The sequence below is a fragment of the Botrimarina hoheduenensis genome, from assembly GCF_007859815.1.
Classification (GTDB): Bacteria; Planctomycetota; Planctomycetia; order Pirellulales; family Lacipirellulaceae; genus Botrimarina; species Botrimarina hoheduenensis.
In genome coordinates this window covers 115,182-167,028 of the sequence record NZ_SJPH01000007.1, presented here as the reverse complement: position 1 = coordinate 167,028, position 51,847 = coordinate 115,182, and the positions used below count along the sequence as shown (strand labels likewise).

Here is a 51,847-nt window from a genome sequence, read left to right as displayed (position 1 = left end):
TCCCCCCGGCCGTGTTCGCCGCCCGCTGGCCCACCTCCGCTCCAGGGCCTGCTTCGGCTACGCCTCAGCAGGCCCCTCCGCTACGGAGGGCCAGCGGAGTAGAGTTCAACAATCCCGATTATCTCATCGCAGGTGGTACATAGATCGGGGGAAGGCCACACCCGGAGGCTTGCCCGCGACTGCGGGTAGCGCTTATAATTTCCGGGTCACACGACAGCTAAGCCCCTTTGGGGATCCCGCATACGCTGCGTCGATGCTCGCCCAGCTCGGCGTTCTCTCTTGCCCCCGAAGCGTTTGGTCGCGCTTCGGGGGCTTTTTTGTTGACCACGGTTCACAAAATCTCAGCCTGGTAAACTCTCGCGCATTCGGTTGAGAGTCTCGCGCTCGGCTTTCTCGTTCAGTCTGTGTTGCTCTAGCGCGTGGCTGTCGATGTGTTGCTCGATACAGTCTCGGCATAAGTCGCGAAGCCGGTCGGGCTCGATAGCCTCCAGCTCGACGCAAGGCCCCCGGAAGTTTTTGACGCGGGAGTCGGTACGCTTCGGCGGCGCGCCGGGTAGGCTCCAATCGGACACCTGTTTCTCCGTGACCGCGACCCGCACGAAACGGAACTCTCCCGATCCGTACCGTCGAACACTTTCTAGCGCGCTGCGGTCGATGTCGTTGCCGCTCGGATCGCGGTCCCCGAAGTAGTAGCACGTCGCCGGCTTGTTTTGTTCCCGAAGCGTTCGCGCTACTTCGTAGAGAAACGTCCGCGATCCGTAGCCCTTGAAAGGCCGCAATGGAACTCCCCATTCGTAAGTGATCGCACAGAGCACGCCCGCAGCCGATTCGCTCTCGCACCAGATTTCCACGTACTCCGGCTGATCCTGCCAGAGATTGCGGCGGTACAGCCGCTGGGTTTGCTCTAGGAATTCGCCCAGTCCACTGTAGCTGGCTCTCTGTCGAACCATGCGTGAAGAATCGACGATCCACGACCAAGGCAGGTCGCCACTCTCGCGCAACTGGCCCGTCAAGCGGCCGACGGCCTTGTAGCCCGCCTCGGTCTTCTGAATGTGCTTCCGCACCACCAATCGGTAGAACAGCTGGCGCAGCGTCAACGGCTGATAAGTTGCCGCTACGTTGACGATCCGCTGCCTGAGAAGGCTAACTTCCGCCTTCGTTCGGCGTTTTGTGAACCGTGGTCCACAAGATTCCGCGCGTTGTTTCAACCGGCCTTCGGTAGAATCCATGGCGTTCTCCAAGTTAAAGCCGGGCCGCCCTGCCTCCACAGCGGGCGGCCCGGCTTGTTTTCCGGTTTGCCCCCTCAGATAGCGGCCGCGCGCTCGATGAACTGGATTACGTCGGCGCCCCGGGCGTACTTGCAGCGCCCAACGCGTAGGGTCTTCAGCTCGACGCCAGCCGCACGGGCCTTCCGCATGGAAGTAGGCCCTAGGCCGGTCGCCCGCTGGAACTCGCGCAGCGTGTACAAAACTTGGGGATCGATTTTCGACGGCTCAGAACGCCGCTTTTGTTTCGCTGCTGGCATAGCACGGCCTCCGCTGGGCTAACGGGGGCGCATGCGGCGGGCAACAGAGCGCGCAGCCTCACCCCCCCAATGTGGAAGGGTGAGGCGCGGGGCGATGCATGCATCGCAGAGACCCCTTATCCCGACAGAATCGGGGCGGCGCATCGAGCGCGGCCTTCTAGGTCTCTGCCCTCACTTACAGGCCCGCTTCGCGGCTCGATCCGCGGGGGCCATCATCTGGTGATTATGTCGCGATTATAACGCGATGCGAGCAGCAGGGTAGCTGCGACGCAAAATAATTGCGGGGGTGTAGTGACGCGGGTGTTACCTCAAATGTTACCTAACGTGGTAACAACGCGCCAACGCATCACCAACGCACTAGCGTTTCTCCCGGCGTTTCCGGTGTTGTAGTGTTGTTAGCATGCGTGCTGTGCGACTTCTAATCCGCAGGTCGCAGGTTCGAGTCCTGCCGGGCGTGCTTCTCTTTCTCGTTGCCCATCAACGACTTACACAAAGTTTCTCCGTCAGACCCCCCGGATCGGCCTGGAACAAATCTGGAACACTTAGGGCACTTGCACGGCTCTCGCGTTGATCGCTCGTGCGACTGTCGCAGCGCAGCATCCTTCGAACCCATCGCTCACGGCGTTCTTCGGAGGAAACAGCATGCCCAGAGCGGATTGCTCTCTTCTTCAAGGCTCTTCAGCTTGCGGACCTCGGCGACGCCCATCCCGGCGTACCTCTTCTTCCAACGGTAGAACGTCTGCTCCGCGATCCCCATCTTCCGGGTGATCTCGGCGATCGCTGTCCCCGATTCGTGCTTGCGGATCGCGAACGCGATCTGCTCTTCCGTGTAACGCTTCCTCGGCATAGCTCTGGGCCCTCCTTACAAGTGCAAGTACTGAAAAAACTCGCACTCCGCTTGGGCCAGGAAACGGGGGATGGGGCAATAGGCCGTGTCGTTCTAACGACAATCGGTGCGTTGCCCCGACTTCGCGCTGCGCTGGGCTGCCAGAACGATGCCCATCGCCCGAAAGGCGTCTTCAAGACTCGAAGGACGCAGCACCAGGCTCGATACCGAACGGTGAAACTGCATCAGCAACTGCTCGCCGAGCGGGCGCTCATCTTGTAGCGACTCGATGTGCTGGCCGGCTTCGTCGAACCACACCAGCGAACCGGGCAGGTCCAGAAACGCGATGCCGCGCTCACACACCACCTGCAGGTCTGCTGCGCGGCGGAACGCGGCGGCCTCGGTCCACCCGGATGGCACGTAGCCGCCACAAGCAATCTGAGCGAGGACCGGCCGGCCCGGCGCGCTCGCATCGGGCTCAAACTCAAGCGTTACGAGCGAGTAGTCATGCTCTTCGGTTCCGCTGGTGGAAGGGTGCGTTGCGCACTGAACGCTGGTTGGCTCGCTCGCCGCGACATAACGGCACCAATCGACCATCTCAATCAAGCGGCGTGTGTGGCTCGGCGGACCGCTCTTAATACCGCCCGGACCCGAATGCTCAGCGCAGGGTTGGGCCACATGACGCTCGTTGCAGAACATCAGTCGCGGTTCGCCCAAACGCGTGGCGATCAGTTCCTTCAGACGGATCGTAGCGGGGGCCAATCGGAAGGGCAGCTCTGCCATGAAGGCGACACCCGACCGACGGACCCGGTCGCAGAGGGTCGACGCCTCTTCGGCTTGCATCTCGACCGAAGCACCGCAATAGACCGCCTTGCCGGCGTCGCAGGCCGCGTGGATTGGCAAGGCACCGAACCAGCGTCCCGACAGCATCAGGACCGCGTCGATATCCTCCGCAAAGGCGAGCGCGCGAAAGCCATCGATCGGGCGCGCGTGAAACTCTTCCGCGACCTGTTGGGCGCGGTGCGCAACCGGATCGCAGACCGCGCGGACTTCGTAACGCCCGCTGAGCGCTGCGAGCGCGGGTTGATGCCGACTCTGCCAAGTAGGGCCCAGGCCCACGACTCCGACGCGTAGCTTCAAGCAGCCGATCCTTGATTTATTCCCGCCTAGATCCGCTCGCCGCATTCGGGAAGCGTTCAGCAGACAGTATAAGGAATCGGCAGCCAAAACCACAAAACCAGTTAGAAACGGCTTTCGTGCGGATTAGCGTGATCTTACCGACGCTGAACGAGGCCCCAAATGTCGCGGGGGCGATTGCCAGCGCTCGCGCGATCGACTGCCCCCAGGCCCCCTTGGCAGAGGTAATTGTTGCCGACGGCGGCAGCGATGACGGAACAACGGACCGGGCGCAGGCTGCCGGCGCGACCGTTATAAACGCCCCCCGGGGCCGCGGGCGGCAACTGCGGGCGGGGATCGCTCGGGCCACGGGCGACGTCCTGCTGATGCTGCACGCCGACAATCGGCTCCCCCCCACGGCGGGCGAGCAGATCGCTCGGGCGCTGACCAATCCGCGTGTGGTGTGCGGCGCTTTCCGCCAACGGATCGACGCCACGGGATTCGGCTATCGGCTGCTCGAACAGGGCAACGCCTTCCGCGCCGGATGGCTGGGCCTGCCCTACGGGGACCAAGCAATCTTTCTGCGGCGCGAAGCGCTCGAAGCCCTGGGTGGCGTTCCGCCGCTTCCCCTCCTGGAAGAGATTGCGTTGATGCAGCGGTTCGGCCGGCAACGCCGAGAACGCGGCTATGGCCGACCCGTTCTCGTCCCGGGTCCGTTGCTGGTCTCAGCCCGCCGCTGGCAGCAAACGGGCGTTGTCCGGCAGACCTTGCGCAACTGGGGAATACTGTCGGCGTTCCTCCTGGGTACTCCGGCCGAACGGCTTGTTGCGTGGTATGCGCCGCCTAACTCCCCCGCCGAAGAGCGCGGAGAATCTTTGCCGCCTGCTACTTGAGCAAGGCGGACACTTCAGGCGTTTCCAGCTCACGCGCTGCCGCAGGCAGTCGCGGAGCGATCCAGCCGACCTTGCCGCGTCCCTCGCGTAGTCGATCTTCGACAGCGCGCACCACGTCGTCTGTGTCAGCATCCCAGACACGTGAGGCAAGCTCCGCATCGATCGGCATCATAGGCCTTACAAGCCGGAAGCCTACTCCGTTGGACGGATAGCTGGCAAACCACCAAGGGCTGCGTGGGAGATTGGGGTCGGCGTCCTTCCAGTCCGGATTGGTAACCAACCGAGCGGTGACGCTGATCTCTTCTAGCTCAGAGTCATAGTGCCCCCCTTTTGCTTGCATGGGGTAATCTTGCTCGGGCCAAGCGATGGCGGTTTGCCAATCAACACGTTTGCCGGACAGCGCGGGGCGACCTGCGGGCGTGGCGGCATCGAGCACCAGTTCTGCCACGTTGCCGAGCATATCGTGCAGCCCCCACGCATTGGGAAGCTTCTGGCCGACGGGGTGCGCCACGTAATCGGAATTGTCGATCGTCCAAGCGACCGCATCGAGATCTTTCGGCTCAGCGGCGGCGTCGGCTTGTGCGGCGTGCTGCCATTCGGCTTCGCTCGGCAGGCGATAACTCACCCCCGTGAGGCGACTCAGCCACTTCGTGAACTGCTTGGCGGCGAACGGTGTCATCGACACCGCGGGCAGATTCGGTTCGCGACCCGATTCGTAGGTGGTGCTGCTGTCATACAAAGCCGTTGGTGCCGTTACCGCGTCGATCTGGCAAAGTTCTGGCTCGCGAAGGATTGCTGCCCGCAGATTGGCGTGCTGAGCAAGCGTCTGCTCGACTTGGGATCGCCGCGGACCACGCGATAGCGTCCGTAGCTGTTCGATGCCGGTGAACGTGGCGTCCAATTGCATGAACTGCCAGTAGGCTTCCCAAGTGATCTCATGCCGACTGATCCAGTACGGCGCTAGTTCGACCTCGATGTATGACTCTTCTTCGGGGGTTGCTGTGGCATCCTCTGCATCAAAAGGCGCTACTGAGATGCGCACCACGCCGCCCGGGACCGGCACCATCTCGATCGTGGCCTCCGAGCCCGGCAGCGTCTGGTTGTAGGCAACCATGTGGCCCTTGGGAGTTGGTATCACGAGGCCCTCCGAGGGGGGCTCGGTGACAAGCCCCCGAGGCGCGCTGAGCGTTTCCGCCGGTGACTGCGCGAAGCTGCTCGTGCCGATGCCCAGCACCGTCAGCGCTGAGAGGACCAGTGTCACGACAATTGGGGCTGAGGTCATCAAGATTCGCCCGGGCGTTGAGAAAGATACCTTTAGCACGCGGCGGTTCTCAGAGGGTTGATTTTAAGGAGGGGTGAACACCGCGATCGGCCAACAGCTCGGCAACGCGCTCCATCGGCAAGCCAACAACGTTCGACTCGCTGCCGGCAACTACGTGGACAAAGCCCAGTCCATCTTGATAGCCAAAGCCGCCCGCCTTGCCTTCCCACGCCCCACTCTCCGCGTAGTTGGCAATCCAGGCCTCGCTCAGATCGTTCATGCGTAGAGTGGTGATAACCGCTTCGGCGTAGGGTTGACCGCGGGAGGTGAGCGTCGCGAGCGCCACCCCCGTGTAAACTCGATGCTCGGTGCCGCTAAGCATCCGCATCATAGCCACGGCGTGGTCTTCGTTGCGGGGTTTGCCGAGCACCTGGCCGCCGCATTCGGCAACCGTATCGGCCGCCAGAACCAGCGTAGTTGGCCGGGGATCTGCTTGCGCCCCTTTTAGGCGGAGTTGATCCAGCACGTCGCGGAGCTTTGCCACGGCCAGATCAACCACCAGTTGGGCCGGTCCGCAGGCCGAGCAAGCGCCCTCGGGTTCGGCCCCTTCGCGCGGCGATACCACCTGAAAAGCGTAACCGGCCGCTTCGAGCAGCTCACGGCGACGGGGTGAGGCACTGGCAAGGATCAGCTGGGGCGAACACATTGGCTAATTGGGGGGGGAGCAAGCGCCTCTCGCCGTAAGCTGCCCAACAGCGGGCGCGGCGGTGGCCGATTCGCGGACGATTAAGGCGGTAAACGATTATGCGGGTGCTATTTGAAGATAACCATCTGCTGGCGGTCGCTAAACCCGCGGGGCTGGCCACCATGGGAGTCGAAGCCGAGCGTGACTCGCTTGTCCAACAAGCCAAAGCCTATTTGCGTGACAAGTACAACAAGCCGGGCGAGGTGTACCTGGGGGTTGTCAGCCGGCTCGACCTGCCGGTGAGCGGCGTGCTGCTGCTGGCGCGCACCTCCAAAGCGGCGGCCCGACTGACGGCTGCTTTCAAAGGCCGAGAAGTGGAAAAACGCTATCTGGCCTGCGTGGAAGGGCGGCTCGAACCGGACGAAGCGACCCTCGAACATCATTTGGCAATCGACGAACGCAACCGCAAGACTTACGCCACTCAGCCCGATTCACCGGGCGCTCAACTGGCGCGGCTGCACTATCGGGTCGTTGCCCGCGAGCGCGAGACCAGCCTGCTGGAGGTGCGTTTAATCACCGGCCGTAAGCACCAGATCCGCGTACAGCTTGCCAAAGTAGGGACGCCCGTGGTGGGCGATGCTAAGTACGGGGCCACGCGCCCCTACAAGCCGGGCATCGCGCTGCACGCGTGGCGTTTGGCGCTCGAGCACCCCGTGCGACGAACCCCACTGCTTCTGGAAGCGCCACCGCCGAAAGGTTGGAACAAATGGTTCGACGCGGAGATGAAGGAAATACGCTCGACCCCGTAAGTTGGTCGTAGCCACTAGCTCCGTAGGCCCCACTGCTAAAGACTTCTTGGCGTTCCGACGACAACGGAAGTAGGGGTCGCGCCTGCGGAGGCGCACGGATGGTCGGCTACGGTTCCCGTCAAGACGATGCGCCGAGCAGCACAGCTATTAATGCCGCTAGTTTTTGTGCTAGCACAGGGAGCGCTAGCGGTCCTCGCTCGCGCCGAGCAACCCCGCGGCAACAACGCCGAAGCCGTTAAAGTTACCTACGTCACTGAGGCCGATCGACTCAACGTTGCTAGCGGAGGTGGGAGCTTTCCTCCGGCGTCGCTTTGTCTGCTCCAGATCGAGGGGCCTTCTACAACAGGCACGCCGGATCAGGCTGGCGTTACCCTTGTCGTTGAACCGCAGCACGAGAAACTCGGCTGGTGGGCCCGTAAGTTCGGCAAGGCTGCCGAGACGCCAGCGCCTGCGGCTGTTCGCAATCTAGTAATACCAACATCTGAGTTGCAGACGCTGCTAAGCACGCTCGAAACGGAGCGATTCTACGTGCGGTCCAAACCGCTGACGACCGATGTGTTTATCGCTGTAGAGAGCAGCGGAAAGCGGTTTGCGAAAGACTTCTACAGCCTGCCCCAGCTCGACGCGTTAGTGCTGCGCACGCTGCGTGAAGGCGAAGTGCCACCGACGATTGCTAGCAGCACTATCGCTCAGGTGCCGGCTCAGGGGTATCCAACAACGGTGGAGTTTTTGCCGTCTTCCGCAAACCAGTGCCGACGACTTCCACCGGTTTCCGAAGCGCTGCTTCGCTAGCTATGGCAGACCGACTGGCCGACGACTCGGCACGACTTCGGATTATGCGGCTTGCGTTAGGAATGCTCAGCAAACGCCCCATGCTGGTTTCCGCATCTCTGTGGAACGATAGAAGAAGTTAGCTCGGGCCGCCAGCGTCTGACGTGGCGTCCAATCAAGGAATAGCTAACAACTAGAACCACGGAGGGTTCGCGATGAGGCGGAACATTCTGGCGATCGCTGCGCTGGCGGCGTGCATGATCAGTGGTGGTGCCCACGGCGCCGAGCTCGACGCCCAACTGGCTTCGGCCAGCGACATGGACTCGGCGATCGAACTCTGCGGCTACAGTAACGCCTGCTGCTGCAACACGGGAATGCCAACCGTGGTCTTCGACGTCGACTTTATGTTCCTCAAGTACAACCAGTCGGGCGGCGTGCAGTCGAGCGACGCCGGCGAGATGATCGGCAACAAAGGTAACGCGGAGTTCGACTTCGAGTTCTCACCCCGCTTTACGCTGGGTGTCGAGAATTGCGACGGTCTCGGCGCACGAGTCCGTTACTGGTACTTCGACGAGTCCGCCCCCACCACGGGCAGTGGCGGTTTTGTCGCCGTCGATGCTTACACCTTCGACGCCGAAATCTACAAGCGGGTGCAGATCGCCCGCTCGACGTTCATCGAGGGCTTCGGTGGCATCCGCTGGAGCGAGTTTAATCTGTACGACGACACCGACCTCGAGTGGACCGTCGATGGCGTCGGCATTACGACCGGCTTGGAACTCAGCCAATACATTCGTTGCAACCACCGCTTGTACGCTCGCAGCCGTCTGTCGGTTGTGGCGGGCGATGTCTTCCTCGCGGATGAGGGCGATCTCGATGACTCGACGGGCATGGGTTTTGACAACACCAGCCTGCAAGTGGAACTCGCCGCTGGTTATGAAGGCAGAACGCGGATCGGTCGGGGCGTAACGCTGGTTTACGGAGCCGGCGCTGAGCTACAGAACTGGAGCGATGCGGCCATTAAGGGCGACGCCTCCGACGAAGCCTACCTGACCGACGCCGGCTGGAGCGGCTTCACGTTCCGCCTTGGTGCCGAGTATTGAGCAAGGTCCAATCTCTGCTAATCAGTCTCGATGCGATTCTGCCGTGCAGAGTCGCATCGAGGTTTTTTTTACGCGGTTAGGAGCACGTTCGGGCAGAAGGTCAGCCGCTAGCGATCGAATCGTTCATAAGGGTTTGCAGGCGCAGGAAGCTTGCGTCTATGTTGGCGGGGCGCTTGGCTGGGTCGCAGCCGGGCTTTTCATCTCGTTGAGCCGCGCTCTTGCCTACGCCCCCTTCTCCGCCGCCGCGTGGTGGTTCGTTTGAGCCCCCGCCTCTTCCCTCTGCCAATGACTTGGCAGGCGGCGCGTTGCGTTCGACGCTCTTCCGTCAAGCGCTCGTGACGAGCGGTTTGGTCGATGCGCTGCTGTTGAATCGCATTGATTCGGCGGTAGTCGCCAAGCTGCCCAAGAATGAACAGCAACAAGACGAATACTACGCGGCGCTATTGATCGAATCAGGCCGCGTGAATCGTTGGCAGATCGAGCAGCTCAACAAGGGACGCACCAAGTTCACGCTCGGCGCCTATCGCATTCTCGATTCCATCGGCAGCGGTGGTATGGGGCACGTGTTCAAGGGAGAACACGAGCTGTTGGGACGCGTCGAAGCGATCAAGGTGCTACCGCACAACCGCTCCACGCCTGAGGCCATTGCCAGCTTCCGGCACGAGATCCGCGCTCAAGCGCAGCTCGACCACCCGAACCTGGTGCGGGTTTCTTACGCCGATCGCGATGGCGAAACGTATTTCCTCGTCACCGAGTACGTGCCGGGAATCGACCTCCGCCGGTTGATCCGGCGCCGCATGGGACCGCTCCCCGAAGGGGTTGCCGCCTGCTTGATCGAACAGGCCGCGGTGGCGATCGACTACGCCCATCGCCGCGGACTGGTACACCGAGACGTGAAGCCCGGCAACCTGCTGCTGACGCCCGAGGGAGACGTCAAGGTGATCGATCTGGGACTAGCCTGGTTCCTTGACGAGGACGCCACCGGCGTCACGCCGCAGGGCAAGGGCAAGATCGTTGGCACGAGCGACTATCTGGCACCCGAGGTGATCCGTCATCCGGGCCGCATTGTGCCGGTCAGCGATATCTACTCGCTCGGCTGCACACTGTACTACGCGCTCACGGGCAAGGTTCCGTTCCCCGGTGGCAGTCACCTCGAAAAGATGCGTCGTCACGTGTCCGACGAGCCAACCAATCCCCTGACCCTAAACGACAAACTCTCTCCTACAGCGATCAATTTGCTTGGACGCATGATGGCCAAGAACCCCCGCGAACGCATCGAATCGGCCGCTCAGGTGGTCGACGCGCTCCGCTGGCTGCACGGCGAGCACGATCAACTTGCCGCGGCCGATCTCGTGGCGCAAGCGCTGCTGCGGCCCACCGAACGAAAGCGGCTGCTAACCAACGATCCGAGCGGCAACCTACCGGACACGATCGGTCTGCCGACCGACGTTTCGAGCCGTGTCGCCGAACAGCTTCACGAGCGAGAAAAGCAAGAAGCGGAGGACCCGGTTTACGACGACGGCGACACGCCCGCTTCGGAACCACCGGGTCCGAGCGGCTCGCTGTGGCGCCGTTTCACCGGCGGTTAGCGCGGCAAGAAGCTCCGCGTAACGCTGTGGCGACGCAGCAACCGAGGACATGGCTGAGGCGTTGGGGCATCGCTCATACGGCGGGGTACGGATCAGCCACCGGGTCGGCTGGACAGCACCTCGGCCTCAAGGTCACGCACCGCACGCGGATCGAAAGCGGCCGCGATCGCTTCGCGTGTCTTCAAAAATAGCCGTTCCAAACGCTGCTTCGAAACCGGATGATCGGCACGATACAGCTCTTCCAGCCGGGTGATGCGTTGGCTGAACTGAGCGCGTCCGGGCAGCCGCTCAAGCCGCTGGATCAGCTCACGCGCACGGTCGCCCTCGCCTTCCTCCAGACTGACCCGCGCACGTGCCAACAACAGATTCCGCCGTGCGGAAACGTCGAACAATTCTTCTTGCAGCTGGCTAACGCGTGTTTCGGCTTGCAGCCTCGGTGACTCGTTAAGCAAGGCCACCTCAACCACCGGCTCCGCCCCCGCGACAATCGGCAAGCTCGCCACCACAGCGCGACCGCAGCGTACGTGCGCCATAACGATCGGACGGGTAGCGGGGATCAGCGCTTCGCCTGCCGCATCGGTACGAGTCAATCGTTCAAGCTGATCGGACGCCCCGACCTCGCTCAGCAGCACTTCGTAGCCGCGCAGTCGCTGTTCGGGATGTTGCTGATCGACCAAGCGGAGCCGAGTCGGAGCCCGCTCTTCGCGCCGCACCGGGATCGCGATCTGTTCGACCCGCCCCCGACGCCGCGAGCCAAACGGGAGCCGCGTATGGCTCACCACGCGCGCCGTGCTGCGGGTTGAGTCGGCATCCTTCGCCTCGGGAAGCGCAATCAAGTAAGTCCAGGGCGTGATCTTGGCCCCCTCGGGCAGGGGCTCTCCCTGCCGATCCACGCGACGGGTGAACGGCAGCAGCACCGCATCGGCGGCAACGTTCGCGATTGCGTTGGTGGGCGCTAACTCAGCCCCGCGAAACGCCAACCACACACGACTCGGATCCTCGGGATCGACATCAAACGCTGCGATCGGACGGAACACATCGGTCACGGCGCTGAACACCGCATCAGGGGTCAGAGCCACTTCCGCGGCATAGGAGACCAGCGGGTTGCTCCATCGTCCCAGCGTTGTGTCGTACTCACGCGTGGTGAGCGTAACGCCGTCAGCTTCGGCGAGCCGGATGTCGAAGACTTTGTGGGGCGTCGGCGCACCGGTGAGCGGGGGGGCTTCTAAGCCGTCGGCAACGGTATCGCCAGAAGCCCAATCGATCTGAGCACGCCAGAATGAACCCAGCCTTGCTGTGAATCGATATTCCAACTCACGGGAGAGTGCCGCCCGTGCCGATTCGGTCGTCAGATGGGGACCCTGGCCCTGGAGACGCACCAGCACGCGATAGGGCGAGGCGGTCCACAGCGCCGGTGCCGCCTCGACACCACGGCACGGTACGAGAATCGCCAGCAGCGCGAACGCGATGAGCGACAGCCTAAGGTTTCGGAAGCAGATCATGGCTTGCCCCGTCGGCTCTGGTTTTGCCAATCGGCAAACGTTTGATAGAGATCAACCGTTTCATCGGGCAAGCCGGCGAGACTTTTTCGCCACGCGAAATGATCGACCGTTTGCCAGAGGGGAATCACCTGCAGATCGCCGTAAGCGATTTGAAAGATATCCGCCATCGCTTCGCTGAGTTGCTGTCCGCTGCTCGCGCGGGGCACGCGTTCCAGGGCCGCCAACAACGCCGAAGAACAGTCTCCCGCCACGCCGCCCGGACCGAGCACCTCCCACGCCTGGGTCATCGGCTCGTCCACACGGATCTCGGCGTAGCGCAGATCGTAATCGGTGGTCGTGGTTAGCTCGATTTCATCGACGATCTCGCGCAGCACGACCGTGGAGCCAATGGCCGAAAACTGCTCGGCGATGGTCTGGCACGCAAGCCGGGCGACGGGACTGGGCGGGTAGATCAGCACCAGCGGTGCGGGGTCTTCTTCTTCCGCATCGGCTTCTGCTTCGGTGTCGGTGTCGGTGTCGGTGTCGGCTTCTACCTGTGCCGAGCCCTGCGCCTCGCGCTGGAGCTTTGCTGCCAGCGCCAACAGGAGCCCTGCTAGACGCGGCTCGTGGGCCTGGGGGCTGATCGAATCTTGATAGGCATACCGGAGCGGATCACTCAGGGTCAGGCCGTAAGGAAACGGCCCTGAGATCGGACCGAAACCGCTCTCGCTCCGGCCGCCTAGTAGCAGTTCTTCGACAAAGTAGTCGCGTGGGACCAAGTAGCTCAACGCCCGGCGCGTATCGCGCTCGACCGCAAGCCGCGACTTGGGGCCCACCACAAGACAGTGCAGCGTGGGGGTGCGGTAGCGACCAACCGCCACCGCCTCGGACTTGCGAAGCGCCGCGATCCGCCAGGGTGGCACGTCGGCAAGCACGTCGAGGTCGCCCGCCAACAGATCACGCACCGCGTCGGTGTCGGTGCTGTAGCGCTTTTCGGCAAAGTAGGAAAAACCGGTTGGTCGTTTGGTCTGACTCTCGTAGACGGTCTCGTCGCGGGTTTTTTTGTTCAGCTTCCAGCCCTGCGGGGCGATACCCTCCAGCGACTGCGGGAGCGGGCCCAGCAACAGGCTTGGCGGATTGAGGTGGGGCACCTTGAGTCCCAGCTCGACGGTCCCCGGTGCGACCACCCGCACCGTCTTGAGCAATTCTGCCAGCGGCGCGAAAGCGGCTGGGGGATCCGCGGTAATCGTCAACAACTCCCGCGCCACCAAGTAGGCCGCGTCCGCCTCGGTTTGCAGAATCAACGGATCGATCAGGAGGCTCACCGAACGGCGATCGTCGGCCGCGATGACCTTGCCCAGCGGCGATCCGTAGACGCCCCCCTGCCCGCGGTAATCGTCGAGCCAGACCAGGGCATCGCTTCTGAGACGTCCGAGCCTGCGCGATGCCGGCCGGTCCACGCGACGCGGGGGTGCCGCTTTCCAGGGGGCCGGGACGAACACGCCGATCCGCACGGCGGGCGTCGCCCCCTGGATCTGCGAGAGCAGGCGTTCGCCACGCTCGCCTAGCGGCAGCAGCGCCGCAGCACCGAGCGCTTTTTCACGCGCCGCCCAGAATTCGCCCGCGGCGAGTGCCGCCTCGGCCTGATCGAACAGGGCCTGCTGAGCGACCAGCAAGCGCTGTTCCCAGACTTTCGGCGTGCGGAGCTTGAGGCCGGGGAACTGTGTGTTGAGCACGTCGATCGTCGTGCGCATGCCCCGATAATCTTCGGCCGTCCAGAGCGCTTCGAGCATCTGGCTGCCCACCGCGTCAACCGCGTTGGCGGTACCGCTGGCGGAAGGGGACCGCTCGTGCAAGGTTTGCAACAAAGCCAAGGCGTGGTCGTACTGGCCCTTGCGGAATCGTGCGAGCGCCTCCGCACGGAGCAGCCTCTGAAAGCCGACTTCTAGCCCCGGCCAGGCCGCGTCTAACTGCTCCAGACGAACCAGCAGCCGGAACGTTTTGCCGAAGTCTTGCTCACCCAGCGCCGAGGCCGCGGACTCAAGCAGCCGATCTTCAAACAACACCAACCGGCCAACAGCCGACCACTCGATCGTGAGCTGCTCGGCCGCGGCGTTGCGGGCGACTGCCTGCACTCGCCCCGAGGTTGGTAGACGAAACCCTCGACGAGTAGGCAGCGGCAACAGTTCAACACGCAGCTCGGTACCTTGCTTCAAGACAATCGTGTCGAACGGCTCGGCGCTCTCGACGGGCGGTTCTGCCCGCAAGAAGGTGCCGCTGAGGAGCCCAACACCAAGTGCCGCCAGGAGCAGGCCGCCCCGCAGCGGCACCCCCTCTCGCCCCGCTAGCGCGCCAAGCAATTGGCTGGTCTTGGCTAAGAAGTGCATGGGGTACGGAGAGACAGGTAAAAAAGGGGCGGGCAACAACGATTCAGCGATTTAGGGACTCGACACGACTAGCAGCGCGCCGTCGGCAGCGCAGATGAGCAGCCGGCTTCCCGACCGGCTGGGACCCGAGCCGAGGGTTTGGCCCAGATCGACCCGCGCGAGGGTCTCTCCCTCGTTGAGCGAGTATCTTCGGAGCACGCCCCGATCGGTTGCCACTAATACGCCGGGGCCCTCCGTCAGCGGCTCTCCGAGTGGCATCCCGTCGGACAGTGTTTGCCGCCAGACGACCCTGCCCTCGCCCGCGGTATCGAGCAGCACGAGCTCGCTCGCCCTGTCCTGCTGCGGGGCTGTCGCGAGCAGCGCCAGCGTTGAGTCGTTCTCGCCCACGGCGAAGGGGCCCCATACGGTTGGTGCCCCGATCTCGATAAAATGTGGTTCACCAAGGGCGGGCTCCTCGTAAAGCGCCATGCGGCCGGCACTGAGCCCGACAAGCACGCGTCGACCAACAAGCGTGATCGGTCCGGTCGGTTGAGCGCCTTCCAGGCGATGTGAGCCGGCTAGTTCGAGCGCCGCACCGTCTGCCGAAACTCGCAAGCCGTACACCATCTCAACCCCGTCAGCAATCACCGCCACAGCGGTGCCATCGACCGTCCCCGCCGCGGGCGCAACCCAAGCAATCGGCTGACCAGGACGCAGCGTCGGTTGGAAAGGGGTCGCCAGGTTCCGGCCCGCCTGGTCGAGGTACAAAACCTGTCCGATTTCTAAAGGGGCAAGCCACCCCTGCCCCAACGCCGTAGGAGCGGTTGCCAGTGTCTCGGGCAAACGGATGGTTGCTGCTTGCGGCCGGGGGCTGAGGGCGACCGCCAGATAAAGGTCTTGCTGCGGGTTACTTATCACCAATCGCCCGCCTCCCAGCGACGTTAACTGCGTGTATCTCTCGGACAGGCCACGCCGTGCAGGAGCTGTAGCGGTCGCTCGGTCGATCACGCCGGCGCTGATCGCGTCGCGGTCGATCAGGTACACCGCTCCCGACTTGCTAACGGTCATCACTCCCGCCGGACGAGCCAGTGTCTGCGGAGTCATGAGCGGTGGGGCCGCAACCTCGGTCTGCCAGACAGGCTTGCCCGTCGTCATGTCGGTCGCCGCCAAGGCGACCGCATCGCGATCCTTCAACCGGCGCGCATGCAGCAGTGCCTTACCGTTTACAACGAGTGGTCCGACAAAGCGATCGCCCGAAAAGTCCTCGGGCAGTCGCTCCACGACAAGCCGATTCTCAGCGAGCGAGGCCAGGCTTTTCTGCAGTCGCTCTTCCGCGATCCACAGCGCGCCCTCAGCGTAAGCGATCGATTGGGTCGCCGTCGCGTCGCGTCCTGGCGACCGCTTGGCCACGCGATTCACTTGGACATTATCAGCGTTGGAAGTGATCTCGAAGATCGAGACTTCCCCCCGGTCGGTCGCGACCACCAGGCGTCTGCCCGCCACCACCGGCGGAGCCGTCACCGCCCCTTCCAGACGTTCTTGCGCGAGCAACTCGCCGGGCAGGCCCCCGTCTCCCAGACGATAGACCCGCAACTCGGCGGTCTGATAGCCGATGTTCTCGATAAGCGACAAGGTGCGCTCGATAACGGCGGGCGGAACGGCGATGCTCGCGGCGGCGTGCCCCGTGACGGTTACGGCTAGGCAATCCAGCGAATCGGCATCGAGCGTGTAGAGCGACGCGCTCTCTCCCAAAACGTAGAGTCGGCCGGTGACCGGGTCGCGGCTCGGCGGGGTCCGCAGGGGCTGCGCGAAGACTACGGCACCCTCGCGCTGGCCGCTGGCCGCCTCAAAAGCCAACAGCGATCCCGCCTCGGTCGTCATCAACACCCGCTTGCCGGCGATCAGAGGCGTCGAGCCGGGGCCAGGAAGGGGAGCTCGCCAACGATCCTCGCCGGTTTGGGCGTCCACCGCCACCAACTCGCGGCGACGATCATCGACAAGCAGCCAAGCGTCACCGCTCGCGATCGGCTGTGATGGTGTGACTTCCACCCCGATCGGCCTACGCCAACGGAGCGAACCGGTACCCGCCTCGACGGCGTAAGCGAAACCGTTATGCACCGATACCATTAGACCCGGGGCGTCGATTTCCCCCGCAAGCGTGCGATCGACCACCGCAATCGTGCGGCTCACCGAAGAAGCCGCGGCACCGGTCTCAGCCGGAATCGGTTCGGCGGTGAACTTGGCAGCGACACGCTCGGCCTCGGCCACAACCCCCAGCGCTGCTATCAGCTTGGGTTCGCTGGCAAGCTGCGGATACGCCCGCACAAACTCGGCGTGCGCCGCAAAAGCATCGCGGATTTCACCGCCGCCACTGGCGCTCTCGATCCTTTCGATCACCTTGCTGAGCGCCTCAAGGGCTTCCGCCCGAAGCTCCACCCGGGTCAGCAGCGCACGAATCGCGGAGAGCTCGCTCTCTTCGCGAAGTGATTTGGGGACGTACTTCGTGTTGGCAATCATCGCGAGCGCCTGCTCGGCCCCCTTCGCCGCGGTTGCCGCGCTCGCGCTGTCGCCGCTGCGCGAAGCGGCGTCGGCCTTCTCGGCCAAGAGCTGCGCGATCTGCGGCAGCAAAGCCGCCAGCTCACCGCGGGCTTCGGAGAACGCTTCTTCGTCTTCGATGAGAGGAGTTTCGGTCGCCGCAATCTCGAGCGCCAACGCGGGATCGCGGGCCGTGTCGAGCGCCTGGCGGATTCTGGCGACCGATAGACGCACGCGCGCGGCGCTGTGCTCGGCATGGGTCGGGTAATCCGCGACAAATTTCTCGAAGCGGGCGATCGCCTGCTGATAGGAAGCGGTCTCGTACGATTCCTGAGCGGTGCGAAAAACCTCGTCTCCCGACTCTTTTCCGATGAGAAACACCAGCGCACCGCCAACGAGCAAGAGCAACGCCAAACCGCCACCACCGAGCAGGAACAGCGGTGAATCGAACTCGTTGGCCTTGGCCTTCTTCAAGTGACGGCGACGGGTCGAGCGGGCCGCGGGCGCGTCTTCGGACGCGGCCGATGCGTCGGCGTCGAGCCCTTCCGAGTCGAGATACTCGACTTCGGGGGCGACTTCATCCGACAGAGCCGCGGGCAGATCGTCCTCATCCGCGACGACACTAAAGAGCTCCTCGTCGTCGGGAGCGAGCAGCGCTTCGCCGAACGGGCTGTTCAGCACCTCGTCGGCTTGCTCTTGGGTTAGCGCCCCCGCTTCCACCAGGAAACGGGCAGCCGCGGCACCCGAGAGCACGCCGCTGCTGCCCCTGACTTTTTGGCGCAGCCGACTCAACAGCGACTCGGGAACGAGCTGCCGGAGGGCAACGGCTTCGATAAATTCTTCGGCGGTGAGCACGGCGGCGGTGTTGCGGGGGATCAGTAGAAAGGGTTAAGCGGCGTTTATCACAAACGGGGGGATGGCCGTATGATGTCGGCAACAATTCGGTCAGCAGCTACTCGTCGGCGTCCTCGAACAGCATCACGCGGATCTGTTCGACCCCGCTCGAAGAGCCCGCGTCGAGCGCAGCAACGACAAACTCGTGCGTGGCATCTCCGCTGGCCTGAACCAACAAGCGATTGAACGCCTCGACTGCGCCGGGCGCTGCGCGCGCCTCGCGCACCCGGGTCCGCATCGACTGCTTGCTGGGCGAACGCTTCTCTTCGGTCCATGCGGGACAGCCGACCCAGTAAATGTTGTCGCTATCGACACGCACCACGATCGAATCGGCTTCCAACTCTTCAACGGTCTGCACCGATGCCGATTGGTCCTGACTGGCGGGCGGCACCTCGATCGCCTTCTGCAAAGCGAACGCGGCGGTAATCATAAAGAAGATCAGCAGCAAGAACGTCACGTCGACCATCGGCGTCATGTCCAGCTCGTCGTCTTCGCCTCCGCGGGCCCGCACCCGCAAAATCGGTAGCGCAGCCGCGACCACATCGGGCGTCTCGATCGCTTCGTTGTTGGGGCTGCCGCTTTGCATGCAGGGAAAAGATGTTATTGAGGGACGGTGTTGCTGAGGGACGGTGTTGCTGAGGGACGGTGGCGCTGAGGGGAAGGTGGTGGGACCGTGTGAATGATTGAATCGCTACTCGTTGAATCGCTACTCGTTGTCGAGCACCGCCAGGTGCAGTCGCACCCCTTCGGTCTGCGAGGCATCGGAGATCAGCTTGGCGACCTCACGGTACGGCACGCCGCGGTCGGCCTTGATGACAACACTCGTTTTGTTCTCACGCAGGCCTTTGCCGATGGCGTCGCGGACCTGACCGGCTCGTTCTTCGGGGTCCTCAGAAAGCTGGGCCTCGGGCACACGGCCGTCCGCCGCATAAACCGGTGCCGAACCGACACCCGCTTCACCGATTGTGAACACGATTGATTCGAGCTGGCTCACCGCTTTGCCGTGCAACGCATCGGGCAACTCGATAGCGGTCTGCTGATCGGGCACGGAACTCACCAGGAAAAAGATCAGCAGCAAGAACGTCACGTCGATCATCGGCGTGATGTCGATATCTTCTTCGTCACCGCCGCGTTTGCGGCGGGCGGCGGCGGCGGTCGGTGAGGCGGCGAGCGAGCTTCGCAAGAAAGGGTCCGTAAGAGTTTCAACGCAATAAACGATTCAAAGGGTTGGCATTCCCCAGCAGGTCAACGCAACCGCAGGGACTCCAACAAACGCGAGAGCCCGGCCGCCACAAGGTCTTCCATCTTGCGGATGCGTGAGTTGATCCCTTCCTTGGTCAGCAGCAGGGGTACCGCGATCGAAAGCCCCAGCGCGGTCGTGATCAGGGCGAACATGATGTCTTCGGCCATTTTGCCGGTATCGACCTTGGTCCCCGAGCTGAGATTGGCGAAGGCCCCCATCATGCCGATCACCGTTCCGAGCAGACCCACCATCGGGGCGCTCTTGATGACGGTCGATACCCAACTGAGCCGATGCTCGATGTCAGCCAAGACGTCGAGCTGAAACCGCTCAGCGAGCTGGCGTTCGATCCGCTCGGCCCCCTGCTCCCGGTTCTCGATCGCGTACAGGGCGAGTTGCGGCATCGCGCGGCGGTCATCGACGCAGACCTCGATCGCTTTATCGATCTTGCCCTGCGCGAGCTGCTCATCGAGCTCGTCAAGAAAAGCGTCTTGCTCTTCTTCGTTGCGAAACCGCGTCGCCGAGACCCGGCGCCAGACCAGGATCGCGCAAAAGGCACCCCACATCGCCACGGCTGCCAGCAACCCGTAAATGAGGTAGCCGATGATCAGAAACAACTGTTCGAACTGCATGGTCGCCAGAACGAGTTAGAGGTTGGCGAAAAGCCAGTGGCATGGTGACGGAGGCGGGCGACGCGTGCCCAGCCGCACTTTTCGGGGGGGCGTCAGGACTTGTAGCGTTGTTCCTCGACTCGCAGATTGAACCCTCCGGCAGCCCGCTCAACGCGGAACACCGTTACGCTCACTTGATTCAGCGGACGATCGCCCGCTTTTTCCTTCTCCAGGGCCAGCAACCGCTGGGCGGTTTCGGGACCGCAGAACAGCAGGATGATCGTCCCCTTATCCGAGATGCCTGCCTTGCGAGCCAACCGCAGATCGAGCGGTTCAAGCGGCGTGTCGCGGGTGTTGAAGTATAGTCGCCCCTCGGTGGCGGGGTCTCCCGTTCGGATCGTGGGCCGGTCCTGCGCGAGGTTCGTGGCGTAATAAACCTGATCGTCCGTCCCCAGCACCCCCAACTCGATACCCGCTCCGTCCATCCAACGGGCGTACTCGAGGAGCGTGTCGGGCTCGAAACGCAGCTGCCGCTGGGGCTCTTCGCCGTAACGCCCCGTACCATCGGTGTTTGTTGAACGGGAGTCGCCCAGCCCGTCGCCGCGGGTCGGCTGCGAGGGGTTGGTCGCCTCGTCGTCGAACAGCGCGGTCTGCGACGAGATGAGTCCCTCCATCAGATTCAGCTTGTCCGATAGCTCGGGTTCGATCTGTTCGGGCGCGTTGTCCAGGCCGGGGGTTCCTTCGTTGCCGGCACCACGGACCGGATCGTCCGCCCGCGGCAGGGGCGAAACCGCCTCGACCGGGATCGCCGCGGTAACTGTCACCACCCGCGACGTAAAGAACACCACGACGAGCCCCGCGACGACCAGCGCCGTGATCGCCAATAACGCCGTCAAGATGCTCGACGCCCGGTCGAACGCGTTGACTTGCAGCGCGTAGTGTGACTCACCCTGCCTGGCGGCGGAGCGGCTCGTCGATGTTACGCGGGCGGGTGGCAAAGAAAGGCTTCGAGGGGCGTAAGGGGAAGGCTTAAGCGGAGGGGGGTAAGCAAGACCAGCGAACTAATTTTTGTTCGAGCGGGGCTGTTCGAGCGGGGCTATTCGAGCGGGGCCCCCGGCCGGATCCCAAGGTACCAGCGCTTCCAGCGATCGATCGTCGCAAAGCGGGCCGCGTCGTCAAAGTCGTCTTCGAGACCGAAGCCACGGCTGCGGCGGCTGATCTCGCGCAGTGCGTCGTCTGCCGCGAGCACAACGCGGCGTTCAGGGTCGGTCATGGCGTACAACAGGTCGGGCACGTTGTCGAGCGAAGCCAGTCGGCCCAAGGCCGTCGCGGCAACATAGCGGGCGCTGGGCCCGCCGCTGCGCAAGAGCTGCTTGAGCCGGCGTAGGTCTTCCTGTTTGATCGCTTCCAGATTCAACGCCGCGGGGTCCTCGGCAAGAGAATCGAGGCGATCGGCGTCCTCTTGATCGAGGATTTCGAGGAAGCCCTCCACGTCGGTCGGCGGCAGCTCGGCGATAACGCGCCCCCCCGAGAAGCGTGCGCCGCTGAGGTGCTTAGGTAGCCCCCGACCGCTGACGAGCGTCCCCTCGCCGATTCGCTCCTGGATGCTCCGCTGCGTGGAACGCAATAAAAACAGCACGGCCAACGCGGTGTCGGCCTCCTGCCCACAGCTGGCGTTCCAAAGCCCGCTGGCGGCCTGCGTCTCCTTCAGTTGCTCGTATCCCGATCGATACCATTCCGGATCAGGATCGATCGCCCCCGACCGAAACTCCTGAAAACTCTTGTAGCGCTCAAGCGCGTACAAGTAGTAGATGGGGTACTTCTTAGCGGGCAACTCAAAGTTCTTGTCCATCCAGCGATCGCCGTTGTCGATGGTCTCGAAGGCTCGCTTCCATGCGACCGCGGCGGAGATATCGCGGGCCCGTCCCCGTTCTTTCTCGCCGATCTTGGCCCGAGTCACGCCGGAGGGCAGCTCCTCGGGCAACTCGTCGGATTCGCCGTTGATCTCGGCCTTGGTGGCGCGCAGCTTGCCGCACACGTCCGCGGCAATCATCAGGCTGCCCAGAGCAGCGGCTGCCATGGTGCAGGATATCTGGCTCTGGGCGGCGAGTTGGTCGCCTTCAGCGAGCACGCCCTGATACCCCCACCCGCCATTGGGGTCCTGGGTATTGATCAGCCAGTTCACCAAGCCGCGAACCGTTTCGGCCGGCATGGGGTACCCCGAGACGTGCGCCTCCCACAGCCCCAGCGCCATGTACTGCGTTTGCGAGGTATCGCCCGCATTGCTGTAGGAATATCCCCAGCCGCCGTTGGGTTTTTGGCGCCGGAGCAGTTCATCCAGATAAACACGAAGCAGACGTTCGTGATCGTCCGAACGATCTTCGCACAGCAGGATTAACGCCAACCCGAAGGAGTAGTTATCGAGAGCTTGAAACTCGTCTTTATTGCTGGCGACACGAGCGCACTGCGAAACAGCCTGCCCGATCCGCGGATGGCTGCGCTGACCGTCTTTGATAAAGGCAATCGCTGAGAGGCAACCTGCGCCCAGCTGCGCGTCGTGCTCAACCTCCTCGAGCGCCTTCAGGCCCGCATCAATCAGCTTGCGCACCTCGGGGCTCTCGGGTGAGAGCGCCCAGCAGGGGCTGGGGGCGAGTAGTCCGTCCCCACCCGGCAACCCGCCGAGAACCGCCGCAGCGAGCAGCCACAGCGGTGCCCGCCTGCGCGCGAACCGGCCGATCGGAGGTCGGATCATCTAGAAAATACCTGGGTCGGGCCCCTCGCAACGCGTCGGGGCTGTTCCTTCCCCGAGGACTCGCGTGATTGGCCGATCTCCCGCCGGACACGATTGCTCGCACGGAGTCGAGGGCTCCGGGGGGCCAGGTGTCGGGCAAAAGCTAGCGGCCTAAGCTCCTAGGCTAATTCCCTGCCCACCAGGGCGTCAACGCGCCGCAACGTCGATCGGCCCCCTGCGGGCCCGGGAGCGCGGCTACCGACGCCGTTTTTGCGGCCCCCCGGGGCGATCGTTGCAATCAGGAGCTCAGCGCCGGACAAATCGATGGCGAGGGCCGTTTGACAGACGTCGTCCGGACCTTAAGATACGAAGCTTCGACGTGGCCGACGGCCACTCGGGGTGTATAGCTCAGTTGGTTAGAGCGCAGCCCTGATAAGGCTGAGGTCCCAAGTTCGAGTCTTGGTACACCCACTGCTCCCGCTTCTTAGGGCACTGCTCCCGCTTCTTAGGGCACTGCTCCCGCTTCTTAGGGCACTGCTCCCGCTTCTTAGGGCACTGCTCCCACTTGTTAGGGAGCGTCTTTCTTCATGAGCGCTTTATGAGCGCTGGCCCCCTCGGCAAGCGGCAGGCCTCTAGCGGCAGGCTTTCTGCGATCGTCAGCACCGTCAGTCCGGCCGACGCCAGCGTGGCCCTTGCCGTGATTGGATAGCAAAGCCTCAGCTGTTCAGCTGAATCGCCCGCACGATGGCGTCCAGGTCGTTCTCCACCTGCACCGCGCGGTTGGCATAGGTGGCGGTGTTCACGCCCCGGCTGCCGAGCACGCGATTGAACTCGTTCTGATCGCTCGAGTGGTAGGCGACCGTCGCGGTCGGGTCCTTTAGCTGGTGGCCGGTTAGGACGCACACCACCTGCTCATCCGGATCGATCACGCCCTCTTCACGCAGCATCTTGGCCCCCGCGACACTCGCGGCGCTGGCAGGCTCGCAACCCAGTCCGTTGGCGGCCACCTGGCTTTTGGCGTCGAGGATCTGCTGGTCGGTCACCTCGCGTACGACCCCGCCCGTGCACTGCAGCGCGCGGAGGCACTTCATCAGGTTCACGGGGCGATTGATCTCGATCGCGCTGGCGATCGTGTCGGCCCGCTCCGAGGCGGCGTCGAGCTCGGCATAGTAGCCGTCGATGATCTTGGTGTCGGGTGCGCCGTCGTTCCAGCGTAGGCCCCGCTTCTCATACAGTTCATAGAGCGTGTCGGCACCGGCCGCATTGATGATCGCGATGCGCGGCATGCGATCGATCAGGCCCAACTTGTGCAGCTCATGGAACGCTTTGCCGAAAGAGCTCGAATTGCCCAGGTTTCCGCCGGGCACGCAGATCCAGTCGGGCATCTGCCAGTTGAGGCTCTCCAGCACCCGCAGCATGATCGTCTTTTGCCCTTCTAGACGGAACGGATTCACGCTGTTGACCAGATAAATGCCCAGCCGCTTGGAGACCTCGCGGACACGCTGCATGGCGTCGTCAAAGTCCCCGGTGATCTGCATCGTCAGCGCCCCGTAGTCGAGCGCCTGCGAGAGCTTGCCGTAGCTGATCTTCCCCGAGCCGATAAAAATGACTGCCTGCATCAGGCGGCTCATGCCGCAATAGAGCGCGAGCGACGCCGAGGTGTTGCCGGTCGAGGCGCACGCCGCACGCTGGGCGCCGATCATGTGGGCGTGCGTGAACGCGGCGGTCATGCCGTTGTCTTTAAAGCTGCCCGAGGGGTTCATGCCCTCATACTGCAGCAGCATCCGTCCGGGATTCATGCCGACATAGGCGGCAACTCCCACGGAAGGGTGGAGCGGGGTCTGTCCCTCGCCGATCGACACGATCTTCTCGTCGGGAGCAAACGGCAGCAGCTCGCGAAAGCGCCACACCCCGGAGCGTTCGAGAGGCTCGTTCCTCCGCGACCACTTCCGTTCGAAATCGCGCAGGCTGGTGGGGGTCGGCAGCCGGTCCCAGTCGTAGGTGATGTCGAGCAGCGCACCGCAGGCCGGGCAACTCGTATGAACCTCACCCACGTCGTAGGTCGCCCCGCACGCGGGCATCATGCACTTCTGATAAGCCGCGGCAGAGGTCGCGGTGGCGGTGGCAGTCGACATGGTAGTAGCAGCCTCTCAGGATCTCGCGAGCCGCGGGACGCTAATTGGTTTAACGCAAGGTATGAAAACGACTTACAGCAAGATTAGCCCAGCCTAAGCCGCCCGGCAAGCGAAACCCCGGCACCCCGTCAATGGACGGCACCAGAGCGGTCTGAGTAAACTAGCGGGTCTGTGAGCGTTCTTCCGCCCCCCGCTGGGGGGCGGCCCTCGGTTCAACGATGATTTCGCCCCCCCCGGGTCGTCTATTGCGGGCGACCCCCCGGCTCGGCAACGTGAGACCTCGGAGCTAAGCGATTATGAAGAAGGCCGACCTGGAAGCTTATCGGCAGCGGTTGATGCTTTTGCGAGCACGCCTTTGCGGAGATGTTTCAGCGCTTGCCAAGAGCGCCCTACACGGTGCCGCCGAACAAGGCGGCGCGGCTTCGTCCATGCCGATCCACATGGCTGAGTTGGGCAGCGAAGCGTTCGAACAAGAATTCAACCTCAGCGTCATGGAGACCGAAGAGGATGCGATCTCGTCGATCGATGCGGCCCTCCGCCGGATCGAAGAGGAGACCTTCGGCACGTGTACCGGCTGCGAGGGGACGATCCCCAAGATGCGGCTCAACGCGATCCCCTATGCTCCCATGTGTGTCCGCTGCGCTGAGCAGGAAGAAGCCCACTGAGTGGTAACGCGGTGTCGTAACGCGGTGTCGTAACGCGGTGTCGTAACGCGCTGCCGTCACGCGGTTTAGTAACGCGGCGTCGGCCCGCCCGCTTTTCGGGGGAGAGTCCCCCAGCTTAGGGGGGGTACGGACGTCTCGACAACGAACGACCCAGGCCGCCGCGATTTTCCTGTGACAGGATGGACCCTGTGAGTAACGCCCCCCACCTAGCGAATTCACCCGTCGCGGCCACTTCCGGCGGGCCCCCGCTATCGCGCTACTTGGCGTTCGGCGTGCTGACCGTAGCCGGTCTGGCTGCCGATCTGCTGACCAAGGCGTGGCTGTTCTCATGGCCCGGCGGGTTGGGGCATATCTACTGGCTGATCCCCGACTATGTCGGCCTGCAAACCAGCCTGAACGAGGGAGCGCTGTTCGGCATCGGTCAGGGGGCGGTGAGCCTGTTCGCTGCACTGAGCCTTGCCGCGGCCCTTGCCATCCCCGTCTGGCTGTTCGCGTTTCGGGCGGCGAACGATTGGTGGCTCACGATCACGCTCGGCACGGTGATGGGGGGCGTGCTGGGCAACCTGTACGATCGCCTCGGGCTATCGGGCTTGCGGTGGGGACCTGCCGACCCGCGTGCCGGCGAGCCGGTTTACGCCGTCCGCGACTGGATCCTGCTGCAGCTGGGCGACGCGTGGCGTTGGCCCAACTTCAATATCGCCGACTCGCTGCTGGTTGTCGGCGCCGCGGCGCTGTTCCTGCGGGCGTGGCTCGAACCGGCATCGCCCGCCTCCCCCTCCCGAGGTTCTGACGCGCTTACTGAAGAACCGTCTCCCGACCTCCCGAACTAAAGCCGATCGGCCGGCCCTGCGTTTGCGGAGTGACCGCCACCCGATAGCCACGCTGCTCGAGCGCGGCCTTCAGGTTGGGAGTTTCTTCAAAGCTATCGGGAAACGCGTGAACGGTGACCACCGTGCGATCGGGGCGGATTCCGCTCAGCAGCGTGAGCAACCGACTGCCGTCTTCCATCGCGATCTCCACCGGCTCGTAGAGTGTTTGCGCGTTCTCTTCGATGCGCCCTTGAACGAACTCGGATCCGTAGCCGGTCCCTTGTGAGGTCGATACCACACGTTGACGGGCCAGCAGCCGCATCGAGAACCCTTCAAAAGGTCCGACCACACGCTCGTAGTACACCGGCTCGCCCGGTGCCGCTTCGAGCGACTTGTTGATGCTGGCGAGCAGCTGCCCGATCGCGCTTTTGAAATCATCCATGGGGATGATCGTCACGCGCCCGTTACGCAGAATCAGCCGCACCTGTTCCTCGACGCGCGAGCTGACGATCGGCGTTGGATTGACACCGATCACCTCGGTCGGTACGGCGACCGCCGCATTGATGAGGCTCACCTGTCGGCGGGTTGCGTCGTCTAGCTTTTGGCGGGCGGCGACCAATTGGTTGCGTGTGGCGAGCGTCCGCTGCGTGTTTTCGTCGAGCTGGCCGCGTTCTTCATCGAGTTCGGCCTTCAGCTCCGCGTTGTACAGCGCGATCGTCGCGCGGATCTGCTCGCGACGTTCCGACTCGATGTCCGCGAGCGCGGCTTGTTCGATCAAACGGGTTGTGTCGCGAGCGGCCTTGATCGCGGCTTGCTCGGCGGCGCGGGCTTGCCCTTCGATGGCCACGATGTCGATCGGCTCTGCCGCGGGCGGGGCGGGGGCAACGTCGCGTGCGGCGCGCACTCCGACCACCACCACCAGCAGCACAAGGATGCCAACGATATTGGCGATCACGTCCAAGAACGAGTCGCCGCCGGGCATCTCTTCGACGTTATCGTCTTGGCGTCGCATCGGGTGCCTCCCCTTGTGAGAGTCGCGTTGGGGCTTGCACGCCCACGCCCGCACCACGCAGCAAGTCGGTGATCTCTGAGGCGCGGCCTTCGGCGCCGGGCGCAACGATCAATTGCACCCGCGGCTTCCAATGCATCCCCTGGCCGGCGATGCCCCACGTGTCGGCGTGCCGTTTCAGCGCCCCGAAAACATCGCCGGCCTGCGCCGAAACCGGCCCTCTGAGCGGCGTCTCTACCCCTTGCGCAGACGGCGACAGACTGGCGCTCGACTGGCCGCGATCGGGCAAGATCACGATGGCATCAGGACGAACGACCATCTGGATCGAACGAACCACCGCCATGCCCGGTGTGGTCGGTTGGTTGCGCGCCACACTCCCCGGCTTGCCCGGTGGCTGAGCGGCAATGTTTAGCGTCGGCGTTGGTGGCTGCGCCGCTGACGATGAGGCGGGCTCACCGAAGGGCGATGCGGAACCCGCATCGGCACCCGAGGCGCTGCTTGCGGAAGCACCCGCTGTCGGGCTACCGCTGGCACTCGACGCCCCCTCAGCGGCTGCGAACGACGGCCCCTGATCGCTCGCTGATCCATCAGCGCTCATCGCGGCGTTGGAACCGGTTGCCCCGCTAGTGTTCGGGCTGATGGTTTGAGAAGTCTGCCCCGCAAAGGTTTGCTCGCCTGGCGTTTGCGTGTCAGAAGCCGAACCGCCCAAACCGCCGGCTTGCTGAGGATTCGATCCTCCTCCTTGGCCCAAGCGGCTCGCGGCCGAGCTGGTCGTGCCCAGGCCACTCGGCAGACTCCCCTCCCCTGCGGAACCCTGCGAGGGGGCCGCGTTGCCGGCCGCTGAGCCGAGCGCCGGGCTACCGCTCACTTGCCCCGCGCCAGACGATCCGCTGGCAGGATAGGCCCCGGCGATCGCAGCAAACGGATTGGAACTGCCACCCGAGCCGCCGCGGATCGGCCGACCGCGACCGATCGCGAACTCGTCGATCTCAACGTCTTCGGTGTTCCAAGCCCACGATTGGGGTCGCGGCGCGAAAAGCTGCGGGGCGGCAAGTGACATGTCAGCCCGCTCGGAGCGGGCGATCGCGATCGCCCGCTCGACTCGCTCGGCGAGTTCGGGATTGGGAGCGTCGTACTCCATCGGCCAATCGGCGGCAATCGGCTGATAACCGTAGTCACTGTCACGTCGCGCGAGCACAGGTTCGGCATCCTTGAACGCCGGCACGCCATCGGGGCGGATGATAAAGAGCGGATAGGGATCACCCGACTCGCCCGCGGCATAGGCACCCGGGCTGTCGCGGTAGTACTGACGCACGGCAGCGACCGCGGCCCCCAAAGGACTGCTGACAGTGGGGGCAATAAAGTCCGCACGCTCGAAGCGGATCCCCTCGGGCTGCAAGATCACGGCATCGGCACGGCACTCGAAGTAGATCGCCGGGCGGCGGGTACCGGTCACGGCGTCGCGGAGCGGAACGATCGCGTAGCGTCGTTGCCGATTGCCCGCTTCGGCTTCAAGCTCTTCGATCTCTTCTTCAAGCGTCGTGACCAGCTCGTTCAGCCGTTGCAGCTCTTGCTCGGCAACGCGCTGGTCGTCGTAGTGCTCTTTGTCAAGCGAGAGCAGCTCACGGGCTTCGTCTCGGAGCCGTTCCGCCTCGTCCTCGAGGCGACGGATCGTGTCGTCCAGCGCGGCCAGGCGTTCTTGCTCGGCGGCCAAGCGCGCTGAGGCGGCGTCTCGCGCGCCAGTAATCTGCTGGGCTTGGCGCTCCATCTCGCGGCGCAACGCCTCGGCTCGCTGAGCCTGTGCATCGTCCTGCGCTCGATCGACCGCGGCTGCGGCGACAGCAGCGGCGTCCTTCGCCTTCCCCCGCGACACATGCGCCATCGCTACCAATAGCACAACGAGCGCCCCCACGGTGCATAACAGCACCGCGAGGAAAGGAAAAAGCGAGAACGCTGATTCGGCCTGCTTTCGCGGCGAGCGTTTCATGCCGCGTGGCTCTTGGGGGCCTTGGAGTCCAAGACGCCCGCACGAACGCTCAGCAGCTGAATGGCTGCCGAGAGGCTCATGAGCGTCTCTTCAAAGTTGTGGGTACGGCCCAACGTGGCGAGGTTGCGGTTGAGCGACTCTTCCAGCTGGCGCACCTGACCGGTCGACTCCACCACGCGGAGCAGCACTTCGCCCTGTTTGACGAGTTGCTCTTGGTGCTGCACAGTGGCACCGGCGGCCGCCACGAGCGACTCTTGCATGTCTTTGAGCAAGCGCTCGCTCTGACGGATGAGTTTTTCCTGGCGATCCGCGGCCACAACCATCGATTCGCCCAAGGCGGCTTCCACCTCGGACAGATGCCGGCGGTTCTCGCTAGCGAGCTCGCCCTCAGCTTCGGTGAGGACCTCTCCGTGCCGTTGCAAGGCCTCGACCAGCAGCTCGGCCATCCGCTCGAGCCCCTCGCGCAGGTTGCCCAGCAAACGATCGGCACCCTCGGCCAGGCGATCGGTGTGCTGCTTGTCGGCGGCGGTAAGCCGGGCCGTGTGTTGCGACTCGATGTCGGTGAGCTTCTCGATCCGGACACGCGTGGCGGTATCGATCGCAGCGGTCTGATCCGAAACGCTCTGACCGATCTGCGCCAGCTGCTGCTCGATCTTGCTGGTGATCCCCTCGCCGTGCAGCCGCAGATTCTCGGTAAGCCCCTGCCGGAGCGTGTTGACCATCAGCTCGCCCGCGGCGGCCATGGTATCTGACCAACGCGATTGCGTGGCGTCGATTGCCATGCGCCAGGTTTCTGCCTGCTGCGCGGTGAGGTGATCGACCGCGGAAATAACCTGTTCGCCCATCCGCCGGATCGACGCAACATTCGGATCGTTAGCGGCTCCGTATTGATGGAATCGACCGAGCAACGCCTTGCTCGTTTCATCGTGCACACGATCCAAGAGCCGCTCTTCAAGGCGCTCGACACCAAACTGCACAAACCACAACGCGAGCATGAGCGACATGGCCTGCGCGGTGGTATCGAAGGCGATACTCAAGGACCCCATCACCGACGTGAGCGACTGCTCAAGCGCCTCGGGCGATAGCTGGCCGATGGCCATGGTGATGCCTATGACCGTGCCCAACATGCCGACGATCGGCAGCGTGGCCCGCATCAGCCGCGGGGCAGCGTAGCCGGCATTCATCTGCTCACGTGCCGTCTCGTTGAGCCGATCGAGTTGATCCTCGAGCGAATCGGCCGTGCCCACATCGTTGACGTAAGCCAAGGCATCACGCAGGCGCCGGACGAGATACGTGCCCCGCAGATGGATCGGCATGCGATCAAGCCGGGCGAGAAGCGTCGCGGCCTCGCTCACCGGCTGACCGGCGGCGGGGCGATCGCCCAGCGGAACCGATTCCAGAACCCCATATTGCCCGACCAGACCGCCAAAGCGGATTGTTAGCGCCGCGGCACCAAGGGCAAACAGAAGCGTTGAGACCCATTCGACCGGGTGGGCGGCAAAGTACCGTTCAATAAGCGGCGAACCGATCCAGCCGGAGGTAATCGCCGCGTAGAACGCCAGCGTTGCCAGCGACGCCCACACCAGCGGGAGCCTCAGAAACCAGTTCGCTAGACCCGTGACTTGTGACATGCCGAGACCCGCTCACTTGAATGGTCGTACGCTCAGGGGGACCGCCGGACGCGACGGCCCGCTAGCGGCGCAGTCACCCACAAACCGGGCAACCGCGCATCCTTAGGAGCTTCATCGGATCAATCGTCACATTGCGTTGAACCATTCCGACCCCAAAAGCTTACCTAAGCGGAGCGCACGCTTGCCTTGCTCCCGCAGCAATCCCCGCACGGAGAGGATCAAAAAGCTAGGCGAGGGCCCAGGTTGCGGCTATTCTGAAGGGGTCTCTGCGGAACAGAGCGAGAAGCCCTTCCCCTTATCTGGAGCAGGTCGGATGCCGACTCGCTACCACGCTACGCGGCGAGATTCTTTCGTCGTCCGTCACGCCTCGTTGGCTCTCGCGACGCTAGCGCTGCTTTCGTTTGCTGTCGAGGGGCAGGCACTGGTGCTGGGCACATGGGCTCAGCCGGGGGTTGGTGGCTCGTCCACCGTGACCCCTTCAAGTGTCAACACCACCGCCCCTGCAGACGATCCGGGCTGGGCTAACTCCGGCGGCGGACGCTCGGCGATCTACCTCGGAGATCAGTGGGTACTCACCGCTCGGCATGTAAGCACGGGGTCGATCATTCTCCCCAGCGGCACCTATGAACCGGTGCCCGGTACGGAAGTCATTCTCAGCAACCCAAGCAGCTTTCTGGGCACAGCGCTCAGCTCTCAGTCCGACCTGAAGCTGTTCCGGATCCAGACCCATTCGACTACCGGCCTAACACCGGAAGAGATGGATCCCAATGTGCAATCGATCCAGATCGCGACGCAAACCCCCACGTTAGGAACCCAGATCACCGCGATCGCCGCGGGTAATCGGCGGCGCGTCCATCCCTCGCAGCCGAATGGTCACTTTCGCTTCAACTCCTCGTTTCAGCTCACCAGCGACGCAGCGGCACCCTATCGCGGCTACTTTTTCGAACAGCTTCCAACCGGGGGATCGGTCCGCGAGAAAGCCTGGGGCACGAACCGTATCGATAACCCCGCAGGCGTTACGGGACTGACCGACAACGGGCTTAACGCCGTGATCTCCGTGCCCGGTCTTAACGACACCATCGGGTTGGTCTCGCGCTTCGACCAAGCGTTCAATGACAGCGGCAACGTTGTCGAGCCTTCTGCCACGGCCGACGAATTCCAAGGCTCGGGGGGCGACTCGGGCGGCCCCATCTTTGTCAAGAATGGGCTCGGAGAATGGACTTTGCTCGGGGTGTTCCACGGCATCTACCTGCTGGATGGCCAGCCGACCGCGGGCACGGTTCCCATGTTTGGCCAGCACACCGGTTTTAGTGATCTGTCTAACTCGCACTATTACAACCAGATCGACTTGCTCCGCAACTCGCAGCAGTACTCCGTAATGGGAGACACCAACCTGGATGGCGTCGTTAGCGGCGAGGTCAATAGCGGCGGTGCGACGGGCGACCTCGCCAATCTCGTGAACAACTGGCTCACGACACACAGCGCGACCGGCGTTCAGGCCTGGAAGCGCGGCGATCTCAACCAAGACGGCATCACCGACATCGGCGACTTTGTCCTCTGGCGCCAGGGTGCCGGGGGGACCGTTTCCGTCGAAGCCTTCGCGGCGCTTGTGGGTGCCGGAGCGATTCCCGAGCCCACCAGCGTGGGGCTGACCTGCTTGCTGCTAGGCTTGGCCAGTGCGCGGCGTCGCCGCTGATTGGCGGCTTGAGGTGACGGGCCCAACGGCATGATAATGAACGGGCCGGTTCTGCCGCTCCGATGCCAGCCTCCGCCCCCCTACCCTCTCGATGGCCAAGAAGAAGTCTGTCTCGCTCGCCGCACCGCACGGCGGCCGCATCGCAAAGCTCCGCAAAGGGCTCGCCGCACATCGGCTCGATGCCCTGCTCGTAACCGACTTCACGAACGTCACCTATCTGACCGGCTTCACCGGAGATGATAGCTATCTGCTGGTGACCGGCGACGGCCCTCTGCTGGTGACCGACCCGCGCTACACCACCCAGCTCGAAGGCGAGTGCCCTGACCTACCGCTTAAGGTTCGCGAGCCAGGAGAGTTGATGTGGCCGACGATCGTCGAGCTGGTGCGAAAGACCGGCGTCGAGCGCCTCGGTGTCGAGGCCGACTCGCTGTGCGTGGGTGACCACGCCAAGCTGCTGGCAAGCCTGCCTGACTTGGTGATCGAACCGGCACCAGGCCTGGTTGAGGGGCTGCGAGTCATTAAGGACAACAGCGAGGTCGAATCGATACGCATCGCTTGCGACCATGCCCGACGCGCTTACGAAATGGTTCGGGCCGGTTGGTCGCCACGGATGACCGAACGCGAGATCGCCCGCGACCTGGAGTACTTTGCCCGGCGGGTCGGGGCGCAGCGGTTGAGCTTCACGGCGATCATTGCCGCCGGACCGAACGCCGCCCTGCCCCATGCCCGCCCAACCGACGCCGTTGTCGGCGACCACCCCTTCACGTTGATCGACTGGGGAGTGTACACGGGGCTTTACGCGAGCGACCTCACACGGATGGTGGTCACCCAGAAGCCCGGCAAGCGCTTCACCGAGGTCTACCAAACCGTCCTGCGAGCCCAACTTGCGGCGATCGACGCCATCCGGCCCGGAGTGACCTGCGAAGCGGTCGATGCGGCCGCCCGCGACGTGATCACCAAGGCGGGCTACGGCCCTAAATTCGGCCACGGAACAGGTCATGGCCTTGGACTCGAAGTGCACGAAGCCCCCCGCCTGAGCCGTAAGCAACCGACTGAACTGCGTCCCGGGATGGTTGTCACGGTCGAGCCAGGCATCTACTTGCCAGGCTGGGGCGGCGTGCGGATCGAAGACGACATCCTCGTGACCCCAGCCGGCCACGAAGTGCTCTCGAACGTGCCGAAAGAGCTGGCGGATGCCTGCCTCTGAAGCCCTAGGCAGGTGCCCCTAGCCCCAGCAAGATGTCCCTCAAAAGCGGCGGTTTAGCGAAACCGGGGGAAACGTGCGGGGTAGTTCTACCGTCCCGACCGAACTAAACTCTCCGCTTGGTTTGTAGTCCCTGGGGGCGCTGCCGTCGTTGCTTCACCGCGTTGCTACCGCCACGCTGCGGAGCCGCTTTACGCCGACCCGCCCCGCCCCCAGCAACCGCAGAGAAAACACGCAGTGGAAAACGACAAGACAAATAGTGGTAACGATGTGTTCGACGTGCGTCGGGTTCGACGCCTCGTGGAGCTGATGAACGAGCACGAGCTGGCGGAGGTCGATCTTCGGCAGGGAGAGCAACGGATCCGCTTGCGGCGTGGCCCCGAGACCGAGGTGCTGGCGGCGATCCCGGCTGCACCGGCACCCGTCGCTCCGGTCACCCCCACCCAGGCCACTCCGGTCTCGGCCGCCGCCCCCGCCGCCGCCGAGCCCGCCGGTAAGGTTATCCCCAGCCCGATGGTGGGCACCTTCTACGCCTCGGCAAACCCCGATGCAGCGCCCTTTGTCAAAGTGGGTGATCAGGTCGGGACTGACTCCACGATCTGCATCATCGAGGCGATGAAGGTCTTCAACGAGATCCCCGCTGAATGCAGCGGCAAGATAGTCGCCGTGCTGGTCGAGAGCGGGGCAACGGTCGAGTACGGCCAGCCATTGTTCCGCATCGAATAATCGCAAGCGTGGTTCGTTAGCCTCGGCGAGCGCGCCGGGCTCGTGTCAACCGACGCCGTGCAGGCGTTGGCCAGGGAACTGAAGGCGTAGCGTCATGTACCAGCGGATTCTGATTGCCAACCGCGGCGAGATCGCCCTGCGTGTGATCCGCGCTTGCCGCGAGATGGGTGTCGGCGTGGTCGCCATCTACAGCGAGGGGGACCGCGGTGCCAATTACCTCGAACTGGCCGACGCGGCGTATTGCGTTGGCCCCGCCAAGGCGGCCGACAGCTACCTGAAGATCGCCAACGTCATCAGCGCCGCTGAAGTCGGCAACGTTGAGGCGATCCACCCGGGCTACGGTTTCCTCTCCGAGAACGCTCACTTCAACGAGGTCTGCCGCAGCTGCAACATCGATTTCATCGGGCCCAGTCCCGAGGCGATGGCTAAGCTCGGCGACAAGAACGCCGCGCGCGAAATCGCCCGCGCTGCCAACGTGCCGGTGGTTCCTGGCAGCGACGGGTGCATCACCGACGAGAACGAAGCGATCCGCTTCGCCCACGAAGTGGGCTTCCCCGTGCTGATCAAGGCGACGGCCGGCGGCGGGGGGCGTGGCATGCGTGTCGCCTCGAACGATCTATCGCTCAAGTCCGCTTTGCAGCAGGCCCGGGCCGAGGCCGAAGCCGCCTTCGGTAACGGTGCCGTCTATCTCGAAAAATACGTCGAGAACCCACGCCACGTTGAGGTTCAGGTGCTCGCCGACTTGCACGGCAACGTTGTGCATCTCTACGAGCGCGATTGTTCCACTCAACGGCGCCACCAGAAGCTCATCGAAGAGAGCCCCAGCCCTAACGTCTCGCCCGAGACACGCGCCGCCATGTGCGAGGCCGCGGTCCGTTTGATCAAGCACGCCAACTACACCAACGCCGCAACGGTTGAGTTCATCGTTGATGGCTCGAACAACTTCTACTTTATCGAGGTCAACGCCCGCATTCAGGTCGAGCACCCGGTCAGCGAGCTCATCTCGGGCGTCGATCTGATCAAGGCCCAGATCCGCATCGCGGCGGGCGAGCCGCTCTGGTTTACCCAGGACGACATTCAGCCACGCGGCCACGCGATCGAATGCCGTATCAACGCCGAAGACCCGTCACAAAACTTCCGTCCTTCGCCCGGACGGATCGAACGGCTCATTGTTCCCGGTGGCTTCGGTGTGCGGTTCGATTCTCACGCGCATAGCGGCTATGTCGTGCCGCCGCACTACGACTCGATGATCGGCAAGCTGCTCGTCCACCAACCGACGCGTGAAGAGGCGATCGCCGTGATGCTCCGGGCGTTGCAGGAGCTGAAAGTCGACGGCATCAAGACCACCAAGCCGCTCCATCAAGAGATCCTCAGCCATACGGCTTTCCACGAGGCGCGGATCGATACGAAGTTCGTCGAGCGGACGTTTACGAACTAAAACGAAGCGTCTTGCTGGTGGTCCGATAACGCGCCCCACAAAGCGCAGCGCCGGCAGAAACTCCCGAGCAAGCGTGGAGCAGCGCAACTCGCTACTCCTTGTGAAGCGTCGCTTCCTCGGAAGCCTTGGCCTTCGTTGAATCCAGCCGATGGGGACGACGCATCCACTTTGCCCGCGCGCTATCAACTCGCCTGCGCAGGCTCTGCTTCAGGTGGCCCAGCGTTCCGCGCGGGCGGTCAGCTTCGGCACGCAAGTGCTCGTTCTCGGCGTACGCCTTCTCGACCAGATCACGCCATAAAGCGGCCTGGGCGTTCCAGTGCTGCTGCGACGCTTGCTGCTGCTCTAGCATGCCGCGGAGCTGATCGATCTCGATTTTCGATTGCTCAACAAGGTCGCGCCACAGGGCTGCCTGATCGTTCCAGTGTTGCAACGATGGGTGAGGACTCTCGGCAACTCCTTGCCAATGTTCGGCCTGGGCCCGCCAATGCTCGTACGCGCCGTGCCAGGTGCTCAGTTGTTGCTGATGCCAGGCAAGCACCTCACCGGCTTTTTGCGATTGCTCGTTGAGGCTCGTAATCTCGCTGGTTAGCCGCTCCACTTCGGCTGACTTGCTCGCTCCGATTTGCTCCCAAAAAACGGGAGCCGGCATGTCGATTTCTAGCAGCGCTAGTCCGGCGGCGCACTGGCCACCGAGTTCCAGCACCTCCGCTAGCTCTTTGAACAACGGCAACGGCTGGCGGGCGAGATCACCATAGTTTGCCGACCAATCGGCGGTAACCGCTTGCTGACTGAGCTCAAGCCCCCGGCGAAACCACGTTCGCGCTTCGTCGTTCAAACGATCGGCCACCGCCAGCCGGGCCAGCAGCAGCGCCGCACCAACCGTCTTGGTCCCCAAGACAGGTGAGTAGCGCATGAAGGGCAAGTCAACGGCTTGCTGGAGCAAGCGCTTTGCGCGGTCACGCTGGCCGGATCGCATCGCGAGCAGCCCGCCGGCGTAAGCAAGCGAAACCGCCCAGCGGACCTCAATGGGCGGTCCTGCCCCGACATCCACCGAGCCGGCATACCGTTCGCACGCTTCGACCACGGGCTCGCTCTCCGACCAAGCTGACTCCCCCCCCAGCTGCACGTAGGCCTTTACGCACAGCGCGGCCCCCCGGTCGGCGGAGCGCTGCGATCGGCCGAGGACTTCGTCGGCTAGCTCGTGCTGCAACGCGGCGCGCTCGGTGCGCAAACCCCGCGTAATGAGGCTCCGCACCAGCCACGGATTCTCATACTGATTGGAAAAATCCATGACGTTCGACGACTGCCCTACCGCCTCGGCGAAGGCCGAATTCGTGAACGCCGCCTTGGTGTTTTCAAAGGGGCTTTTCATGGCCAGCAAGATGCACCACTCGCCCGCAGCGGTTTCCACCGACCGGACCTCATGCTCGCGCCATTCGTAACCATGCGTCGCCCACGCGCCGTCTTCTTTGCGGCGACTGACGGTTTCGGCGACGGTTTGCTCGATCAGAAAGCCTTCTTCGCGCAGCTCCTGGAGAATGCGATTCCAGGTGTAAACGTGGAAGTGATGCGGGTTGGGATCCTTGCCGTCTGCTTCCGTCCAATCGTTGGGAACGCTGAGCATCAGCCGACCGCCGGGGGTCAGCAACCGACGGCACTCACGCAAGAAGCCGGCGGGGTCTTGCAGATGCTCGAGTGTTTCAAAGCTCGCGATGAAGTCAAACGAGTCTGCTTCTCGGGCCGCTAAGCACTCGGGCAACGACCCTTTTTCGAAGCGAATGGCCGCGGCTTCATCACCGAAAGATGCCTGCGCGTAGTCAATCGCATAGTCACTGTTATCTATCCCCAGATAAGACGCGCAGCGCGAGTTGTGCGTGATCTGCGTCGCGCCGTAGCCCAGACCGCAGGCGATGTCCAGCACGCGATCACCAGGCCGCACGCGCCGCGCCGCCTCGAAGTACCGCATGTTATGCGCGTCGGAGCGGCGCCCCGCTTCGCGACTCATGTCCGTGTGCAGCTGACGCTCCGCGAGCAGCGCTGCCAACGGATAGCGCTCGAGCGCTTTGTCCTTGATCTTGCTAAGGACAATCGTGCAATGATCCGTTTGCTGATCCAAGCAGCCAAAGGGGCTCGCCAGAAAGTAACGCGGGTGCTTGCGAAACCCTGCTTCGTAGCAACAGGTTTCCCACCATTCGCGATCCTTCACCGTTAGATGCCAACGATCATCGCGATCCTCCTTCAAAGCAATCCGCAGGTAAACATCCTGCCGCGCAACCCGCCACAGTTCCGCGAGGGCGCGCGGCACATCGGCCTGCTCGAGATGCTCGAAACAATCCGTGCTCACCACGCAGTCAAACGACGCATCTTCGAGCGGCAAATCGAGAATGCTGCCGAACTGGAAGCGCCCGGGGCTCGTGGCGTTGGCTGCGTCAACCGCCACGTTCGAGACATCCACTCCCCGGGCGTCGAATCCCCGCTGATTCAATTCGCGGACCAGGTGGCCGTGGCCGCAACCAATATCGACGATCGAACCGACACCTACGCACCGCTGTATTTCTTCGGCGACGGTGGAAACGCACCCGAAGGAACTCTCCCCCTGGCGATCCTCACGATTCCAGTACTCGTCATAAGTAGCCCGGTAGTCCATCGCAGATCCTTCTGGCAACGCGGTCTTGGTGACGCCAAATAGGCGACTTCGCAAGAGTTATCCAACCAGCCAGAACCTTACTAGATCCCCCAGCTTCCAGCCAGACGAGATGCACGGCTCTCCCCGGGCAGCGGGGCGGCGAGCCCGCGTCAAACGCCCTGCTTGGCTGTCAGCTTAGGATGCTGCTCAAGATCGGCGTCTTCCATCACCGCCAGGTAAGGCAGATTGCGGTAATGGTCGTCGTAATCCAGGCCATAGCCGACGACAAACTCGTCGGGGATATCGAACGCGACAAAGTCGGGCAGCGCGTCCACTTCCTGGCGACCGTGCTTACGGAGCAGCACCGCCGAGCGGAGCGACTTGGGCTGCAGCTCGCGCATCTTGTCCAGCACCCGTACGAGGGTGTGACCGGTATCAAAGATGTCATCCACCAGCAGCACGTCGCGCCCCTCGATGTCGAGCAGCAGCTCAGCATTGATCGTGAGCTCGCCGCGAGTGGTCGTGGCTCCGCCGTAGCTGCTGGCCTCGATCACACCCACGCGGATCGGCATCTCGAGTCGTCGGATCAAATCCGCGAGCAACACGATGCTGCCGGTGAGCACGCTGACTATCGTCAGCGGGGTCTCGCCGTAGGTGGTACGGATCTCACCCGCCATCTTCTCGACGCCGGCCCGCAGTGCTTCTTCTGAGTAGAGGATCTTCATGATCGGGAAGTGTCGCGCGTGGAGGATAGAACAGAGAGAGGCGTGCGGGAGGGGCGATCACCGCGCCGCTGCTTTCAGATGAGCAGGCCGGCGATACATGCGGTCATGAACGCCGCGAGCGTGCCCCCAATCATCGCCCTTAATCCGAGCGTCGCCAAGTCGGCACGGCGTTCGGGAGCAATGCCGCCGATCCCCCCCAGTTGGATACCGATCGAACTGAAGTTCGCGAAGCCGCACAGGGCGTAAGTCATGATCTGGCGGGTGCGGGCGCTGATCGCTTCGGCCCCGGCAGCGATGCCGTCGGTGCCAGCAACGCTCAATTCGGCCAGCCGTCCGTAAGCAACAAATTCGTTGGTGGCCATCTTCAGTCCCATCAGCTGCCCCGCGGCGCGACAGTCGCCCGACTCGATGCCGATCAGCCAGGCCATGGGGGCGAAGAGCCCGCCGAGGATGCCTTCCAGTGTCCAGGCGGTGGTGCTGTCGGGGACGGCTTGCCCCATCCGCTCGGCGGCCCACCAGTAGCCCTCTCCTGCGAGACCCAACAGCGCGTTGACGACCGCGATAAGCGCCAAGAAAACGATGAGCATGGCTCCCACGTTGAGGGCCAGTTGCAGACCGCCCGTCGTGCCGTTGGCAATCGCTTCCAGAACGTTGACGCTGTCATCATCCACGTCTACCCCCACGTGGCCGAGCGTGCGGGGGGTATCGACTTCGGGCTGCATAACTTTCGCCAGTAGCAGCGCACCGGGTGCCGAAATGACGGAGGCCGAGAGCAGGTCGCCCGCGTTAATGCCCATGGCCGAAAGAGCCCCCAACACCCCCCCCGCCATAGTGGCGAAGCCGCCCACCATGACCGCGTTCAGTTCCGAGCGGGTCATGGTGCTGATGTAGGGCCGGATAACGAGCGGTGCCTCGGTCTGACCAACAAAGATGTTGGCGGCGGAAGAAAGCGTTTCCGCGCCGCTCGTGCCGAGCGTCTTCTGCATTACAATTGCGAGCGCGCCGACGACCTTCTGAATCACACCGAAGTAGTAGAAGATCGACATAAATGCCGAGAAGAAGATGATCGTCGGCAACACGCGAAACGCAAAGAAGTGGTCCTTGAAGCTTGAACCGAACAGGAACTCGGCACCCGAGTCAACGCAGTTCAGCAGCGAAACAAACACCTGATCCACCAGCGCAAAGACACTTGCCCCGAAAGGCGTGCGGAGGATCAGCACCGCAAACGCGAACTGCAGCAACAGCCCACACACGACGATCCGCACCGGGAACCGCTTCTTATGCGAACTCATCAGCCAGGCCAGGCCGATAATGACCGCAATCCCGAGCAGGCTTGTGAAGCGTTCCATGAACCAGTCCTGAGACGGATAAAAAGGTGAGCGGCGTAGCGCCTTAGCGCTGCGGGGTGTTAAAGATCCGGTCGCCGGCGTCCCCCAATCCCGGAACGATGAACTTATTCGCGTTCAACTCGGGATCGATCCGGCAGACAAAGATCTGCACATCGGGGAATCGCGCCGCGAAGTCGTCGATCCCCTGCTGTGCGGCAAGCACGGACAACACCTTGATCCGCTGCACGCCCCACGCGTAGAGCGTCTCCACCGCCGCCATAACCGAGCCACCGGTCGCGAGCATCGGATCGACAACCAGCGCCGTATCGACGGGCCTGCCGGGGGGCAACTTGCTGTAGTACTCCACAGGCTCGGCGGTTGCTTCGTCGCGATAAAGCCCCAGATGCCAGACCTCGGCCGAGGGGATCAGGTCGAGCACGGGCTCGACCATGCCCAACCCGGCCCGCAGGATGGGCACCAGTCCGATCCGCTCGGCGAGCTTGCATCCGGCGGTTTCTGTCAGCGGCGTGGTCACCCGCGTGGCCTCAACCGCCAGGTCTTTAGTGGCCTCGTAGGCAAGCAAGGTGGCCACGCGCCGCACGAGGCTGCGAAATTCCTCGGGGCGGGTCGTAGCTTCGCGGAGGCGAGAAAGGTGGCAGTCGATAAGCGGGTGCTGGACTTCGTAAACGCCTGCCACGATCACCTCGCTACTAGGTATCGACTCGTTGTGGGTCTGCCTGACTCGCTGTGCGGACAAAGGCGAAAGCCCGCAGGCCCGCCCCAACCGCGGTGCTAGCGGCGGAGTCTACCCGGCGAACCCCCGTGCGCAAAGCTGCTACAGACCCCCCAACGAAAGAGTTAAGATCTCAGCAGCTTCGCGATCCCCCCCTTCCCCCCCAGCAACGACCGCCAATGTTGGCCCAATCAAACGCTTGGCACCCCGTCCCCTTTCTTCTGGGGGCGCTCGGATGCTTCCTTGTGGCGAATGCTGCCGCCGAAGAGGGCACCCTACGCGTAGCGACCTACAACGTGGCCCTGTACCGCGCTGCGGCGGGACAGCTGGCCGCGGACCTTGCCTCGGGCACCGACGCGCAAGCCCGCCAGATTGCCGAGGTGATCCAGCGTGTCCGGCCCGACATTCTGCTGCTGTGCGAGATCGACCAGGACTCTCAAAAGCATCCGGCAACACTCTTTGCCGAGCGCTATCTGGCCGTGGGGCAAGCCGGACAGCTGCCGATTGATTACCGCCATATCTTCCAGGCACCGGTCAATACCGGGTACCCCAGCGGCCGCGATCTCAACCGCAACCAACAAACGACCGACCCCGAAGACGCCTGGGGCTATGGCAGGTACCCGGGTCAGTACGGCATGGCCGTGCTCTCGCGATGGCCGATCGACACGCAGGCCACACGCACGTTTCAGCGTTTGCCGTGGAGCACGCTTCCCAACGCCCGCCGTCCCGTGCTTCCGAGCGGAGAGTCGTATTACGACGATGCAACCTGGGCGGCTCTCAGGCTTCCGTCTAAGAGTCTGTGGGACGTCGTGGTTCGGGTGCCCAACGACAGGGCGCTGCACCTCATCTGCTCGCACCCCACGCCACCGGTCTTCGATGGGCCCGAGGATCGCAACGGCTGCCGCAACGCCGACGAGGTGCGGCTGGTGCGTGAGTACACGGCCGGTCAACTGCCCGACTACTTTGTCGATGACCGCGGCCAAAGCGGGAGCTTATCGCCCGGTGCCGAGTTCGTCGTGCTGGGCGACCTGAACGCCGATCCGCTAGACGGATCGGGACAGACCGAGGCGATCCGCCGGCTCTTGAGCAGCCCGTCGCTCGCGAAGGACCCCCGGCCCCGCAGCGTGGGAGCGATCGACGCAAGCCAGAACAACGCGTCGCTCAACGCGGATCACCAAGCCGACCCCACGCACGACACGGGCGACTTTGGTCGCGACGGCCACGGCAACCTGAGGATCGACTACGCGCTTCCCTCGGCAGGGTTGAGGGTCGTGGGTTCGGGCGTCTTTTGGCCCGTGGCGGGTGAGCCCGGTGCCGAAGCCGCTGCGGCTTCGGACCACCGACTGGTATGGGTCGACCTTAGCCTCGAGGAGACGAGCGCCGACCACTCCCCCACCCCATACCCAACACGATCAGAGCCAGCGCCGAAGGCTCAGGAACAAGGGTCCCCATGAAAAAGCTGGGGGGCATGTCCTCGTAAGCCATCGCGGTGTTCCAAACAATGACGTCCGTAAGCGTCATCGTCGCGAGATCGACGCCGACCGTCGAAGCGAGCGATATCAATTCAGCGTCGCCCCTGTAGAAGAAGCGATCGCCGTCGCGTAGGCGTGTGAATTGATCGATGAGGGCGGTCCCCATCAGTTCGCCGACACTCGCTCCGGCCAATTGCTCTTCCGCCAAGGCCCCGACCCAGGGGTCGATGTTGTCGACGTCGCCATAGAGCAGTGCGAGACTTGCTTGCACGGCCGCATCGCTCGTGATGTCGGCAAAAGTGGCGGCGGGCGACAAACCGTACGCAACCCGGAGCGTGTTGTAATCGGGCAGTCCATGGTCGCGGCCGCGTTGGATATTCAACGAGGCCAGGTCCGTGCCAACACCGCCGCTGGGCGCAAACAAGAAGTTACGCACGCCATCGATTAATTGTGTATCCAGCTCGTTCGCCTGCTGAGCCATCAACCCCATGAGGGTCTTATCAATGATTTCTGGCGAGTCGATTACCAGCTGCGGATTGAAGAAGGATTCGACGAGTGTCAGCGCACCGGTTTGCTGGCCCGCGGTGTCCACGAGCAGCAGCTGCTCGTTGAGCATGCTGTGGCCAAGGCGGAAGAAGGCGGCCGAGAATTCCGTTGCGATCGAGGCATCGACGCCCGCCGAGTAGCTGTAGCCACCGCTCGTGGGGGCGTAGACCCCCATCAGCGCGGGCAGGAATTCGTTGTACGTGATCGCCTGCACCTGGGCTCCCACGATCGCGCGGGCCGACTGGTAGAGACGCTCGTCATCCCAGGCGGTGTCCCCCGCATGCAGCGCGGAGAGCTGACCCGCCACGCGGTTGTGCTCACGTACAAACAGCGTGTGCATCGCCGTCAAACCGGTTTGCTCATTCGCGCGGATATCGCCGGCGACAAACAAGGTTGTCGCTCCCAGGCCGCCGTTATCGTTGGCCAGTGTGCCGAGTCCCGGCAAGTTGCTGGTTGGCAACAACAAGCCCCCCGCGCTGGTCTGTAAACGTCCGCCAGCGTGCTCGCGCAGCGCCGTCGCGCGGGCCGCATCGGATCCATAAACCATCGAGGCGTCGATGTAGCTCGTGATCTCGTTCACATGCTGACGCACTCCGTTCGAGTCGGTCACGCTTAGCGATCGGCTGAACGGCACCATCGCCATGCCATAGGGATCTGCCGGCGAGAAGATCATGGCCGGGTCAGCGCTGTTGGCCAGGGTCAAACTCAGATCATGATCCAGGAACTGCCCCCACTGCCAAACGCCAGCCGTCATCCCCCGCGCGTTGGGGGTGCTGGTCACCTGCGGGAAGAGCGTGTTGCTGATGGCTCGCGGATTGGCACGGTCCGGCGAGGAGAGGATCGTTGATCCCGACCCGTCACCGGGGTACGCGGCAGGAGCTACCCGCTGGAGCACTTCGCCCGCCGCCCCCCACGAGGCTTGCACGAGGTTGTTGCCCGTCCCCTCAATGGTGCGGTACTCACTCTTGGCTAAGACTCCCCAGCCGAGAATGCCAACCAGCATCACGCAGCGTGTAACTGACTCTAGTTTCATCGGAGAGGGCTCGGCAGTGGTGTCTTGGTCAGGTTGTGAAGGCTTCGATCGAGCGGATCGATTTTCCAATTAGCACTCCCCCTTATGGCTGCTTGAAGGGATCTCCAACGGAGGCCCTTTCTACAAACAACGTCGCCGCAGGGTTGGGGATCTGCCGCAAAACAGAAGAGGAAGATCACCCCTGGCAACGGGGCGTTTGCGGCTAGATCAGCAGAAAATCGATCGCTTCGTTAGCGTCTCACTCGGCAGTGGTCGATCAGTTGCGCGGTGTCGGCAACGTACCCCACTAAGAAGGGGCCGAATTCGGCGTACCGCGCACTCGCTTCATCGAATCGCATCTCATAGACAATGTCTTTGAGATACTTGGGGTTTGCCCCCCAAAGGGTGACTCCCCACTCCCAGTCATCCATTCCCAAACCGACCGTGATGAGTTGGCTCACCTTGCCGGCGTACGCCATACCGCTGCGGGCGTGTTCGCCCATCATCCGGCTGCGTTCCTCTTTGCTCAGTGTAAACCAGTTTTCGCCGACTTTCCGCTTCTTATTCATCGGATAAAAGCAGACCGCGGGGTACGGCGGCAGTTCAGGCGTTAGCCGCTGCCGGTTCATCCCCTCCAATCGGTCTGAGTAGGCCTTCAGCTTCGCGTTGTAGGCGGGCGAACCCTGTTCATCTCCCTCGGAAACCAGCCGCTTGCCATACCCCTCCACAGAGGGGACGTACTCGCTGATCTCCGTGACCGAAACGAACGAGTAGCCCGGGCGTAGGACCGCGCCGGCAGCGCTCGCCATAAGTCGCTGATGGATCGCGTCGATCACCAGCGGGTCGGCGTTGAGCATCACCACGCCAAAATCGGCCTTATGCCCGCTGACAATCTGCGTCTGCAAGCGTGTCGGTGCGTGCGCCGCAGCGGGATCGAGCGTCTCTGTCAGCGCGCGGGCAACGGCCTCGCGCTGGACCGACGCCATGGCGTTGAGCGCCACACGGTCAAATGAGTAGTACAGATGGCTGCAATGCCATCCCCCATCGTCCGGCGCAAGCGGATTCACGTCTTCGGCCGACTGATTGGCCGGCGTGGCGGCGTTGTGGTTCGGACGATCAGCGACGGGCGGACGGTTCATCGACAGCAGGGGACCGAGGGGCGAGCCAATTAAGAGGGAGAATCGCTGCGGGGCCGGTTTTCGCTGCCCGACGACCGGCGGCGGCGGCCGCCACTGTTTCCACCGCCGCTGTTTCCACCGCCGCTGTTTGCGTTTCCGCTGCTGTTGCTGCTTCCGCCACGCGAACCACGGCCTCCGCGGCCTCCGCGGCTAAAATCGTTGCCCAGCTTCCGGCGGTCGGGGCGTGCCACGATGTTGGCATCGACCAGAACACCGATCGCCTCCTCCCAAGGTGTGATGTTGTGGTGGCTCGGTTTGACGAAGTCGTCTTCTTCGTCTTCCTCTTCGAGCGTCTCGGCACCAGAACGTCGTCCGTAGGGAGCACCGGATGAGGTCGGGGTGTCGTCAGACGCTTCGTCCTCGTCGGCGTCAGCCGCGACGCTCGTGTCGCCTTCTTCCGATGACTTGCGGCGACGACGACGGGGCCGTCGGCGACGCTTCCGCCGACCGTCTTCGCTCTTTTCTTCGTCGTCTTCCGAGTCCGCATCGCTAGCGGCACCGGCCGCGTCTTCATCGTCTCCTAGCGAAGCTCCGTCTTCCAGGTCTTCTTCCGCTGCGGTGACGGTCCCCTCTTCGCCCGCATCCGAAGCCTCGCCTCGACGCTTTCCGCGCCGACGTCCGCCCCGGCGGCGGCGACGGCGCTTGGGCTTGTCTTGATCTTCGTCGGTTTCGCCCGCGTTCGGATCGGCGGCGATCGTCTCCGTTTCCTCTTCCGACGCAATAAACACATCGGTTGGCAGTTCGGCTTCTTCGAGCGTCTCGGGCTCTAGGGCGGCTTCAGCAACTCGTTTTGAGCGCCGGCCGGCAAACGGAAACCAGCCCCCGAACCCGAAGCCACCCTTTGCCTCTTCTGATTCGGAAGCAGCCGGCGCTGCCTGAGCAGCCGGGGCTTTTGCCTTCGATACGGCGGGTGCGGGTTGCGGTTTCGGCGGGGCTGTCGGCTGCGCAGCCGACGGGGACGGAGCGGTGCCTTCCGCAACCGCGCTAAGTGGTTTCTTTGCCAGCGCCTCGGACTTCACCCACTCGCGCTTCGGCGGCGGCTTCACCGAGGGAGCCCCCGACGTCGGCGGGTCGGTGGGCGACTTGTCGCTGTCAGCGGAGCGTTTGGCGGACGCTCCCCTGCCGCTGGAAGCGGCAGAGTCCCTCGCGCTCTTCGGAGCCGCCTTCGAGGCGGGCTCGGAAGCGGCAGAGGAAACATTTGCCGGGGCAGAAGCGACGGTCGGGGGGGACGGCTTGGATTCCCGCGCAGGGGCGGGGTTCCCAGCTGCTGGCGCTGGGTTTCTGGCTGCTGGCGCTGCGTTCTTGACTGCTGGCGCAATGCCCAAGTCATCCACCAACACATCCCAAGCGCTCGGCTTGGGCTTCGGATAGGCGTCGGGCAGCGGGGCAGCGGCAGCCGGTGCTGCCGGCACGGCGTCGCTCACCGGAGCGGACGGAGCAACCGGAACGGGCTGAGCCGGCGCAGCGGCCGGCTGGCTGGCTGCTGGCGGAGCGGCGGGTGTGCCAAGGTCCGCAAGCAAAGCGTCCCAGTTGTCTTGGCGGCCTCGAGAGGGCGGATTCGGCATTCGGGCAGCGGGTCGGCTTCCCCTGTCCGCTTGGGACCAAGGGGCGACGCTCGCTGAGCAAAGGAGTGGTGTGGACAAACAGCACGGGCTACGAAAACCCGCACGACGCCCTAGTTTACGGCGTTTCGCTCGGGTTTCCAAGCCGTGAAAGGTTGCGCTCGACGGGTACCAGGACAGAAAGCCCGGCCCGTAGCGTCTCGGTGCAGCCTTCAACAGGGATACATGACGCGAGACTTCGCATGGGTGCTTGCGAAGCAGAGCGGACCTTGTGACACCGAGCGATGCCTCCGAGCAGTCTCCCGCTAACCAACGAATTCGTGATCTTCAAGGGCCTGACGGCTGGGAGCGCGCACCAGCCGCTGACCTTGAGGCGACTCATAGGTTTTTCGAGATCTTAAGCATCGGAAAATGTTTGACATATTGAACTCATGACGGATACGCTCGGCACCCGGTGCGGGCTTCCGCACCGATGCCCCCCGTCCTAACTCCCGGACCGCTCATGAGCCGCAACCACTTCGCTCCCTTGCTGGGAGCCACTGCCTCAATCGCAGCGGCACTATTTTCAGTCCCACTTGCACAAGCAGGTGTTGCCGAGACGGTTATCACGGGCAGCATTCTTGAGATCCTCGACGATACCGGCGGGCGCGTCGGCAGCACGGTCGATTGGTGGCTGTTCACCGTGATCTCGCCCGGTGTCGTGACAATCGACACCCTCTCATGGGAGATCGATTCCGAAGATCTGCTGGATGGCGACGACGATTTTGATGAAACCTTCGACGTCAACGGCGACGCCCAGATCGCGTTCATCGACCCCTACATCTACCTCTTTGAAGATAACGGGGCGATGGCTCCCGGGACCTTTATCGACGCAAACGACGACGACTTTTCGTCGACCTACGGCGATGGCTCGATCTATGGGTACGACTCGTACCTGTCGATTTTTCTCGCGCCGGGCGACTATCTGCTCGCCATCGGTAGCTTCTTGCTGTCCGAGGAGGAAGCAATCACCGCATACAACGATGAGAGCTTTTATCCGACGTCGAGCGACGGCCTGGACGGTTTTTTCCCGGTACCTGAGGGCCCCTATCGGATCACTTGGTCGGGTGAGCTGTCGGTTACCGGCTTCATTCCCGGAAGCAATGCGCCGCGTATCCCCGAGCCCTCCGCCTTGGCGCTTGCCGCCATCGGCATGCTTTCTGCCGTGCCGCGACGCCGAATCGCCACGTAACGCGTTTCCTTGCGTAGTGAAACCGGGGCGGAACCGTTTAGCCGGAGCGGCCTAGCGTGGCATCGCTAGTACTGCCCCCGATGCAGACCACCTGTCGAACGGCCCCGGGGCACGGCGTTCCAGAGAACGCCGGCCCCGTAAGCCATTCCCGACACCCCTTACGGTTTGTCGTCCACAAAGAACGACCCATTATCAGCCACGTTAAACAGCGGACGGAACGGGGCTCCGTAAGACTGACGAGCCCGCTTGCCGTAGTGCCACACCAGATTCATGCCGATATTCCAACCTTCCTGAGTCGATCCGATGCCAGCGGTATCGTCCTCGGGAATGAGATACGAGAAGCCCGACTGCAACGACCAACGGTTGTTCAGCGGGACGTCCACATCGGCCCCGACGATGCCCATGTTGTCGTCGTCCATGCCGCCAAAGAAGCGGAACTCGCCCCCCTGCTGGCCCGAAAGGCGATAAAAGAGCAGGTACTGATCGACACCCTCATAGGTTTGTCCGGCGAGGACGTTGTCGCTCAGGTGCCGGGCAAACAGGAAACCGATCTCATGACCGCGCGGATTGCGGACACTGATCAGACCGCGGAGCTGGCCGAAGTCGGCCGACTCGATCCGTTCATCCTTGAGCAGGTCGTAAACGACGCCGTAGTTGAGCCCAACACACTGGCGGTGGAACAAGCCGGCGGTGAAAAACTGCTGCGTGTGCGGGTCGGCCGTATCGCCAATGTCTGAGCCGTGCAGTTGGCTCGAAACCGCGCGATACCCGAGCTGATAGCCAAGTCCCGGCAATGGCAGCCAAGCCATACGACCGCTGAGGTTGACACCAAGGTTACCGCCAAAGTTGCCCCGGTCACGGTTGGCATCCAGCGCGCCCTTGAAGGCTTGGACACCACCGAAAAAGTTCAGGTTCTGGATCGGCGGTAAAAAGAAGACGACCGGCACGGCACCGCGTGACAGGCAATTGCCGACTCCGGCACCGCAGCCACAGCCGCAAACGCCCTCGCCACACATGCCGCCGCAGCCGATCTCTCCGCAGCCGCAGCTATCATCGCAGGGGACGCCGCAAGCAACGTCGCCACAACCACCCAACCCACACGAGGGGTCCATCAACGGTCCGGGCATGCCGCAGCCGCATTCGGGGCCACAGCTGCCGTTGTAACAAGCGGGGGTAATCGCCTCGCCAGGGCTAGCCGCCGCGCGGGTGTCGCTCGGCATCTGGCTGGCAACCTGATAGGCAGCGCGACGAACGGCCTGAGCCCCCTGAGCGCTGGCCGGCGGATTGCTCGAAACCCTTGGAGCCGGCTGCTTGGCAGCAACCGGTGCGGTCGCAACCGCCTGCGTGGCACGGCTCGATGAGATCGGCACGGAGGGTGCCTTGGGACGCAGCTGGGGACGCGAAGCCGCAGCGTGCGCAACCGGTGTCACCCCGCTGGGCTGCCAGCGAAGCGGCTCTCCGGCCAAAGTTGCCGAAGCCGCGGTCAGCAGCGAGACAGTAAGCGTGAAGCACTTGGCCAGACGCATCGCAAGATCCTCAAAGCGGGGGGCGTGTCAGGTCCGACGGCATGCCGATCGCGCTGAGGCTTCCCGTAAAGCGGAAGCGATGCGACGGCGCTGCACGCCAGGCCCCCCTGGATCACAGCTATTCAGACGTATCGGATCCCCCCCGGCCCCGACTCCAGTAAAGTCTGCCTAATCGACAATCTCACTGCTGGCACCGCTGGCCATCGGACGCCCTGCCGCTAACATCCTGGCATGAGAACCTGCTTATTCGATATCGATGGCACCCTCCTTCTGACGGGGGGTGCTGGCATGTACGCCTTCGCCGACGCTTTCCAAGCGGAGTTCGCCGTAGCCAAGCTGTCACGCGAGGTGCCGTTCGCCGGCCGCAGCGATCGCGGTATCGCCGCGGCGTTGTTCGAGGCGCACGGTATCCCGAACACCGACGAAAACTGGCGCCGCTTCTACGCCGCCTATGTCGCGCGGCTCGACGATCACCTGCACCGCTGCGGGGGCGAAGTTTTGCCCGGCGTGATCACGCTGATCGAACGGCTTGAAGCACAGGGGAACGTGCATCTTGGCCTGCTCACCGGAAACGTCGCGGCCGCGGCGAAGCTCAAGCTCACCCACTACGGCTTGTGGGACCGGTTTGCGTTTGGCGGATTTGGAGACGAGCATCCCGACCGCAACGATATCGCTGCCACCGCCCTGGATCGGGCGCGTGAGCACCACGGCCCCTCGACCGGGCAAGAGCGCGTGGTTGTCATCGGCGACACGCCCAACGACGTCCGCTGCGCGCGTGCTATCGGGGCTTACGCGGTTGCCGTGCCGACCGGTCATACTGACGTGATGGAGCTGGCGGCCGCCAATCCCGACGTGCTCGTAGAAAACCTCACCGATCACGCTGCCATCCTCGAGTACTTGGCCGCCTAGCCGCAGTCGCTGCTGAAGCACTCGCGTCGCGAGGGCGATACCTCGTTACCAACGGCTTGGGCCTACTCGGCCGCCAAAGGGCTTGAGCCCTAGTCGGCTGCCAAGCGGCTCATGCCCTGCGGCTGACCACACCCGCACGACCCGCACAACCGCTGCGGGGGCCTTCTGCCGGTACGGTCCGCGTGGCGTTCCTGGACCGCTATGCAGGATGCCACGCCCCGCGGCCTAGGTTTCTCGGTGCGACGCCGCCCCCTACGTTGGGCCGCGCGTCCCCCTACCGAATACAGAACTCTTGCGCGGGCAAAGCGAACATGGCAACACATTACGACTTGGTGGTGGTCGGCTCAGGACCCGGCGGACAGAAGGCCGCCATTGCCGGTGCCAAGCTTGGCAAACGGGTCGCTCTCGTCGAGCGGCGCCGCGAGCTCGTCGGTGGCGTCTGCCTGCACACCGGCACGATCCCCTCTAAGACGATGCGTGAGGCGATCTTGCACCTGTCCGGCTTTCGCCAACGCGAGGTTTACGCCGATCAGTACCGCTCGCGCGGCAATATCACCATGGACGACCTCCGCCAAAAGCTGGCGCATGTCTCCGAGCGCGAGTGGGACGTCATCCAGGATCAGTTCGATCGCAACGGTGTGAAAACAATCGTAGGCGAGGCCCGCTTCGTTGGCCCCCACGCCATCGAGGTCGTTGGCGAAGGGGAACCCCTCTACCTCTCCGCCGACAAGATTCTGCTGGCCCCCGGCACCAAGCCGTCGCGTCCCGAACATATCCCCTTCGACGGCCGCACGGTCTTCGATTCGGACGAGTTCCTCAACCTCGACCACATCCCGCGTTCGATGATCGTCGTTGGCGGCGGAGTGATCGGCGTCGAGTACGGGCTGATGTTCGCGACGCTCGGCGTGCGTGTGACAATCATCGACGGCCGGGATCGGCTGCTCGACTTCTGCGATCGCGAGGTGGTCGACTCGCTGGTCTACAACGCCCGATCGATGGGGGTCACTTTTCGCTTGGGCGAAAACGTTGCTGACGTGCGTCGCTTGAAGGGGGGCTCAGTCGCGGTAGAGCTCGAGAGCGGCAAGCGCGTGCTGGGCGAGACCGTCCTGTTTAGCGTCGGACGCCAGGGCGACACCGAATCGCTGAACCTCGAGGCCGCGGGCCTCAAGCCCGACAAACGCGGCCGGCTGTACGCGAACGAACGCTTCCAAACGGAAGTGCCGCACATCTACGCCGTGGGCGATATCGTCGGCTTCCCCGCGCTGG

General features: G+C 63.5%; 41 protein-coding genes, 1 tRNA gene and 2 pseudogenes (1 of these 44 running past the window's edge). 17 read left to right on the top strand and 27 right to left on the bottom strand.

What is annotated here, in order from left to right:
- Positions 1-341: 341 nt before the first annotated feature.
- From Pla111_RS14155 to Pla111_RS14140, 4 genes and pseudogenes are all read right to left on the bottom strand, one after another.
- Positions 342-1,097 carry a hypothetical protein gene (locus tag Pla111_RS14155; RefSeq protein WP_146575099.1) on the bottom strand — a complete coding sequence of 252 codons (756 nt, stop codon included), beginning with the start codon at positions 1,095-1,097 and terminating at the stop codon, positions 342-344.
- A 206-nt stretch (positions 1,098-1,303) separates the two neighbouring features.
- Positions 1,304-1,525 (bottom strand): hypothetical protein, encoded by a 222-nt coding sequence (locus Pla111_RS14150; protein ID WP_146575098.1) that lies wholly within the window; start codon positions 1,523-1,525, stop codon positions 1,304-1,306.
- Positions 1,526-2,174: 649 nt separating this feature from the next.
- Positions 2,175-2,372: pseudogene (locus Pla111_RS14145) on the bottom strand (transposase); the annotation flags it as partial.
- A gap of 93 nt (positions 2,373-2,465) precedes the next feature.
- Complete coding sequence (locus tag Pla111_RS14140) at positions 2,466-3,491, bottom strand: Gfo/Idh/MocA family protein (RefSeq protein WP_146575096.1); 1,026 nt, start codon at positions 3,489-3,491, stop codon at positions 2,466-2,468.
- Positions 3,492-3,619: 128 nt separating this feature from the next.
- Between Pla111_RS14140 and Pla111_RS14135 the strand changes: the two genes are divergently transcribed.
- Complete coding sequence (locus tag Pla111_RS14135; RefSeq protein WP_231931056.1) at positions 3,620-4,360, top strand: TIGR04283 family arsenosugar biosynthesis glycosyltransferase; 741 nt, start codon at positions 3,620-3,622, stop codon at positions 4,358-4,360.
- On the opposite strand, the gene Pla111_RS14130 is transcribed toward Pla111_RS14135, so the two are convergent.
- Together Pla111_RS14130 and Pla111_RS14125 are read right to left on the bottom strand one after the other, a co-directional pair.
- On the bottom strand, positions 4,353-5,642 hold the full coding sequence (locus tag Pla111_RS14130; RefSeq protein ID WP_146575094.1) for a formylglycine-generating enzyme family protein: 1,290 nt from the start codon (positions 5,640-5,642) through the stop codon (positions 4,353-4,355). The two genes, Pla111_RS14135 and Pla111_RS14130, sit on opposite strands and share 8 nt — an antisense overlap.
- Before the next feature lie 49 nt (positions 5,643-5,691).
- Positions 5,692-6,327 (bottom strand): Maf family protein, encoded by a 636-nt coding sequence (locus Pla111_RS14125; protein ID WP_146575093.1) that lies wholly within the window; start codon positions 6,325-6,327, stop codon positions 5,692-5,694.
- 98 nt (positions 6,328-6,425) lie between these two features.
- Between Pla111_RS14125 and Pla111_RS14120 the strand changes: the two genes are divergently transcribed.
- From Pla111_RS14120 to Pla111_RS14105, 4 genes are all read left to right on the top strand, one after another.
- The gene (locus Pla111_RS14120) at positions 6,426-7,115 is read left to right on the top strand and encodes an RluA family pseudouridine synthase (protein WP_146575092.1); all 690 of its coding nucleotides are present in this window, start codon (positions 6,426-6,428) and stop codon (positions 7,113-7,115) included.
- A 150-nt stretch (positions 7,116-7,265) separates the two neighbouring features.
- Positions 7,266-7,907, top strand: a complete 642-nt coding sequence (locus Pla111_RS14115) for a hypothetical protein (protein WP_231931054.1) — start codon at positions 7,266-7,268, stop codon at positions 7,905-7,907.
- A gap of 194 nt (positions 7,908-8,101) precedes the next feature.
- Positions 8,102-8,986 carry a hypothetical protein gene (locus Pla111_RS14110; protein ID WP_146575090.1) on the top strand — a complete coding sequence of 295 codons (885 nt, stop codon included), beginning with the start codon at positions 8,102-8,104 and terminating at the stop codon, positions 8,984-8,986.
- Between the two features lie 218 nt (positions 8,987-9,204).
- Positions 9,205-10,575 (top strand): serine/threonine-protein kinase, encoded by a 1,371-nt coding sequence (locus Pla111_RS14105; protein WP_146575089.1) that lies wholly within the window; start codon positions 9,205-9,207, stop codon positions 10,573-10,575.
- A gap of 92 nt (positions 10,576-10,667) precedes the next feature.
- Here the strand turns inward: Pla111_RS14105 and Pla111_RS14100 are convergent, their stop codons facing one another.
- The 8 genes from Pla111_RS14100 to Pla111_RS14065 all read right to left on the bottom strand — a co-directional run bounded on the left by Pla111_RS14100 (position 10,668) and on the right by Pla111_RS14065 (position 22,454).
- Positions 10,668-12,077: a hypothetical protein gene (locus Pla111_RS14100; RefSeq protein ID WP_146575088.1), complete on the bottom strand. Its 1,410-nt coding sequence runs from the start codon at positions 12,075-12,077 to the stop codon at positions 10,668-10,670.
- The gene (locus tag Pla111_RS14095; protein WP_146575087.1) at positions 12,074-14,443 is read right to left on the bottom strand and encodes an ABC transporter substrate-binding protein; all 2,370 of its coding nucleotides are present in this window, start codon (positions 14,441-14,443) and stop codon (positions 12,074-12,076) included. The genes Pla111_RS14100 and Pla111_RS14095 overlap by 4 nt, the downstream gene beginning before the upstream one ends.
- 51 nt (positions 14,444-14,494) lie before the next feature.
- The gene (locus Pla111_RS14090) at positions 14,495-17,812 is read right to left on the bottom strand and encodes an outer membrane protein assembly factor BamB family protein (RefSeq protein WP_146575086.1); all 3,318 of its coding nucleotides are present in this window, start codon (positions 17,810-17,812) and stop codon (positions 14,495-14,497) included.
- Between the two features lie 97 nt (positions 17,813-17,909).
- A complete protein-coding gene (locus Pla111_RS14085; RefSeq protein WP_146575085.1) occupies positions 17,910-18,437 on the bottom strand; it encodes an ExbD/TolR family protein in 528 nt (175 codons plus the stop codon).
- A gap of 120 nt (positions 18,438-18,557) precedes the next feature.
- Entirely contained in the window at positions 18,558-19,034 is a 477-nt protein-coding gene (locus Pla111_RS14080; RefSeq protein WP_146575084.1) for an ExbD/TolR family protein, read from the bottom strand.
- Between the two features lie 62 nt (positions 19,035-19,096).
- Positions 19,097-19,723, bottom strand: a complete 627-nt coding sequence (locus Pla111_RS14075; protein ID WP_146575083.1) for a MotA/TolQ/ExbB proton channel family protein — start codon at positions 19,721-19,723, stop codon at positions 19,097-19,099.
- Positions 19,724-19,815: 92 nt separating this feature from the next.
- Positions 19,816-20,700, bottom strand: a complete 885-nt coding sequence (locus tag Pla111_RS14070) for a hypothetical protein (RefSeq protein ID WP_146575082.1) — start codon at positions 20,698-20,700, stop codon at positions 19,816-19,818.
- Positions 20,701-20,798: 98 nt separating this feature from the next.
- Positions 20,799-22,454, bottom strand: a complete 1,656-nt coding sequence (locus Pla111_RS14065) for a prenyltransferase/squalene oxidase repeat-containing protein (RefSeq protein ID WP_146575081.1) — start codon at positions 22,452-22,454, stop codon at positions 20,799-20,801.
- Positions 22,455-22,830: 376 nt separating this feature from the next.
- On the opposite strand from Pla111_RS14065, the gene Pla111_RS14060 reads away from it, so the two are divergent.
- A tRNA-Ile gene (locus Pla111_RS14060) sits at positions 22,831-22,904 on the top strand.
- Between the two features lie 35 nt (positions 22,905-22,939).
- On the opposite strand, the pseudogene Pla111_RS17690 reads toward Pla111_RS14060, so the two are convergent.
- Together Pla111_RS17690 and thrC are read right to left on the bottom strand one after the other, a co-directional pair.
- Positions 22,940-22,996 (bottom strand): annotated as a pseudogene (locus tag Pla111_RS17690) (hypothetical protein); the annotation flags it as partial.
- A gap of 153 nt (positions 22,997-23,149) precedes the next feature.
- Positions 23,150-24,568, bottom strand: a complete 1,419-nt coding sequence (thrC, locus tag Pla111_RS14050) for a threonine synthase (protein WP_146575080.1) — start codon at positions 24,566-24,568, stop codon at positions 23,150-23,152.
- 296 nt (positions 24,569-24,864) lie between these two features.
- On the opposite strand from thrC, the gene Pla111_RS14045 reads away from it, so the two are divergent.
- Both Pla111_RS14045 and Pla111_RS14040 read left to right on the top strand, forming a co-directional pair.
- The gene (locus tag Pla111_RS14045; RefSeq protein ID WP_146575079.1) at positions 24,865-25,233 is read left to right on the top strand and encodes a TraR/DksA family transcriptional regulator; all 369 of its coding nucleotides are present in this window, start codon (positions 24,865-24,867) and stop codon (positions 25,231-25,233) included.
- A 188-nt stretch (positions 25,234-25,421) separates the two neighbouring features.
- Positions 25,422-26,063 (top strand): signal peptidase II, encoded by a 642-nt coding sequence (locus tag Pla111_RS14040; RefSeq protein WP_231931052.1) that lies wholly within the window; start codon positions 25,422-25,424, stop codon positions 26,061-26,063.
- On the opposite strand, the gene Pla111_RS14035 is transcribed toward Pla111_RS14040, so the two are convergent.
- From Pla111_RS14035 to Pla111_RS14025, 3 genes are read right to left on the bottom strand one after another with little or no spacing between them, the layout of a single operon-like run.
- Positions 26,029-27,054: a hypothetical protein gene (locus Pla111_RS14035; protein WP_146575077.1), complete on the bottom strand. Its 1,026-nt coding sequence runs from the start codon at positions 27,052-27,054 to the stop codon at positions 26,029-26,031. The genes Pla111_RS14040 and Pla111_RS14035 overlap by 35 nt on opposite strands.
- The gene (locus tag Pla111_RS14030) at positions 27,035-29,038 is read right to left on the bottom strand and encodes a hypothetical protein (protein ID WP_146575076.1); all 2,004 of its coding nucleotides are present in this window, start codon (positions 29,036-29,038) and stop codon (positions 27,035-27,037) included. Before Pla111_RS14030 ends, Pla111_RS14035 begins: the two co-directional genes overlap by 20 nt.
- Positions 29,035-30,669, bottom strand: a complete 1,635-nt coding sequence (locus Pla111_RS14025) for a MotA/TolQ/ExbB proton channel family protein (protein WP_146575075.1) — start codon at positions 30,667-30,669, stop codon at positions 29,035-29,037. Before Pla111_RS14025 ends, Pla111_RS14030 begins: the two co-directional genes overlap by 4 nt.
- Before the next feature lie 313 nt (positions 30,670-30,982).
- On the opposite strand from Pla111_RS14025, the gene Pla111_RS14020 reads away from it, so the two are divergent.
- The 4 genes from Pla111_RS14020 to accC all read left to right on the top strand — a co-directional run bounded on the left by Pla111_RS14020 (position 30,983) and on the right by accC (position 35,733).
- On the top strand, positions 30,983-32,365 hold the full coding sequence (locus Pla111_RS14020; protein ID WP_146575074.1) for a PEP-CTERM sorting domain-containing protein: 1,383 nt from the start codon (positions 30,983-30,985) through the stop codon (positions 32,363-32,365).
- Between the two features lie 91 nt (positions 32,366-32,456).
- Positions 32,457-33,572, top strand: coding sequence for a M24 family metallopeptidase (locus Pla111_RS14015; RefSeq protein WP_146575073.1), 1,116 nt, complete (start codon positions 32,457-32,459; stop codon positions 33,570-33,572).
- A 234-nt stretch (positions 33,573-33,806) separates the two neighbouring features.
- Positions 33,807-34,295: an acetyl-CoA carboxylase biotin carboxyl carrier protein gene (gene accB, locus Pla111_RS14010; protein ID WP_231931050.1), complete on the top strand. Its 489-nt coding sequence runs from the start codon at positions 33,807-33,809 to the stop codon at positions 34,293-34,295.
- A gap of 94 nt (positions 34,296-34,389) precedes the next feature.
- Positions 34,390-35,733: an acetyl-CoA carboxylase biotin carboxylase subunit gene (accC, locus tag Pla111_RS14005; RefSeq protein WP_146575072.1), complete on the top strand. Its 1,344-nt coding sequence runs from the start codon at positions 34,390-34,392 to the stop codon at positions 35,731-35,733.
- 91 nt (positions 35,734-35,824) lie between these two features.
- Here accC and Pla111_RS14000 read toward each other — a convergent pair whose 3' ends face one another.
- From Pla111_RS14000 to upp, 4 genes are all read right to left on the bottom strand, one after another.
- Complete coding sequence (locus tag Pla111_RS14000; RefSeq protein WP_146575071.1) at positions 35,825-38,434, bottom strand: class I SAM-dependent methyltransferase; 2,610 nt, start codon at positions 38,432-38,434, stop codon at positions 35,825-35,827.
- A 95-nt stretch (positions 38,435-38,529) separates the two neighbouring features.
- Positions 38,530-39,084 (bottom strand): hypoxanthine phosphoribosyltransferase, encoded by a 555-nt coding sequence (gene hpt, locus Pla111_RS13995; protein WP_146575070.1) that lies wholly within the window; start codon positions 39,082-39,084, stop codon positions 38,530-38,532.
- Positions 39,085-39,158: 74 nt separating this feature from the next.
- Positions 39,159-40,433: a NupC/NupG family nucleoside CNT transporter gene (locus tag Pla111_RS13990; RefSeq protein ID WP_146575069.1), complete on the bottom strand. Its 1,275-nt coding sequence runs from the start codon at positions 40,431-40,433 to the stop codon at positions 39,159-39,161.
- A gap of 43 nt (positions 40,434-40,476) precedes the next feature.
- On the bottom strand, positions 40,477-41,169 hold the full coding sequence (gene upp / locus Pla111_RS13985; protein ID WP_231931048.1) for a uracil phosphoribosyltransferase: 693 nt from the start codon (positions 41,167-41,169) through the stop codon (positions 40,477-40,479).
- Between the two features lie 221 nt (positions 41,170-41,390).
- On the opposite strand from upp, the gene Pla111_RS13980 reads away from it, so the two are divergent.
- Positions 41,391-42,599, top strand: a complete 1,209-nt coding sequence (locus tag Pla111_RS13980) for an endonuclease/exonuclease/phosphatase family protein (RefSeq protein WP_231931046.1) — start codon at positions 41,391-41,393, stop codon at positions 42,597-42,599.
- Here Pla111_RS13980 and Pla111_RS13975 read toward each other — a convergent pair.
- The 3 genes from Pla111_RS13975 to Pla111_RS13965 all read right to left on the bottom strand — a co-directional run bounded on the left by Pla111_RS13975 (position 42,505) and on the right by Pla111_RS13965 (position 46,081).
- Positions 42,505-44,196, bottom strand: coding sequence for a peroxidase family protein (locus Pla111_RS13975; protein ID WP_146575067.1), 1,692 nt, complete (start codon positions 44,194-44,196; stop codon positions 42,505-42,507). The two genes, Pla111_RS13980 and Pla111_RS13975, sit on opposite strands and share 95 nt — an antisense overlap.
- A 230-nt stretch (positions 44,197-44,426) precedes the next feature.
- Positions 44,427-45,314, bottom strand: coding sequence for a hydrogen peroxide-dependent heme synthase (gene hemQ / locus Pla111_RS13970; RefSeq protein ID WP_146575066.1), 888 nt, complete (start codon positions 45,312-45,314; stop codon positions 44,427-44,429).
- A 29-nt stretch (positions 45,315-45,343) separates the two neighbouring features.
- A complete protein-coding gene (locus tag Pla111_RS13965; RefSeq protein ID WP_146575065.1) occupies positions 45,344-46,081 on the bottom strand; it encodes a hypothetical protein in 738 nt (245 codons plus the stop codon).
- Positions 46,082-46,319: 238 nt separating this feature from the next.
- Between Pla111_RS13965 and Pla111_RS13960 the strand changes: the two genes are divergently transcribed.
- Together Pla111_RS13960 and Pla111_RS13955 are read left to right on the top strand one after the other, a co-directional pair.
- Positions 46,320-46,724 (top strand): hypothetical protein, encoded by a 405-nt coding sequence (locus Pla111_RS13960; RefSeq protein WP_146575064.1) that lies wholly within the window; start codon positions 46,320-46,322, stop codon positions 46,722-46,724.
- Between the two features lie 693 nt (positions 46,725-47,417).
- Complete coding sequence (locus tag Pla111_RS13955) at positions 47,418-48,146, top strand: DVUA0089 family protein (RefSeq protein ID WP_146575063.1); 729 nt, start codon at positions 47,418-47,420, stop codon at positions 48,144-48,146.
- Between the two features lie 158 nt (positions 48,147-48,304).
- On the opposite strand, the gene Pla111_RS13950 is transcribed toward Pla111_RS13955, so the two are convergent.
- Positions 48,305-49,672 (bottom strand): DUF6666 family protein, encoded by a 1,368-nt coding sequence (locus Pla111_RS13950; protein ID WP_146575062.1) that lies wholly within the window; start codon positions 49,670-49,672, stop codon positions 48,305-48,307.
- Between the two features lie 231 nt (positions 49,673-49,903).
- Here Pla111_RS13950 and Pla111_RS13945 point away from each other — a divergent pair, with 231 nt between their 5' ends.
- The gene (locus tag Pla111_RS13945) at positions 49,904-50,581 is read left to right on the top strand and encodes an HAD family hydrolase (protein ID WP_146575061.1); all 678 of its coding nucleotides are present in this window, start codon (positions 49,904-49,906) and stop codon (positions 50,579-50,581) included.
- A gap of 311 nt (positions 50,582-50,892) precedes the next feature.
- Positions 50,893-51,847, top strand: partial view of a Si-specific NAD(P)(+) transhydrogenase gene (gene sthA, locus Pla111_RS13940; RefSeq protein WP_146575060.1) — the 5' portion only. Its footprint extends 563 nt past the window's final position; the window shows 955 of its 1,518 coding nt (coding positions 1-955); the start codon lies at positions 50,893-50,895; the stop codon falls past the right edge of the window.

What these genes read in the sequence shown, in the direction of transcription:
- Pla111_RS14015 (WP_146575073.1), top strand. Translation starts at nt 32,457, where the DNA reads ATGGCCAAGAAGAAGTCTGTCTCGCTCGCCGCACCGCACGGCGGCCGC.
- Pla111_RS14030 (WP_146575076.1), bottom strand. Translation starts at nt 29,038, where the DNA reads ATGAAACGCTCGCCGCGAAAGCAGGCCGAATCAGCGTTCTCGCTTTTT.
- Pla111_RS14065 (WP_146575081.1), bottom strand. Translation starts at nt 22,454, where the DNA reads ATGATCCGACCTCCGATCGGCCGGTTCGCGCGCAGGCGGGCACCGCTG.
- Pla111_RS13990 (WP_146575069.1), bottom strand. Translation starts at nt 40,433, where the DNA reads ATGGAACGCTTCACAAGCCTGCTCGGGATTGCGGTCATTATCGGCCTG.
- Pla111_RS14130 (WP_146575094.1), bottom strand. Translation starts at nt 5,642, where the DNA reads ATGACCTCAGCCCCAATTGTCGTGACACTGGTCCTCTCAGCGCTGACG.
- Pla111_RS14085 (WP_146575085.1), bottom strand. Translation starts at nt 18,437, where the DNA reads ATGCAAAGCGGCAGCCCCAACAACGAAGCGATCGAGACGCCCGATGTG.
- Pla111_RS14115 (WP_231931054.1), top strand. Translation starts at nt 7,266, where the DNA reads ATGCCGCTAGTTTTTGTGCTAGCACAGGGAGCGCTAGCGGTCCTCGCT.
- hpt (WP_146575070.1), bottom strand. Translation starts at nt 39,084, where the DNA reads ATGAAGATCCTCTACTCAGAAGAAGCACTGCGGGCCGGCGTCGAGAAG.
- accC (WP_146575072.1), top strand. Translation starts at nt 34,390, where the DNA reads ATGTACCAGCGGATTCTGATTGCCAACCGCGGCGAGATCGCCCTGCGT.
- Pla111_RS13955 (WP_146575063.1), top strand. Translation starts at nt 47,418, where the DNA reads ATGAGCCGCAACCACTTCGCTCCCTTGCTGGGAGCCACTGCCTCAATC.
- Pla111_RS14045 (WP_146575079.1), top strand. Translation starts at nt 24,865, where the DNA reads ATGAAGAAGGCCGACCTGGAAGCTTATCGGCAGCGGTTGATGCTTTTG.
- Pla111_RS14095 (WP_146575087.1), bottom strand. Translation starts at nt 14,443, where the DNA reads ATGCACTTCTTAGCCAAGACCAGCCAATTGCTTGGCGCGCTAGCGGGG.
- Pla111_RS14035 (WP_146575077.1), bottom strand. Translation starts at nt 27,054, where the DNA reads ATGCGACGCCAAGACGATAACGTCGAAGAGATGCCCGGCGGCGACTCG.
- Pla111_RS14110 (WP_146575090.1), top strand. Translation starts at nt 8,102, where the DNA reads ATGAGGCGGAACATTCTGGCGATCGCTGCGCTGGCGGCGTGCATGATC.
- hemQ (WP_146575066.1), bottom strand. Translation starts at nt 45,314, where the DNA reads ATGAACCGTCCGCCCGTCGCTGATCGTCCGAACCACAACGCCGCCACG.
- Pla111_RS13950 (WP_146575062.1), bottom strand. Translation starts at nt 49,672, where the DNA reads ATGCGTCTGGCCAAGTGCTTCACGCTTACTGTCTCGCTGCTGACCGCG.
- Pla111_RS14125 (WP_146575093.1), bottom strand. Translation starts at nt 6,327, where the DNA reads ATGTGTTCGCCCCAGCTGATCCTTGCCAGTGCCTCACCCCGTCGCCGT.
- Pla111_RS13945 (WP_146575061.1), top strand. Translation starts at nt 49,904, where the DNA reads ATGAGAACCTGCTTATTCGATATCGATGGCACCCTCCTTCTGACGGGG.
- Pla111_RS14025 (WP_146575075.1), bottom strand. Translation starts at nt 30,669, where the DNA reads ATGTCACAAGTCACGGGTCTAGCGAACTGGTTTCTGAGGCTCCCGCTG.
- Pla111_RS13975 (WP_146575067.1), bottom strand. Translation starts at nt 44,196, where the DNA reads ATGAAACTAGAGTCAGTTACACGCTGCGTGATGCTGGTTGGCATTCTC.
- Pla111_RS14020 (WP_146575074.1), top strand. Translation starts at nt 30,983, where the DNA reads ATGCCGACTCGCTACCACGCTACGCGGCGAGATTCTTTCGTCGTCCGT.
- Pla111_RS14100 (WP_146575088.1), bottom strand. Translation starts at nt 12,077, where the DNA reads ATGATCTGCTTCCGAAACCTTAGGCTGTCGCTCATCGCGTTCGCGCTG.
- Pla111_RS14150 (WP_146575098.1), bottom strand. Translation starts at nt 1,525, where the DNA reads ATGCCAGCAGCGAAACAAAAGCGGCGTTCTGAGCCGTCGAAAATCGAT.
- Pla111_RS14075 (WP_146575083.1), bottom strand. Translation starts at nt 19,723, where the DNA reads ATGCAGTTCGAACAGTTGTTTCTGATCATCGGCTACCTCATTTACGGG.
- Pla111_RS14120 (WP_146575092.1), top strand. Translation starts at nt 6,426, where the DNA reads ATGCGGGTGCTATTTGAAGATAACCATCTGCTGGCGGTCGCTAAACCC.
- thrC (WP_146575080.1), bottom strand. Translation starts at nt 24,568, where the DNA reads ATGTCGACTGCCACCGCCACCGCGACCTCTGCCGCGGCTTATCAGAAG.